Source organism: Chondromyces apiculatus DSM 436 (genome assembly GCF_000601485.1).
GTDB classification, from domain to species: Bacteria; Myxococcota_A; Polyangia; order Polyangiales; family Polyangiaceae; genus Chondromyces; species Chondromyces apiculatus.
In genome coordinates this window covers 56,755-108,605 of sequence record NZ_ASRX01000045.1, presented here as the reverse complement: position 1 = coordinate 108,605, position 51,851 = coordinate 56,755, and the positions used below count along the sequence as shown (strand labels likewise).

40 protein-coding genes and 1 pseudogene (1 of these 41 running past the window's edge) are annotated in these 51,851 nt (G+C 68.9%); 10 read left to right on the top strand and 31 right to left on the bottom strand.

Annotation, left to right across the window (positions count from 1 at the left end):
- The 7 genes and pseudogenes from CAP_RS54030 to rpmH all read right to left on the bottom strand — a co-directional run.
- Positions 1 to 237, bottom strand: a pseudogene (locus CAP_RS54030) (FHA domain-containing protein); the annotation flags it as partial.
- A gap of 248 nt (positions 238 to 485) precedes the next feature.
- Positions 486 to 842 carry a 50S ribosomal protein L19 gene (gene rplS, locus CAP_RS26445; protein ID WP_044245953.1) on the bottom strand — a complete coding sequence of 119 codons (357 nt, stop codon included), beginning with the start codon at positions 840 to 842 and terminating at the stop codon, positions 486 to 488.
- A 120-nt stretch (positions 843 to 962) separates the two neighbouring features.
- The gene (locus tag CAP_RS26440; RefSeq protein ID WP_231511712.1) at positions 963 to 1,547 is read right to left on the bottom strand and encodes a Jag family protein; all 585 of its coding nucleotides are present in this window, start codon (positions 1,545 to 1,547) and stop codon (positions 963 to 965) included.
- A complete protein-coding gene (gene yidC, locus CAP_RS26435) occupies positions 1,534 to 3,306 on the bottom strand; it encodes a membrane protein insertase YidC (RefSeq protein WP_044245952.1) in 1,773 nt (590 codons plus the stop codon). The genes CAP_RS26440 and yidC overlap by 14 nt, the downstream gene beginning before the upstream one ends.
- Before the next feature lie 138 nt (positions 3,307 to 3,444).
- Positions 3,445 to 3,810, bottom strand: a complete 366-nt coding sequence (gene yidD / locus CAP_RS55575) for a membrane protein insertion efficiency factor YidD (protein ID WP_081865274.1) — start codon at positions 3,808 to 3,810, stop codon at positions 3,445 to 3,447.
- Between the two features lie 34 nt (positions 3,811 to 3,844).
- Positions 3,845 to 4,276, bottom strand: a complete 432-nt coding sequence (gene rnpA / locus CAP_RS48680; protein WP_081865273.1) for a ribonuclease P protein component — start codon at positions 4,274 to 4,276, stop codon at positions 3,845 to 3,847.
- A gap of 9 nt (positions 4,277 to 4,285) precedes the next feature.
- Positions 4,286 to 4,435 carry a 50S ribosomal protein L34 gene (gene rpmH / locus CAP_RS26425; RefSeq protein ID WP_044245950.1) on the bottom strand — a complete coding sequence of 50 codons (150 nt, stop codon included), beginning with the start codon at positions 4,433 to 4,435 and terminating at the stop codon, positions 4,286 to 4,288.
- 334 nt (positions 4,436 to 4,769) lie between these two features.
- Between rpmH and CAP_RS26420 the strand changes: the two genes are divergently transcribed.
- A complete protein-coding gene (locus CAP_RS26420) occupies positions 4,770 to 6,527 on the top strand; it encodes an OmpA family protein (protein WP_231511711.1) in 1,758 nt (585 codons plus the stop codon).
- Between the two features lie 357 nt (positions 6,528 to 6,884).
- Here CAP_RS26420 and CAP_RS26415 read toward each other — a convergent pair whose 3' ends face one another.
- The 10 genes from CAP_RS26415 to CAP_RS26370 all read right to left on the bottom strand — a co-directional run bounded on the left by CAP_RS26415 (position 6,885) and on the right by CAP_RS26370 (position 20,424).
- On the bottom strand, positions 6,885 to 8,174 hold the full coding sequence (locus CAP_RS26415) for a beta-ketoacyl-[acyl-carrier-protein] synthase family protein (protein ID WP_044245946.1): 1,290 nt from the start codon (positions 8,172 to 8,174) through the stop codon (positions 6,885 to 6,887).
- A gap of 38 nt (positions 8,175 to 8,212) precedes the next feature.
- A complete protein-coding gene (locus CAP_RS26410) occupies positions 8,213 to 8,464 on the bottom strand; it encodes an acyl carrier protein (RefSeq protein ID WP_044245944.1) in 252 nt (83 codons plus the stop codon).
- A 28-nt stretch (positions 8,465 to 8,492) separates the two neighbouring features.
- The gene (locus CAP_RS26405; RefSeq protein ID WP_044245942.1) at positions 8,493 to 9,380 is read right to left on the bottom strand and encodes a class I SAM-dependent methyltransferase; all 888 of its coding nucleotides are present in this window, start codon (positions 9,378 to 9,380) and stop codon (positions 8,493 to 8,495) included.
- Between the two features lie 10 nt (positions 9,381 to 9,390).
- On the bottom strand, positions 9,391 to 11,142 hold the full coding sequence (locus CAP_RS26400; RefSeq protein ID WP_081865272.1) for a fatty acyl-AMP ligase: 1,752 nt from the start codon (positions 11,140 to 11,142) through the stop codon (positions 9,391 to 9,393).
- A 290-nt stretch (positions 11,143 to 11,432) separates the two neighbouring features.
- Complete coding sequence (gene pheT / locus CAP_RS26395) at positions 11,433 to 13,940, bottom strand: phenylalanine--tRNA ligase subunit beta (protein WP_044245941.1); 2,508 nt, start codon at positions 13,938 to 13,940, stop codon at positions 11,433 to 11,435.
- A 167-nt stretch (positions 13,941 to 14,107) separates the two neighbouring features.
- Complete coding sequence (locus tag CAP_RS26390) at positions 14,108 to 15,184, bottom strand: DUF4340 domain-containing protein (protein WP_044245939.1); 1,077 nt, start codon at positions 15,182 to 15,184, stop codon at positions 14,108 to 14,110.
- Between the two features lie 62 nt (positions 15,185 to 15,246).
- Positions 15,247 to 17,088 (bottom strand): GldG family protein, encoded by a 1,842-nt coding sequence (locus tag CAP_RS26385; RefSeq protein ID WP_044245936.1) that lies wholly within the window; start codon positions 17,086 to 17,088, stop codon positions 15,247 to 15,249.
- A gap of 9 nt (positions 17,089 to 17,097) precedes the next feature.
- On the bottom strand, positions 17,098 to 17,856 hold the full coding sequence (locus tag CAP_RS26380) for an ABC transporter permease (protein WP_044245934.1): 759 nt from the start codon (positions 17,854 to 17,856) through the stop codon (positions 17,098 to 17,100).
- A 3-nt stretch (positions 17,857 to 17,859) separates the two neighbouring features.
- Entirely contained in the window at positions 17,860 to 19,029 is a 1,170-nt protein-coding gene (locus CAP_RS26375) for an ATP-binding cassette domain-containing protein (RefSeq protein ID WP_231511710.1), read from the bottom strand.
- Between the two features lie 381 nt (positions 19,030 to 19,410).
- Entirely contained in the window at positions 19,411 to 20,424 is a 1,014-nt protein-coding gene (locus tag CAP_RS26370) for an alpha/beta fold hydrolase (protein WP_044245929.1), read from the bottom strand.
- Positions 20,425 to 20,559: 135 nt separating this feature from the next.
- Here CAP_RS26370 and CAP_RS26365 point away from each other — a divergent pair, with 135 nt between their 5' ends.
- Together CAP_RS26365 and CAP_RS45570 are read left to right on the top strand one after the other, a co-directional pair.
- Positions 20,560 to 21,810, top strand: coding sequence for an aspartate kinase (locus CAP_RS26365; protein ID WP_044245926.1), 1,251 nt, complete (start codon positions 20,560 to 20,562; stop codon positions 21,808 to 21,810).
- Between the two features lie 366 nt (positions 21,811 to 22,176).
- Positions 22,177 to 23,256, top strand: coding sequence for a hypothetical protein (locus CAP_RS45570; RefSeq protein ID WP_156041159.1), 1,080 nt, complete (start codon positions 22,177 to 22,179; stop codon positions 23,254 to 23,256).
- Positions 23,257 to 23,395: 139 nt separating this feature from the next.
- On the opposite strand, the gene CAP_RS26355 is transcribed toward CAP_RS45570, so the two are convergent.
- From CAP_RS26355 to CAP_RS26345, 3 genes are all read right to left on the bottom strand, one after another.
- Entirely contained in the window at positions 23,396 to 24,748 is a 1,353-nt protein-coding gene (locus tag CAP_RS26355; protein ID WP_156041158.1) for a hypothetical protein, read from the bottom strand.
- A gap of 484 nt (positions 24,749 to 25,232) precedes the next feature.
- Positions 25,233 to 27,731: a serine/threonine-protein kinase gene (locus tag CAP_RS45565; RefSeq protein WP_052375963.1), complete on the bottom strand. Its 2,499-nt coding sequence runs from the start codon at positions 27,729 to 27,731 to the stop codon at positions 25,233 to 25,235.
- A gap of 220 nt (positions 27,732 to 27,951) precedes the next feature.
- Complete coding sequence (locus CAP_RS26345; RefSeq protein WP_231511709.1) at positions 27,952 to 30,051, bottom strand: S9 family peptidase; 2,100 nt, start codon at positions 30,049 to 30,051, stop codon at positions 27,952 to 27,954.
- Between the two features lie 127 nt (positions 30,052 to 30,178).
- Here CAP_RS26345 and CAP_RS26340 point away from each other — a divergent pair, with 127 nt between their 5' ends.
- The 3 genes from CAP_RS26340 (at position 30,179) to CAP_RS26330 (ending at position 33,382) form a co-directional block, all read left to right on the top strand.
- Positions 30,179 to 31,237: a hypothetical protein gene (locus CAP_RS26340; protein WP_044245921.1), complete on the top strand. Its 1,059-nt coding sequence runs from the start codon at positions 30,179 to 30,181 to the stop codon at positions 31,235 to 31,237.
- Between the two features lie 144 nt (positions 31,238 to 31,381).
- On the top strand, positions 31,382 to 32,872 hold the full coding sequence (locus CAP_RS26335; RefSeq protein ID WP_044245920.1) for a hypothetical protein: 1,491 nt from the start codon (positions 31,382 to 31,384) through the stop codon (positions 32,870 to 32,872).
- 27 nt (positions 32,873 to 32,899) lie between these two features.
- Positions 32,900 to 33,382, top strand: a complete 483-nt coding sequence (locus tag CAP_RS26330) for a peroxiredoxin (RefSeq protein WP_044245917.1) — start codon at positions 32,900 to 32,902, stop codon at positions 33,380 to 33,382.
- 59 nt (positions 33,383 to 33,441) lie between these two features.
- Here the strand turns inward: CAP_RS26330 and CAP_RS26325 are convergent, their stop codons facing one another.
- Positions 33,442 to 34,527 carry an aldo/keto reductase gene (locus tag CAP_RS26325; protein WP_044245914.1) on the bottom strand — a complete coding sequence of 362 codons (1,086 nt, stop codon included), beginning with the start codon at positions 34,525 to 34,527 and terminating at the stop codon, positions 33,442 to 33,444.
- Between the two features lie 173 nt (positions 34,528 to 34,700).
- Between CAP_RS26325 and CAP_RS26320 the strand changes: the two genes are divergently transcribed.
- Both CAP_RS26320 and CAP_RS26315 read left to right on the top strand, forming a co-directional pair.
- The gene (locus tag CAP_RS26320; protein ID WP_231511708.1) at positions 34,701 to 35,882 is read left to right on the top strand and encodes an ARPP-1 family domain-containing protein; all 1,182 of its coding nucleotides are present in this window, start codon (positions 34,701 to 34,703) and stop codon (positions 35,880 to 35,882) included.
- A 161-nt stretch (positions 35,883 to 36,043) separates the two neighbouring features.
- A complete protein-coding gene (locus tag CAP_RS26315) occupies positions 36,044 to 36,739 on the top strand; it encodes a class I SAM-dependent methyltransferase (protein WP_044245912.1) in 696 nt (231 codons plus the stop codon).
- On the opposite strand, the gene CAP_RS26310 is transcribed toward CAP_RS26315, so the two are convergent.
- The 5 genes from CAP_RS26310 to CAP_RS50915 all read right to left on the bottom strand — a co-directional run bounded on the left by CAP_RS26310 (position 36,736) and on the right by CAP_RS50915 (position 40,349).
- Positions 36,736 to 37,302, bottom strand: coding sequence for a hypothetical protein (locus tag CAP_RS26310; RefSeq protein ID WP_156041157.1), 567 nt, complete (start codon positions 37,300 to 37,302; stop codon positions 36,736 to 36,738). The two genes, CAP_RS26315 and CAP_RS26310, sit on opposite strands and share 4 nt — an antisense overlap.
- 20 nt (positions 37,303 to 37,322) lie before the next feature.
- The gene (locus tag CAP_RS26305) at positions 37,323 to 37,880 is read right to left on the bottom strand and encodes a hypothetical protein (protein ID WP_044245907.1); all 558 of its coding nucleotides are present in this window, start codon (positions 37,878 to 37,880) and stop codon (positions 37,323 to 37,325) included.
- 198 nt (positions 37,881 to 38,078) lie between these two features.
- Positions 38,079 to 38,636, bottom strand: coding sequence for a hypothetical protein (locus CAP_RS26300; protein WP_044245906.1), 558 nt, complete (start codon positions 38,634 to 38,636; stop codon positions 38,079 to 38,081).
- A gap of 79 nt (positions 38,637 to 38,715) precedes the next feature.
- On the bottom strand, positions 38,716 to 39,267 hold the full coding sequence (locus CAP_RS26295) for a hypothetical protein (protein WP_044245904.1): 552 nt from the start codon (positions 39,265 to 39,267) through the stop codon (positions 38,716 to 38,718).
- 41 nt (positions 39,268 to 39,308) lie between these two features.
- A complete protein-coding gene (locus CAP_RS50915; protein ID WP_044245902.1) occupies positions 39,309 to 40,349 on the bottom strand; it encodes a hypothetical protein in 1,041 nt (346 codons plus the stop codon).
- Positions 40,350 to 40,394: 45 nt separating this feature from the next.
- On the opposite strand from CAP_RS50915, the gene CAP_RS26285 reads away from it, so the two are divergent.
- Positions 40,395 to 41,000, top strand: coding sequence for a 3'-5' exonuclease (locus CAP_RS26285; protein WP_044245981.1), 606 nt, complete (start codon positions 40,395 to 40,397; stop codon positions 40,998 to 41,000).
- A 40-nt stretch (positions 41,001 to 41,040) separates the two neighbouring features.
- On the opposite strand, the gene CAP_RS26280 is transcribed toward CAP_RS26285, so the two are convergent.
- The 4 genes from CAP_RS26280 to CAP_RS26265 form a co-directional block, all read right to left on the bottom strand.
- On the bottom strand, positions 41,041 to 41,568 hold the full coding sequence (locus CAP_RS26280) for a hypothetical protein (protein ID WP_044245900.1): 528 nt from the start codon (positions 41,566 to 41,568) through the stop codon (positions 41,041 to 41,043).
- Positions 41,565 to 46,265: a DUF2339 domain-containing protein gene (locus CAP_RS26275; RefSeq protein ID WP_044245898.1), complete on the bottom strand. Its 4,701-nt coding sequence runs from the start codon at positions 46,263 to 46,265 to the stop codon at positions 41,565 to 41,567. Before CAP_RS26275 ends, CAP_RS26280 begins: the two co-directional genes overlap by 4 nt.
- A 72-nt stretch (positions 46,266 to 46,337) precedes the next feature.
- Positions 46,338 to 48,545, bottom strand: coding sequence for a metallophosphoesterase family protein (locus CAP_RS26270; protein ID WP_044245895.1), 2,208 nt, complete (start codon positions 48,543 to 48,545; stop codon positions 46,338 to 46,340).
- A complete protein-coding gene (locus tag CAP_RS26265; protein ID WP_044245893.1) occupies positions 48,545 to 49,810 on the bottom strand; it encodes a P-loop NTPase fold protein in 1,266 nt (421 codons plus the stop codon). Before CAP_RS26265 ends, CAP_RS26270 begins: the two co-directional genes overlap by 1 nt.
- 222 nt (positions 49,811 to 50,032) lie before the next feature.
- Here CAP_RS26265 and CAP_RS26260 point away from each other — a divergent pair, with 222 nt between their 5' ends.
- Positions 50,033 to 50,839: a Uma2 family endonuclease gene (locus CAP_RS26260; RefSeq protein WP_231511707.1), complete on the top strand. Its 807-nt coding sequence runs from the start codon at positions 50,033 to 50,035 to the stop codon at positions 50,837 to 50,839.
- Between the two features lie 702 nt (positions 50,840 to 51,541).
- Here the strand turns inward: CAP_RS26260 and CAP_RS26255 are convergent.
- Positions 51,542 to 51,851 carry the 3' portion of a nuclear transport factor 2 family protein gene (locus CAP_RS26255; RefSeq protein ID WP_044245890.1) on the bottom strand. Its footprint extends 113 nt past the window's final position, so 310 of the gene's 423 nt are visible here — the last part of the coding sequence; its start codon lies off the right edge, out of view — the gene reads right to left on this strand; its stop codon occupies positions 51,542 to 51,544.

Sequence of the window (51,851 nt, the reverse complement as noted above, 5' to 3'; positions counted from 1 at the left end):
TGCGGGAGGAGCGCCGAAGCCGGGCGGTGCGCCGAAGCCGGGCGGCGGCGGAGGGGGCGGGGGAGGTGCGAAACCGGGAGCCGGGGGGCCGAAGCCTCCGCCAGGAGGTCCGTACCCGGGATCCGCAGGAGGCGGGGCACCGTACCCTTGAGACGCGGCGGCGCCGAGGGGTGAAGCGCAGATGGCGCAGAACTTGTCGGCGGGGGTCGCGGGAGCGCCGCAACGCGGACAGAGCATGTAGATCCTTCTTGGGTTTGGCGACGCCCCGGCGCCGCCGGCGCGAGCATACCGTGGGCGCCACGACGCTGATCAAAAAGAAGTAGGCCCGACGACCCGTGCCGGGTTCATGATCCACGGCAGCAGGGCTTGCGGAATGTCAGCAGAGGGCTGGATGCGGGAGGGGCGATTCCGAGCCGCGCATCGCGGCGTGGTGCGCTGGTTCGGGAGAGCTGGGACCGAGGGGCCACGCGAGGGTGGCCCCTGGATCACTGCTCCTTGGCGTCGCGAACGCGGGCAGCCTTGCCGGAAAGCTTGCGGAGGTAGAAGAGCCGCGAGCGACGCACGAGGCCGCGCGAGACGATCTCGATCTTGTCGATGCGGGGGCTGTGGAGGAGGAAAATGCGCTCCACGCCGATGGAGAAGCTCACCTTGCGCACGGTGAAGGTGCTCCGCACGCCGGCGCGGTGCCGCTTTAGAACCACGCCCTGAAAGGCCTGGATGCGCTCCTTCTCGCCTTCGACGATGCGGTAGTGGACGCGGATGGTGTCACCGACGCGGAAATCGGGGACGGCGGCCCGGATCATCGGGGCTTCGAGCTTTGCGAGGACGTTCGAGGTCTGCATGGTCAACCTTCAACCAACCGGGGGAGGTAGTACGAGGACGTGGTACGCCACCCCATGGCGCCGTCCGAGGGGCCGGGATTATGCACAGCGGTCCGGGGGTGTCAACGCGGGCGATTGCATTCACCGCCTCACGGGGATGATCTGGACGCGGCGCGCATCTCCTTCGCCGTCGCTCTTCGTGACCACGCCCGGGAACTTGGCGAGCGCGAGGTGCACCACCCTTCGATCCTGCGGGCTCATCGGCTCGAAGGTGATGATCTTGCCCTCTTCCACGGCCTGCTTGCCGAGCCTGCGGGCCATGGTGGTGAGCGTGTCCTCACGACGCGCGCGGTAGCCCTCGGCGTCGATAATCACGTGCCGGCGCTTCGTGCCGGGTCGGTTGATGATTCGATTGGTGAGGAACTGGAGCGCCGCCAGGGTCTGGCCTTTCTTGCCAATCACTCTGCCGGCGTCCTTGCCCTCGATCTCGATGCGGATTTCCTCGGGCGGATCGGTCTCGTCGTTCTCGAGCAGATCGACCGTGCAATCCATCCCCATCGCGGCGAGCACGTCGATCACGAAGTCGAGCGCGATATCGGCGCGTCCATCTTCGACGAACGGCTCGTCGCCACCGGGGGTTTCGTTGAGATCATCGTCCGGCTCACCGAGCGGCGCACCCGCGACGGATCCGGCGTCTTTCTCCGCAGCACTGCTATCCACGGACACGTGCCTTTCCCTTTCCAAGAGCGGGCGTCGCCTTGTCGTCGTCGCCCGAAGACTTTTCTCTCACCTGGATGTCGCCACTGCCCTGCGCGTGATCGCGGGCCTTGAGGTAGCGTTCGACCAGGACCTGCTGGCTGATGCCGAGCCAGGTATTCGTGAGCATGTACACGCCAAGACCGGCCGGCAGGAAGAGCATCATCGCCGTGAAGATGGCCGGCATCATGTACAGCATCATCTTCTGCTGTGCCGGATCGCCCTGGGGCGGCATGATCTTCTGCTGGATGAAGCTCGACGCGCCGAGGATGACGGGGATGACGAAGTAGGGATCCCTCGACGCCAGGTCGCGGATGAAGGGCCCGAAGGGGGTGTGGTAGAGTTCAACGGCCGTCTGCAGCGCCGTGTAGAGGGCGAACCACACCGGCATCTGGACGAGCACGGGGAAGCAGCCCACGAGGGGGTTCGCGACCTTGTTCTTGCGCCAGAGTTCCTGGAGGGCGACGCCGCGCTGGGCCGGGTCGTCCTTGTACTTCTCGTTGAGCGCGTCCATCTCCGGCTTGAGCTTCCGCATCGCGGCGGCGCTCTTGATCTGCTGGAGGCTCAGCGGGAAGAGGAGGAGGCGGACGGTGATCGTCAAGAGGACGATGGCCCATCCCCAGCTCCCGACGGCGCGGTAGAGGACGTAGAGGTACGAGACGAGGATCTTGGCGATCGGGGAGAACCAGCCGAGGTTGATGACCTCGCTGACGCCGTGGCCCACGTTCCCGAGGAGCTCGCGATCCTTGGGGCCCACGTAGGAGAGGGCCTTGTAGGTCGTGGTCCCCTGGGGGGCCAGCTCGGCTTCGGGGTACGCGATGCGGGCGCGGTAGACGAACCCGTGATTGGGATCATCCGACTGCTTCTTGTGGCGGCGAGAGTCCCAGATCTCTTCGATCTGGGTCTCGGCGGCGGTGGGAGGACCTTCGAGAGGGATCGCGATCGCGCTGAAGTAGCTGCTCGATACGGCGCTGAAGCGGCCTTCTCCCGGGGTGCGGCGCCACTTCTCGGAGGTGAACTCCTTGTCCTCGAAGTCCTTGGGCTCGAAGTCGGTGGGGAGCTGGCGGTCGGTGCGCTCGTTCGTGGACGCCACGGTCTCCGTGGCCCACTCGGTCGTCGGCTGGAGGAAGCTGCCCGTGGTCTCGTGTTGGGCGTGGTAGGCGGTCTGCTCGATCGCCAGGCGGTGCTTGCGGGGCTCCGCGGCGAGGTTCTTCACGCTGACCGTGACGGCGAGCTCGTAAGGCTTGCCGGTGGCGGCGACGTCCTTGACCAGCTCGGAGGTGGCGTCGGTGTACGTGAACGTGCAGCGCTTGCCGTCCTGGGCCGTGAGCTTCCAGTCGAGATCGTTGTAGGGGACCTGGTGCGGCGCGTCTCCGATCTGGCGGAGATCGGTCCGGAGGGGCATGCGCGACTCGGCCGAGGTGCTCACCAGATCGATGGGGCGGGTGACCTCCTTGCCCCCCTCGTCCCTGGTGACCTGGTACTTCGGCAGGGTCAGCCAGAAGTGGCGGAGGGAACCTCCGCGGCTCGACAGCTCGGCCTTGAAGCGTTCGCCGTCGATGACGCAGACCTCTTCTGCGCCTCGCTGCGGCGGCTGGACGTCATCGCGGAGGGTGCCAAACGGCTGCCGCTCGACCTTGCTCTCTCCGAAGAGCTTCGGACCGAACTGGATGAAGAGCAGGGCGACGAGGCCGATGAACAGCCACTTCAACAGGTTGCTGCGTTCCATGAAATCCTTCGGATCGTCCCGTCATCCTGCGAGTCACCCAGGATGTGTCTCGGTGCTGCCCTGCATCCAGAGGTGAATCAGCCGCGCGCGCCGGAGCAGGACACGTCGAGAGAGGGCGGGGAGTTTCTGGGGGCCCATTTATGGGTTCGCCCTCTCGGCGGCAACGAAAGCAAGCGGTGCTCTGCAAGAGCACACGCTGGCGCGGTGGCTGGACGCGTCCTCGGCTCGTGAGCCCTCACCCGGTATCGACCGGACCGCCACACCACGGCGGGGAAGAGGGGGGGGTGGGGGGTCAAACCCACCGGGATGGAATGGGTGACACCTACACAGTCGCTTGAGCGAAAGCAAGCTTCCCCGCAGCGCTCCGTGGCCCACGATGCACGCCGCGGCATACCTGGAACAGGAAGGCTCGAAGCGGCAGATCGGGCCCAGGGTCGCCAGGATGAGCTTCGAGAGCGTCATCTGGTAGACGCGGATCAGCGCGAGGAGAAGCTTGGCGACCATGGCTCGAACACGCGGGTAGAGCTTGGGGCGCCCACTATCGGCGCGCAAGGTCCGAACGTGGCGCCCCCGGCGGTACTGCGGTCGCGGCGGCGCTGTGAGCCGCCCTGAGCGCATCTTCGCCGCGACGCCTGATGAGCGAAGCCATTGCCTGGAGCTCGGCCTGCGCTTGCTGGAAGGAGAGGAGGTGCGCTCCGGAGCGGATGATCACCACGACGTCGAGCCCGTTCGCGAAGAGCGACGTGTTGTGCCGGAACACCTCGCGGAGCACCCGCTTTGCGCGATTCCGTTCAATGGCACCGCCGACTTTACGCGACGCCACGACACCGAGCCGCGCCAGCCCCTGTGCATCCGTTCCAGCAGCGAGCAGCCAGAGGTAGTGTCGGGTCGAGACCCGAACTCCGCCGTCCTGAATACGGACGAAGTCGGGTCGCTTCCGGATGCGCTGCGCCCGCGTGAGGCGCCCCATCGGGGTCGGTTACTTCTGGTAGATCGACGGGACGAGGCGAGCCCGGCCCTTGCGGCGCCGGTTGTTGATGACCTTGCGGCCACCGGAGGTCGCCATGCGGGCACGGAAGCCGTGCGTGCGGGCGCGGCGAGTGTTGTGAGGCTGGTAGGTGCGCTTCATCGCAATAATTCCTCGGAAGTAGAACGCGTGGTGAGGCGTGAGCGCTCACGGAGCCGCGGGCCGCGCAAGTAAGCACAAGGGTTGAGGTGGGTCAACACTGGGTTCCATCGGTTCAGGGGTGGAACCAGGCCGGGAGGAGTCGAGAGGGGAGGGAAGCCATGTTCTTTCGCCCCTCACGGAGTGGCTGGTGTAGCCTCCGGCTGCGCGTATGACCCACTGTCTGCGCGAGAAAACTGCCTGACGGCGCATGCGGGCGGCCCCCTCGGAGCACTGTGCGCGGGTGCGCTGGTGCGCTGGTCAGAAAAGGGAAAGCGTCTTGGAGGATCCGGGCAAGATGGGTCGACAGGTGAAGGCGGAGGAGACTCCGGCCAGCGGTGCACGAGGACGTCGGTCCGCGTCGCGCTGGATGCTCGCTGCGCTCGGCGTCGTGGCGGGCGGGGCGGTCGCACTGCACTCCTCGGAGGCGAGCGCCCAGCAGGCGACGTTCTATCTGGATCGCCTCTACATGGCCGGCTCGCCGGACGATGGCATCGCGCTCTGGCGTCCGCAGATGTCGCCCGAGACGCGGTTCTATGGACAGCTCGGTGTCGGCTTCGGCTTGAACCCCCTGCGCAACGAGAACGTCTTCGACGAGGACCCTCCGGCCGGGAGCACGCCCGTCTCCACGCAGCTCATCACGTACCTGAACGCAGGCGTCGAGCTGTTCGACCGCTTCGGCTTCCAGGTGGCGCTCCCGTTCGTCGCGGTGCAGACGGCGGACCAGGCCTCGCCGAGCACGGCGGCGCTCATGGATCTGCGGTTCGATGCGCGGTTCATCGTCTTCCGCACGAACGACAGGTTCTTCAAGCTCGGGCTGAACGGTAGTGTCTGGGCGCCGACGGGTGACAGGTACTCGTTCAGCAGCGACACGCAGACGACCGTGGGGTTCATGGTGTCCGGCGAGCTGGATTTCAAGAAGCTCTTCGTGGTGCTGAACACCGGTCCGCACTTCCGGAAGTCGCAGGAGCTGATCGACTTCACCACCTCGTCGGAGTGGCGGTTCGCTGTGGGTGCCTACGTGCCCTTGCGTGATGGTCAGGTCCGCCTGGGGGCGCAGATCTTCGGGTCGACCGGGATCGAGGAGGGCACGTTCTTCTCGGGAGCCAACACGCCCATCGAGTGGATGCTCGACGGACGCCTCTACTTCGGCGCGAAGAAGCAAGGCTGGGCGGGGCTCGGTGGCGGGACGCGGATCACCGCGGGATACGCGCCAGACTTCCGCGGGGTGCTCCTCGCCGGGTACTCGTTCGGGATCCGCGACACGGATCCGCCGTCTCCGGGCAAGCGCTGGAAGAGCCAGAAGTTCTCCGATCACGGCGCGGATACGGACAAGGACGGCTTGCCCGACGACGTCGACCTGTGCCCGACGGAGCCCGAAGACGGGAAGCCGCCGAACACGGACGACGGCTGCCCGTCGCTGCCCGATCGCGACGGGGACGGCATCCCGGACAACGTGGACAAGTGCCCGGATCAGCCGGAAGACTTCGACAAGATCGACGACACGGACGGCTGCCCGGAGGACGACGCCGACGAGGACAAGATCCCGGATGCCCAGGATGCCTGCCCGAAGGAGCCCGGAGAGCCGAGCCCGGAGCCGGCGAAGAACGGGTGCCCGCAGTTCATCCGCCGGATCTCGGGCTCCAGCGAGATCCAGATCCTGAAGCAGGTGCAGTTCGCGACGGGAAGCGCGGTGATCCTGCCCGGCAGCTATCCCATCCTCGACGAGGTGGTGCGGCTTCTCAAGGTGAACCCCGAGATCCTCCACCTGGCCATCGAGGGACACACCGACAACCGGGGCTCCGATCAGCTCAACGAGAAGCTCTCGGCCGACCGTGCGAACTCCGTGCTCAAGTACCTGAACGAGCGCGGCGGCATCGAGGCGGGCAGGCTCTCGTCGCAAGGCTTCGGCCCGAAGCGACCCATCGCCGACAACAACACGGCGAACGGGCGGCAGACGAACCGGCGCGTGGAGTTCCACATCCGCAACCGCGCCGGGGACGCGGCTCCCACGGACGGTCAGGGTGACCAGTCCGGAGGAAGCGCTGCGCCGTAAGCGCCCGCCGCCCTCGCCTCTCCTCACCGCAAGCCTCCTGGCTGGCGCCCTCCTGGTCACGGGAGCGTGCCGGCCAGACCGAGGGACTCCCTTCCGGTGTACGTGCACGTTCACCACGGACTTCGATGATGATGTCCGGCGGAGCGTGGAGGTGTGCGCCGAGGACCGGGAGCGCTCCGGAGAGGTGGCCAGGGGCTGCGCGCAGTCGGGGGCGCCAGGGCCGGTTCAGGCGTGTACCTGCTCCGGGGCAGGCGCCGAGGGGAGCTGCGAAGTGGGGCGATGCGAGATGACCGAGGAGTGAGGCGCTTCTCTGGTCCCAGCTCGGGGTGACCCGAGGGCCGGGAGGGCGCCGCCGAGTCAGGCGCGTTCGAGGACGAGCGCGCAGTTGTGGCCGCCGAAGCCTGCCGACAGCTTCACGGCGTAGCGCAGGTCCACGGGGCGTCGGGTGCGGACCACCTCGAGGGAGAAGGCGGGATCCAGCTCGTCGAGGTTGATGGACGGATGCAGCTCCTGGTCGCGCAGGGAGCACACGACGGCGATCGTCTCCACGGCACCAGCGCCGCCGAGCATGTGTCCGAGCATCGACTTGGTCGCGGAGATGGGGATCTGCGAGAGCCGCTCTCCGAAGACCTGGCGCAGTGCCAGCACCTCGGCAGCGTCACCCTGGGGCGTCGAGGTGGCGTGGGGGTTGATGTAGCCGACGAGCGCCGGCTGGAGTTCGGCGCGCTCCAGGGCTCTCGTCAGGGCCATCGCCAGTCCGGCGCCGTTGGTCTCGGGTCGGGTGAGGTGCGTCGCGTCCGTGGTCATCCCGAACCCTGTCACGTAGGCGAGGGGCCGCGCGCCGCGTCGCAGGGCGTGCTGCTCTTCTTCGAGGACCAGCGCGCCCGCGCCTTCGCTCATCACAAAGCCGTGGCGGGTGCGATCGAAGGGCCGGCTGGCCCGGGTCGGGTCGCCGTCCACGGCGCGCGCCAGCGCCCGGGCATTGCCGAAGCCGGCTACGGTGTTGAGTCGGGTGGCTGCCTCTGCGCCCCCTGCCACCATGATGTCGGCGTCGCCCGATTCGATCATCAGGGCCGACGTCGCGATGGAATGCGTGCCCGTGGTGCAGGCGCTCGCCAGGCTGTAGGAGGGACCCATCAGGCCGTAGCGGATGGAGATCACGGCCGTCGCGCTGTTGGGCATGACGCCGGGGATGAAGAACGGGGAGACGGCGCGGGGGCCGCGCGCGGCGCTGCGGGCGATCTGCTCCTCGAAGATGTCGACGGAGCCCATGCCCGTGGACATCAGGCATCCGTAACGGAACCGCGCACGATCGGTGGTGGGGACGCCCTCCGAGGCCGCCTCGTCGTCGCTCGCGGCCGGGTCGTGGACGGGGGCGAGGCCTGCCTGGGCGAGCGCTTCGGCGGCGGCGGCGACGCTGAAGTGCGTGACCCGGCCGTAGATCTCGACCTCCTTGGGAGAGAGGAAGCGCTCGGCGTCGAAATCTCGCACGCTCGCCGCGATGTCGCTGCGGAGCTTGTCCGTGGGGAAATCACGGATCTTGTCGACGCCCGAGCGTCCATTCAGCAGGTTCTGCCAGGTGGTCGCCACGTCGTTGCCCAGGGGACTGACGACGCCGACGCCGGTTATCGCAACGCGCCTTCGCATGGGCTCACTCTGGCGACCTTGCGCGCCGTGGGGCTGGATCAGGCGACAGACTCGAGGCGCTCGCCGACCTTCCGGCAGAGATCGCCCACGGTCGAGAGCTCGACGAGATCCTCGTCGGGGATCATGATCTTCAGCGAGGTCTCCATCTGACCGATGATCTCCATCATCGTGAGCGAATCGATGCCCAGGTCGGTGATGACGGAGTCCATCGTCACGTTCGGAAAATCTCGCTTGTCCACGCGGGCAGCGACGGTCTTGAACATATCCAGGAGAGCAGCTTCATCCTTCATGGCGTCGCCTCTGGGGTCGAGAGCCCCGTTATCCATCGATCCTGCGGAGTTCGTACTGAGCGAGAGAGCTGTAATGCTTGTCGAAGGCATTGACGCACGTCGAGAGGTATCTGTCGTAGTCGTCGAATACCTTGTCGCCCCACTTGGAGCGAATGAGCGTTTCATTGAGCCGCATGCGCCGCAGCCACTCCCCGGTGGTGCGCTGGTAGTCCTGGCGGCGGGTCTTCACCGTCACCACCTCCCACCACGGATTCACGGCCTGGATGATCTCCTCCATGCGCGGGTTCAGGCCGCCCGGGAAGATCGTGTGGGTGCAGAAGTAGATGTCCTCAAGTTCCTTCTTCGTGCCCGCTTCCATGCCGCCCCAGGGGGTCATGCGCGGCGTGCGGTTGCGCAGGATGGTCTGGAGACCGAACCATGCTCCAGGGTTGGTCATGTCCCAGCAGCGCTTGAAGAAGGCGCGGTAGATGTCCACCGCCTTGCCCTGGCGCGCCTCCGCGGGCGAGCAGAGGTGGTCCATCATGCAGATGCTGATCAGGCTGTCGAACCGCTCGTCGGTCTCCCACTTCCTGAAGTCGGTGCAGACCACCTCGGCGCCGGGGATCTTCCGGGCGTTCACTTCCTGGGACTGAGCGGTGGAGAGGGTGATGCCCACGGCCCGCTTGGCGCCCCGCGAGGTCGTCACGTACTCGAGCGCCGCGCCCCAGCCGCAGCCGATGTCGAGGACCTTCTTCTCGGGGCCGACCTTCGCGAAGTCGGAGAGGATGCCGAGCTTGTTGAGTTGCGCGGCCTCCAGCGACTGGTCCGGCGACTCGTAGACGGCGCTCGTGTAGTTCATGCGTTCATCCAGCCAGAGCCGGAAGAACTCGTTGGAGACGTCGTAACTGACCTCGACCTCGGTCTTCGTTGAACCCATCCCTGCCTCCTCAGCCGGCTCCGTCAAGGAGAGGGGCAGTCGCCCCGCTCCGCGGCCCCACGTGCGGCGGCATCGCGCCACCGCTGTCCTCGGCGACGGCGAGCTCCAGCTCACCCGCCTCCAACCTCTGCTTCATCTCGCGGCGTCGCACCTTGCCGCTCGACGTCTTGGCGAGCGTCCCGCGCTTGATCAGCACCACCTCGGAGAGCTGCACGCCGACCTCCGCGCGCACCGCGCGCATCACTGCCTGCACCAGCTCTGGCGTCCTCTTGCGGCACTCGGCGACCACGACTGCCTGCTCGCCGCCGAGCGCGTCGAGGCGAGAGAATGCCACGCACTGGCCGTCGCGGATCCCGTCGACCCGGGAGACGACCCGCTCCAGGTCCTGCGGGTAGTAGTTCTTGCCGCTGAGGATGATCAAGTCCTTGGCGCGACCACAGATGTAGAGCTGGCCCTCCGCGAAGTAGCCGAGATCCCCTGTCTTCAGCCAGCCCGTGCCGAAGGCGTCCTGGGTGGAGGAGGCGTCGTTGAAGTAGCCGAGCGTGACGCTCGGTCCACGCAAGCACACCTCGCCGACCTGGCGCTCGCCCAGCGTCTTTCCAGCAGGCGAGAGGATGGCCACCTCGTGCCCGGGGAAGGGACGGCCGCAGGAGACGAGTTCCAGGGCCGTGCCTTCCGCTGCCGGCTTGGCGGTCCCGGCACGCATCGAGAGGACGTCGACGCGGTCCGTGGTGAGTGTGGAGTCTACGTCGCTGAACGTGATCGCCAGGGTCGCTTCGGCCATGCCGTACGAGGGCAGGATGCTCTCGGGGCGCAGACCGTTCTTCGCGAACCGGGTCAGGAACGTACGGAGCACGTCCGCCTGGATGGGCTCAGCCCCGCAGCCGAGGGCGCGCATGCAGGACAGATCCCAGCCGGCGGCTTGCGTCTCCGTGACGGCCCGCGCTGCGAGCGCGTAGGCGAAGTTCGGAGCGAAGGTGATGGTCCCGCGGAAGCGGTGGATCGCGTCGAGCCAGATCGAGGGGCGTCGGATGAACGCCGTCGTCGGCAGGAACATCACCTGCACCAGCGCGTACAGCGGGGCGATGACGAAGCCGATGAGCCCCATGTCGTGGTAGAGCGGCAGCCAGCTCACCCCACGATCCTCGGGGGTCGAGCGCAGCCCGTCGAACATGATCGCGTGGCTGTTCACGGCCAGGTTGCGGAACGTCACCATCACCCCCTTGGGGCGAGAGGTGCTGCCGGACGTGAACTGCAGGAAAGCGATGTCGTCGAGTTCCACCGACCACGGGGCATCGGCATCGAAGCCCGTCACGTCGTGCAGCGAGCGCTCCAGGACGATCTGGGTCGACGCCTCGGCGGCCCGGTCACTGCTCCCGATGAGGTGCTCCTCCAGCATCCCGCGGAGCGTGTCGGTCGTGACCAGCGCGCGGGCGCCGGAGGCGGCGAGGACGTGCCGCACCGTGTCGCCGTAGGTCTCCAGCTTCGCCAGCGTCTGGGGCGGGTACATCGGGACGGCCACGATCCCCGCCGTGAGCGCGCCCAGGAACGTGAGTACGAACTCGTCCGGGTCAGGGAGGATCAGCGCGACCCGATCGCCGCGACCGAGCCCTAGCTGCCTCAGCGCATGGGCGCGCTTCCGCGCCGCGAGCCAGAGGTCAGGGTAGCTGACCGAGTGCTCGTCCCCGCTGGAACGGAGGAACGTTACGGAGCGGTCCGCGTGCACCGCGTTGTCGCGAAGAACGTCGATGAGCGTGCGCATGGAGAGGGCCCGGAGCGGCCAGATCGGGCGTGACGGATGTCGTCGCGCCCCTGCGGTACAGAAAATCCTGACCACCGGCCGCTTGCGAGCGCAGCCATAAGCGAAAGCCGGGCCAGATCAAACAAAAAGTCGCAACTGGCGGGATTCAAAGGGTTTGAGCGATGTGTGCAAGGGAGACGGAGGGCGACGTTTCGGACGCTGCGTCGGAAATTCGTCGTTTTGTCGGGCAGGGGTGTGTAGAGACGTTCGCGCTTTTCGACGCTGCGCAGCGTTCCGTCATGTAGGGAGTGTCACCCTCGCAGCACGGCGCCGAAGCGGTCATTCACGACCTTGACCACGTCTCGGTGGCGCGCATCGACCTCCTCGTCGGTGAGGGTGCGTGCTCTGTCAGGATCGGTCGTCGCCAGGGGATCCCGGTAGACCACGTGGAACGCGAGGGAGCGGTGGTTGGCAGGGATGTTCTCGCCTCGGTAGAGATCGAAGATGGTCACCGACTCACAGAGGTCACCCGCTGCCTCGTGGATCGCCTTGCTCACCACGCCGGAGCCGAACTCGTCGGGTACGACCAAGGCGATGTCGCGCGTGGCGGCCGGCAGCATGGGGATGCCTCGGTAGCGGGGGGTGCGGATCCCGATGCCTTCGAGGACCCGCAGGTCGACCTCCACCACGAACGCCGGACCGCCCAGATCCAGCGCCTCGATCACATCCGGATGGAGCAATCCGAACGCGCCCACGATCTTGCCGTCGATGGAGAGCTGTCCCGCTCCGCGCGGGTGCAGGTAGGGGGAGCGCTCCTCTGCAGCCTGGTGCGCGACCTCCGCGTTCCGCCGGGTCACCCGCTCCAGGAGCTCCACCGCCACGCCCTTGGCGTCGTAGATGTCGAGCGGGACGGGAGGCGCCAGGGGAGGGCGCCTGAAGCCCGCGAGGACTGCGGCGAAGGACGGGATCTCATCGGGCAAACCGGACCCTCCAGAGGCCTTCGGGGCGGGGATGATCCGGGAGGCCGCGGTGAACATCCGCACGTCCGGCACGCCACGCCTCCGCGAGCGCCGGAGCACCTCCAGCAGTCCGGGGAGCAGCGTCGTGCGCATCATGCTGCGCTCTTCGCTGAGCGGGTTGAGGAGGCGCAGACCATCGGCAGGTAGCCCGAGTGCTTCGATGTCTCTGGGCGCGACGAATCCGTACGTGATGGCCTCGCTCAGCCCGAGTTCCGCGGCGACATGACGGACGCGGGTCTCCAGGTGACCCGTCGTCCGGGGGAGCTGCGGCCGCATCACCGGGAGCGTGCTCGGCAAGGTGTCGAGCCCGCGGACCCGGATCACCTCCTCGATGAGATCCGCTTCGAGGCTGAGATCGGGCCGGTGAGGAGGCGCGAGCACCTCGGCATAGGGGGAGCGGGGCGCGGCGGCGCTGTGCAGCGTGGGTTCTTGAAGGTGAGGTGTGCAGCCGAGCCGAGTCAGGATCTGCAGTGCCTCGTTGAAGGGGACCCTGGTCCCGAGCAACTGGTTCATCCTCTCGGAGCGGAGACGGATGGAGCGACGTGGGCCGGGGCCAGGACCTTCCAGCAGGACGCCGGGAACGGCGGCGCCTCCGCCGAGGCGCGTGAGAAGCTCGACGCCCCGCGCGAGCACGTGGGGCGTGTCCTCGATGTTCACGCCCCGCTCGAACCGGTGACTGGCCTCGGTGTGGAGGCCGTGGCGGCGGGAAGCACGGCGGACACCGCGGGGCGCAAAGTAGGCGCACTCAAGGAGCACACGGCGCGTGGCGTCGTGAATCTCGCTCTCTCCACCACCCATGACACCGGCGAGGGCGACAGCCGCTTCCCCGTCGGCGATCACGAGATCGTCCGCATCCAGCTTGCGGGATATCCCGTCCAGCGTCTGGAGCGTCTCACCGGCGCGCGCGCGTCGGACGACGATCCGGCTCCCGCGCACCCGGTCCAGATCGAAGGCATGCGTGGGGTGGCCGAACTCGAGGAGCAGCAGGTTGGTGATGTCGACGACGTTGGAGATGGACCGGATCCCGAGGCTCTCCAGGCGGTAGCGGACCCAGCTCGGCGAAGGCCCGATGGTGACCTCGGCGACCATGGCCGCGCCGTACCAGGGGCAGCGCTCCGGATCCTGGACAGCGACGCTGACGTGCCGGGTGATGGCTTCTCCGTCGAGGATGCGGGCCGGAGGCCCTGGCCGTGGCACCTCGAAGGGAACCCCGAAGAGCGCAGCCGCTTCACGGGCCAGGCCGATGTGCCCCAGGCCATCGGGCCGGTTGGGCGTCAGGCCGATCTCGAAGATGACGTCATGACAACCGGTGAGCGCGGTTCGCAGGGGCGTTCCCGGTGCGCTGGTTCCGGGCGGGAGCACGAGGATGCCTGGGTCGGCCTGGCCTTCCTTCTTCTTTGCGCTCCCGGTGAGCCCGAGCTCCATCTCGGAGCAGAGCATCCCTTCACTGCGCACGCCGCCGATCTCGCGCGCGGTGAGCGCTCCACCGAGCGCTGGCACCTTCGCACCGAGAGGCGCGAGCGCGACCAGGCCTCCCGGGTCGGGGACGTTGGGGGCTCCGCAGACGAGGCGCTGCTCGACACCGTGTCCGCGATCCACGGTGACCAGCCGGAGCTTGGGGCGGGACGGGTGGGGTTCCACCTTGCGGACCTGCGCGACGACGACATCCGCAGTCCCGGCGCCGAACTCAGCGAGCGCTTCCACCTCCAGCCCCGCCTGGGTGAACCGCTCGGCGAGCTCCTGGGGCTCCACGTCGAGGCCGGGGACCAGGGATGAGATCCAAGCGTACGAAGCTTTCATGACGTCGCCCGATTAGCACGATTTCAAGGCCGGCACGACGAAGCACAAAAGGCCAGAGGCGCCGCCCCGGCGTGCACGAGTCCTCCCGCGAGCTTCCGCGAGGAGACCAGTCACCCGAGGCGGCGCCTCTTCGGAGCTAGAAGCTCCTGAGGCTCCGCGAGGAGCGCTCACTCTCCCATCATCATTTCCTCGGGATGGATGTCGCCGTGGCCCTCCTCGGGGGGAGGCGGCTCACCCTTCTTCTCGTCGGACTTCTCGAACTTCTTGGGTTCGGCCACTGCCCAGTCGGCCGACCACGAGGAGAGCACGTAGGTGGTCCCATCTCCGCCTTCCTTCACGGCAAAGCGGCTCGACCCCTTCGAGGTCTTCCCCACCTTGATCGTGTAGTCGCCCGCGTTGTCCTTCAGGACCACCCGCACCACGCCGCCGTTCTCCACCGGGTTGTCGAGGCCGGTCTCGGACTTCTCGTCGCCGAAGTCCTCGGCGTTCAGGTTCTTGTAGGCGCGGAGCAGATCCTTGACCTTGCTCTCTTCGAACTTCTCCCACTTCTTGCCAGCGGCCTCCAGCTTCCCCTTCTTGTCACGCGGGGCGAAGGTGCCGGACCACTTTTCCTCGTTCTTCGAGAAGCTGAACTTGCCGTTCTTGTTCTCGATCTCGACCTGGATCGCGTTCGCGTCCTCGAACTTCAGGATCGAGGTCTCGCGCCAGTTCTTGGCTTCTCGCGTGTAGAGGTAGCTCGAGTAGCCGCCCGCGATCCACACGCCGTCCTGGCCGCCGAGGCGCACCATCTGGCCGCGCGAGCCGCTCTTCCCGAAGTACAGGTCCGCGGCCTTCTCGGCGCCCTTGTAGGCGACGACGTGGACCGCTTTCGCATCCGTGAGCTCGTACTGCTCGTAGGTGGCCCCGGTGCGGTCGATCGGCTCCTTGGTCTTCAGCTCCTTGAGGTTGTCGAGGAGGCTGCGGATGTTGGTGGCGTTCGCCTTGGCAGCCACCGGCTTGACCACCTCCCAGGTGTCGCCCTTCTTCTCGAGGGTGACATCGCTCTTGTCGGCGTTCTTGATCTCGAGCTTCGTGATCTTCTCGATGTCGTCCTTGGGGACGCCGATCTTGGGTAGATCGGCGGTCGCCGCGGATACCGAGTGCTGGGCCGACTCCTCCTTCTGGTTTTTCTGGGAGAAGAACAGCCCGACGCCGAGAAGGGCGAGGAGCGCGAGGGCGATATAAATTCGATGCTCGGTCTTCATGGCTCTACCGGGTGAGGCTCAGGGCCGCCGCGGAGCCGCGGCTGCCCCGAGCGCACGAAGGCTCAGTCAAGAGAGATGCGGTCGCGCGCGCTCTCGCGGCGCCGCCAGCGGAAGACTCCGAACGCCGCGAACAGCACGGCTGGCAGGAGGGTCAGGCTCGCGGAGATGCTCTTCTGCACCTTGCTGCGCTCCTTCTGGTACTCCTCCTCCTTCTTCAGGCGGACCTCCTCGTTGTCCGTCGGCTCCTCCTTGGGCCGCTGGACGTCGGAGTAGGTGAGATTGGGCTCGCCGGACAGCTTCGCCGTGGCAGCGAGCAGCGTGCTGTCGCCGCTCATCCAGTCGAGGATGTTCTTGAACGCCAGCACCGTGTTCATCAGGTAGCGGCGCGCGTAAGGATCGGCGATCGTCTGCAGGTTTTCGTCGCCGCCGACGCCGCCCATCATCGCCATCTGCGGCGGCATGGGGGGCGGGTTGCCTGCCCGCGCGAAGGGGTTCGCGAAGAACTGCGCGGCGCCGATCACCAGCACCCGGCTGGGCTCCGCGGACTGGGCGGGCGCGGACACGCCTTCGCCCTCTTGACCGCCGTAGGCGCTCTTCAGCTTGCCCTCGACCGAGATGGCGATGGCGCGCTGCGCGTACTCACCCTTGGGACGCCACTCCGGGCTGATCTTCATCTCCAGGGTCTCGTCCGTGGAGACCGTGGTGTTGGGCGACGTCCGCGCGAGCACCTTGACCTGAGCTTCAGGCTGCTTCTCCGGGTGCGGGACGAGCGGCGAGGGGAAGGGGAACGCCAGCTCCGGGATGCGGAAGAAGCCGGCGAACGAGGTGTCGAGGAGCTGCTCGTTCGGCTCGAAGCGAGTGTCCTCCTGGAGCTGCAGGATGCCGGGCGCGCGGAAGTAGAGGACCTGCCCGGTCTGGGTCGGGACCGGGAAGGCGATGGAGCGGCCCCAGTCGAGGATCGCTTCCTTCTTCATCTCCACGCCGTAGCCATCGAGCAGCTTCTCGAGACCCCAGGTGTTGAGCGTCGCCTTCATCGACGGATCGGACGCCTTGAGGTTCACCGCGCCCGCAGCCACCACCAGGGACTTGTTGCCGAGCATCAGAAACTGGTCGATCCGGCGCAGCTCCTTGTCGGTGAACTCCTTGGCTGGCTGGGTGATGATGATCCCCGCGAGCTCCTTGTTGATCTCGGATTCACCGCCTTGCAGGTCGACGTCCTCGAACTTGTAGAACGGGAAGTTCTGCTCGATGATCGGCCGGAGCGAGGCGCCGCCGGCGCCCGGACGGGTGGGGACCAGGTTCTGGTCCGTCAGCTTGATCTCGTCCTTGCCGGTGACCACGCCGAACTTCTGGTCGATGTTGTCGGCGCGGTCGCGGATCTCGCGGATCTTGTTGGTGATCCAGAACTCGAGGCCTTGCGCGTAGTCGGGGTGCAGCGTCTCTATCGCGTCCTTCTCGCTGCCATACTTGAACGCGATCCCCATGTACCCACGGGAGATGTTCATCTGGTCCTGGCCCGTCTCGCTGCCCTCGCCGACGGTCATCTCCCGCAGGCCTGCCTCCTTGGCGGCGTTGCGCTGCTCGTCGGTCTTGGCCTCGATGATCGTGTACCGGACCTTGCCGTTGCCCGCCCGCTCGTACTCGCGGAGCATGTCCTGGAGGTCGCGGATGAACGCCTCGAACTTCGGCAGCCCCCGGATGACGTAGACATCCATGTGGAGCTCCTGCTTGAGCCCCTCGGCCACGAGCCGCGCTGAACCCTTCGAGAGGGTGAAGCGCTCGTTGTTCGTCATGTCGAAGCGCTTGGAGACGCTGAAGGACAGGACGTTTGCCGCCGCCAGGATGAGGGCCACGAGGAGCAGGTAGATGCCGGTCTGTGTCGCGGCTCTGGTCTTTCGTTCCATGGCGGTTGCCTACGCCCACTTCCGGCGCTCGAGCGCCCTGAAGGCTGCCATCAGGCAGCCGATGGTGATCGACACGAAATAAACGACGTCCTGGATCGCGATCTTGCCGCGAGCGAACGGCTCGAGGCGCTTCCCGAAGCTGAGAAGGTAGAGGCCGTTGCGCACGGTCGTGCCAAACCATTCACTGGCCAGATCAGCGAGGCCGCCGATGAACTGCAGGAAGAACAGGACGAACCAGGTCATCAGGAGAGCGAGGAACTGGCTCTCGGTCAGCGCGGAGAGCAGGAGCCCGATCGCGGTCACCGCAGCGGCGTAGAGCGCGAGCCCGATGTATCCGGAGATCACCGGGCCGCTGTCGAGCGCGCCGAGGTGCCACGGCTTGAAGAACATCAGGACCGGGTAGAGCGCCGTCGCCGCGAGGAGCACCAGCATGAGGCTGTAGGCCCCGATGAACTTGCCGAGGATCACCTCGTGGTCCTTCACGGGCAGGGTGATCAGCATCTCCAGCGTCCCGCTGCGCTTCTCCTCGGCGAGGAGGCGCATCGTCACCACGGGAACGATGAATGCCAGGAGGATCGGCACGATCTCGAACATCCTCGTGAGCGAGGCGCGTCCGACGTCCCAGAAGGTGCCCCCCAGGAAGGTGCCCCCCACCAGGAAGAAGAAGACGCCCAGCACGACGAGGCACAGGCACACGACCACGTAGGCCAGAGGTGAATCGAAGTAGGAGCGGAACTCCCGCTTCGCGATTGTCAGGGTGGTGCTCACGGTTCAGCCCTTCTTGTCGTTCTTCGCTCGGGGGCCTTCCTCGGCCTCCTCGTCCGCGCCGTCGTCTTCGTCGGCGCCGTCCTCGCTACCGTCCTCATCGGTCTCCTCATCGTCGGCCGCGTCGTCGTCTCCCTCTTCGTCTTCATCGACGAGCGGGCGCCCGCGGTCACGACGCTCGTCACCCTTGGTGAGCGCCTTGAACACGTCCTCGAGGCTCTGCGAGTCACGCCGCATCTCCAGGAGGAGCCAGCCCTTCTGCACGATGAGCGCGAAGAGCTCGGGCCGGATGTCCTGTCCCAGCGCTCCGAGGAGCTGGAAGCTATGCGCCCGGTCGTCGGTGGGCAGCTCCGAGACGCTCGTCACGCCCGGGAGCTTCCGGAGCGCCTCCTGCACCTCCTCGGCCGACGGCGGCTTGCGCGACCCCGCCCGGTTTCCCTCACCGCCCTCGAAGAGCTTCTGCTCGTGGACGGTGATCACGTAGCGGACCTTCCCGCTCCTCGCGCGGACGTCGTCGAGGTTGCCGTCGGCCACGACCCGCCCCTTCGACACGATGATCGCCCGGGCGCACGCGGTCTCGACCTCGCTGAGGTTGTGCGTCGACAGCAGGATCGTGCGCTCCTTGCCGATCTCCTTGATGTAGCGGATGACCTCCGCCTTCTCGTTGGGATCGAGATCGCTCGTCGGTTCGTCGAGGATGAGGATCGGCGGATCGTGGACGAGCGCCTGCGCCAGCCCCACCCGTTGCCGGTAGCCGTGCGAGAGGGTGCGGATGTCGCGACCCAGCGATTGCGCCAGGCCACACACCTCGACGACCCCCTTCATCCGCTTGCGGAACACCGAGCGATCCAGGTTGCGCATGTCGGCCACGAACGAGAGGTATTCCCACACGCTCATCTCACCGTAGAGCGGCGCACGCTGCGGCAGATAGCCGAGCTTGCGCCGCACCTCGAGCGGCTCATCGAACACGTCGTACCCGTGCACCCGCGCGGCGCCGGAGGACGCGGAGATGAAGCAGGTGAGGATGCGCATGGTCGTCGACTTCCCCGCCCCGTTGGGGCCGAGGAACCCGACGACCTCGCCGCGATGGACCTCGAAGCTCACCTTGTCGAGCGCGCGGACTGCCCCGTATCGTTTGGTCAGCGCGCTTGCCTCGATCATCACATCGCCCGTCAAGATCGACCTCCTTTGAGTTCCGGAAGAGCGATTGCTCCTCCGAAGAACGTTGCGTCTGCCCCCAGCAGTGGCCCGGTATACCCGGGCATGCACCGTGTCCGCGACCCGTCTCCACCGTGTCCGGCAGCGTCGCGCACATCCCTTTCGGGCTCGCTTGATACCACCGGAGAGCGAGGCAGGGACTCCTGCTTCACCCTGTCACGGCACCCATTTCACTGGATCTTCCATTATCCAGGTCATGGGCCGCGCCATCCTAGCGGTGGACGGATCTCTGTCAACATGCGGCGCCGGCATGAAGGCACGGCCGAAGGCGTTTATTCCGCGTCTGTCACCGGCGGAGAGCCATCGAGCCGGCGGGGGAAGCTCCTCCTCTTCCCCGTCCTATCCACCGGGAATCGTGACACTTCCCTCTGTCCCCTCGGCGCCATCGCCATCCAGGATCGCCTGGGCGACCGCCTCGGGCCGCTCCTCGGGTACCCAGTGGCTCACGCCCGGCAGCCTGCGCACCTCGAGCCGCTCGACGAAGCGCCCTGCCGCGTCGGCGAGTGCCGGGCGCAGGACATGGTCCGCCTCGCCCCAGATCAGGGTCGTGGGCACGACGAGCCGTTCCATCATCGCTGCAAACTCCGGCCGTCGCCCCCAGAGGAGCTGGCGGTATCCCTCGACTACCGCGCTGGCTCTGCCTGGACGCGCGAAGGCACCCCGATAGAACGCGAGGTCTGCCGGGTCGAAGGTTCCTGGCGGCGCGGACGAGGACATCATCCACAGAAAGAGCGAGGCGTGGGTCCGCTCGATGAGCTTGTCGACGAAGGGGACCTGGAAGAGGGCGACGTGCCACGCACGAACGAGCTGCGAGGGGTGGAGATACTCCTTGATCGCGCCCGGGTGCGGCGCGTTGATCACCACGAGGTGCCGCAGATCTTGGGGCCGACGTGCGGCCAGGATCCAGGCGAGCGTACCTCCCCAGTCGTGGCCGGCGAGCAGCACCCGGGTGTCTCCGTCCGGCGAGACACCTGGCGGGATAGAGCGGCTCACGCGCGGCCCACCAGCCCTGCCGGCGAGCGCCTCGGTGTACCGGCTCCGCGCCCAGTCGACGGTGACCTGGAGGTCTCCTGCCAGCGTCGCGACGTCGTAGCGTCTGCTCAGGGAAAGAGCGCTCGCGCCGTATCCGCGCAGGTCCGGCGCGATCACCCGGTAGCGCTCCTTGAGCAGCGCCATCACCCGCCGCCAGGCATACGAGAGCTGCGGCGCGCCATGAAGCAGCACCACCGGCCGCCCAGCGCGCGGTCCCCCCACGACCAGCCGCAGCCGCGTGCCGTCCACCCCCCCGATCTCCACGTTCTCGAAGCCGTAGGGACGCGGCCAGTCGCGCACCAGATCGTCGGGAGAACTCATGATGGCGACCTAGGTAGCTGGAAAGTCCCGAGCTTACCAGGTGCTGAAGGCAGGTCCACGCACGCTTCGTTCCGCCCCCTTCACTTTGCGGCGTCTCTTGACCGGGCTCGCGGCTGAGGCTAGTCGAGGCGCCTCGTGCCCCTCATCGTTCAGAAGTTCGGCGGGACTTCGGTCGGCTCCATCGACCGGATCCGCAGCGCGGCAGCCCGGGCCCTCGCGACCCAGCGCGCCGGCAACGACGTGGTGGTGATCGTCAGCGCCATGGCCGGGGAGACGAACCGCCTCCTCGCGCTCGCTGGAGAGATCTCGCCTCTCCCCGACGCCCGCGAGGTCGACTCCCTCGCCTCCACGGGCGAGCAGGTCTCCGCCGCGCTGATGGCGCTCGCGATCCAGGCCCAGGGGGGCAAGGCCCGCAGCCTGCTGGGCCATCAGCTCAAGATCCTCACCGACAGTGCCTTCTCCAAGGCCCGGATCAAGGCCATCGACGCCCAGCGGCTCCACGACACGCTCGGCCAGGGGACGATCGCCGTCGTCGCCGGTTTCCAGGGCGTCGACGACGCCGGCAACATCACCACCCTGGGTCGCGGGGGCAGTGACACCAGCGCCGTCGCCGTCGCGGCAGCGGTCGGCGCCGCGTGCGAGATCTACACCGACGTGGATGGTGTCTACACCACGGACCCGAACATCTGCCCGACGGCGAAGAAGATCGAGCGCATCAGCTACGAAGAGATGCTCGAGCTCGCGTCCCTGGGCGCGAAGGTCCTGCAGATCAGGAGCGTGGAGGTTGCGATGAAATACGGGGTTCCAGTGCACGTGCGCTCATCATTCTCGGATGCACCCGGGACCTGGGTGATCGGCGAGGAACAGTCGCTGGAGAAGGTGACCGTGACGGGCGTCGCGCTCGATCGCAACGAGGCGAGGGTGATGCTCGTCGGCGTCGCCGATCGCCCTGGCATCGTCGCGCAGACCTTCGGCGCGCTGGCCCGGGAGAACATCAGCGTCGACATGATCATCCAGAGCCCGTCGGTGCACGCCATCCAGCCCGGGAGCGACGAGGGCTCGATCCGTACGACGGACGTGACCTTCACCGTCACCAAGGCCGACCTCCCCCGCGCCCAGCACATCATGGAGAGCCTCACGGCCGCAGTGGGTGCCCGCGAAGTGCGCTACGACGAGGACATCGTCAAGGTCTCCATCGTGGGCCTCGGCATGCGCTCCCACGCCGGCGTCGCGGCCCGGATGTTCGAGCTGCTCGCCGCGGAGAGGATCAACATCGAGGCCATCTCCACGAGTGAGATCAAGATCTCCTGCCTCCTCGCCACGAAGTACGCCGAGCTTGCCGTGCGCGCGCTCCACGACGGCTTCGGCCTGGGCGCGAACACCTGACCGCGCACCGTTTCCAGCTTCGGCCCTGAGGCGAGGCGCAACCACCCGCCCTCGACCGGGCGCGACAGCAACACCTGCTGCCCGAGGCGCTGCGTGAGCCCGCCCTCGGTTCGTCCGCATACGGCGCTCAGAGAGCGGCGAGCTCCGCGAATGCAGGAGGTGCAACGATTTCTACGCGGCCGCACGCTGACACGTGCACGTCACCCGATAGACGCCTCTAAACGAAGGTCGATCACGGTGAGCTGTGGTAGGGTGGTGTCGCCATCCGCGAGGCGCTCTTCACGTGATCGTCCGACGGTTCTGGCTTCATTCCTTGAAGCGCGCGGCCCGGCTTGTTCGGCTCTGCACGCTGATCCGGAGGTTCCCATGCAGCATCGTCAGTTCGGGCTCCTTGGTATGGGCGTGCTCTTCTCCTCGGCGATCCTCGCCTCGGTCATGGCCGGATGTCAGGCCGAGAGCAGCAGCAGCGGTCCTGGCGGCCCTGGTGGAACCGGCGGGAGCGGTGCAGGAACCACCTCCACGTCGACGAGCGACGGAGGCGGCACGCCCGGAACCGGCGGGACGGGGAACGTGGGCGGCGGCAACGAGGGTGGCGGCGGCGGCACTACCCAGCCCGACCCGCCCGATGCAACGATCCAGGACATCGCGAGCGGCGTGATCCCGGCAGGCGTCGACGTCACCGTGCGTGGCGCGGTCGCGATGAGCTGGAAGTTCCTTGTGTCGAAGGGCAGCTCCGGTTCTTGCCTGTGGGGCATCTTCCTCTCGGCACCGGGCCTCACGGAGACCGCGGCTTACTCCGGCATTCTCGCGCTCTCCTACGGAACCAATGCCGTCACCAACGAACAGGGCCAGGACTATTGTCCAATCCTCGGGCAGGCGCCTGCCGGGGACGCTTTCCCCGATGACGTAGCACCCGGCGACGTGCTCGATGTGGTCGGAGAGAGCGACTCGTTCCTGCTGACTACCTGCGCTACTCAGCCGCCCGGAAACAACCCCAGTCAGATTCCGCAGCGCCAGCTGGCGAAGGTCAGCAAAGTCACGGTCGTCGGGACTGCGACCGTGCCCGAGCCGCACCTGCTGTCGGCAGAGGACCAGGCCAAGTTGTCGTCGCCGACCGACGCGGCATTCCACAACATGTGGGCTGGCGTCAAAGTCCAGATCCAGGACGTGACGCGCGTTCCCGCTCCCTCGGGAGGCACCTACCTCTACGTCGGCTTGGGGGCTGGTATTCCTAGCCTCGAAGTGACGAGGAAGGCGTGGTACCGACCGCTCACGACCGACGTATGTCACAAGGATGCGATGTTCTCCGAGACCCAGGCCTTCGATTCCATCGAGGGGTTCAGCGCCATCGACTTCTGCTCGTGGAAGCTCTTCCCCGCTGACAAGTGCGCTGATTTCGTCCCGCCGAGCACCGACTGCGGCACCACGACGACCTGCAATCCTTGACCGACGGGTAGCGACATGAGGTGGCCAGCAGATCTCGATGCTGGCCGCCTGCGTTGGACCCGTCCTCTCACATCGCGCGCCACGCGCTGTACGGCTTGGACCTCAAGGTGCACGCTGTGTGGGAGGATGCTCTTGGTTTTTACTGGCCAATTCGCATCACGAAGATGTCGCTGCCACCCACGGCATGACCGCTGTAGCCACCCAAGCTGAACCCGCCAGCCATCTCGGCGGCGATGACGGTCTCTCCGCCAGCAACAGAGGCAACCGCTCGCACCTTCTGATCTGCGGAATCACCGACGGCCTTGCTCCATACGTGGGATCCGTCTGGTGCGAGCTTCACGAAGGCGAGATCTGTCCCACCAGAGCCGCCGATGGGGCCAGCACCGAAATTCACTGGCTCCGAGATCTGCACAGCAAACACGATGCTGCCATAGGTACCTACGCTCAGCAGGGCTGAGGTCTCTGCCGCGGAGCTTCCGTAGGACTTGCGCCAGATGACGTGACCTTCTGGCGTCAATTTGACGATGAAAATGTCGGTCAATCCGGCGCTCGTGGAAGGCTGACCGTTGAAAAACACGACACCTGCATTCTCGCCAGCGATGATGATGTTGCGTTCATCATCCACGACGAGATCCGTGCCCCGCTGATCGCCATCACCGGCAAACTGCCCCTGCCGTACGAATTCTCCCTGATCGGAGAATTTGACGACGAACGCGTCTGAGTCGCCGCTGGTCACCATGTCGCTGCCGCCGAAGTTGATCGATGGATCGCCGTAGCTGCCTCCGAAAGCCCCAGTGATGATGACCTGGTTCTCGCCATCGATGACAACTCGGCCTGCATACCGCTCTCGTATGGACTCGGAGTAGGGGAAGTTCTTGGACCACGTGACGGCCCCACCGGCGTCGTACTTGCGAAGCCACAGTCGCTCGGCAGGGAGCCCGCAGAGATCCTCGCAACTGCCCTCGCCGAATACGTACACCTCATCCTGCTCACCAATGGCTGGCCTCGTGATCCGGGTGTCTTGCTCGCCATTCTCGTAGGCGACACTCCAGTGAACATCGCCGTCGGGGCTGAGTTTGGTGATAAAAGCGGCAGAATAGGCTGACTCACTGGTAGTCAGGGTCTGCTCGTCGAAGGAGATGGCTTGCGAGAAGGCACCTGTCATGACGACGTTGCCCATAGAGTCGATGGACAGGCCACTGACCGTTACGAAAGGAGCCCCGAATCGCTTGCTCCATACCGGGATTCCACGAGCATCGAGCTTCGCGAGGTAGATGTTGCGAAAGTCCTCTTCCAGAAGTGGATTATTCGAGCCGAACGTGAGCGTTCCACGGAAGCTCCCCGCGACATAGGTATTGCCGCTCTGGTCGACAGCGACGTCGCTCACTCCTTGCTCGGTGACATCTCCGAAGGTGTGCGCCCAGAGCAGGCAATCTTTCCCGTCACAGTTCTCATCGCCAGGATCCGCGCAAGTCTCCAGCGCGGGTATCACCTGTCCCTCGCACGCCCCGTAGATCCCATCAATGTCGCACGTCGTCGTTCCTGGCCGACAGATTCCGAGCTCCTCGGTCCCCGGAGGGCCTTCGTAGCAAGTCGCTTCCACACCGGGTGAGCATGTACCCCCTCCGGCACTCCCTCCCTCTCCTCCATGTGCAGGAGGAGTATCTTCGAACTCGTCCAATTCCAGCAGCCATCCGCAAGAGGGAACTGCCAAAGCTGTGCAGACCAGACCCCCGAAGCTCCCCCTTCTCCACAGCGATCTCCGACTCACAGCTATCTCCCGGCAGTGCCCGCGCTGCTCTCAAGGAGCGAGCGTGCCGACTTCCCGGCGAAGCTGCAAGTCAGGAGCGGACCTCCGCCGCGCGTCCCTCCCTTCGCGAATTGCAAAGCGAAATGCAGGACTGCCGAAGGAAGAGGGAGCCAGCGGCTCCACCTGCGCGTGCGACGCCCGCCTCTTGGGCTCGTGAAGCCTTCGCTCAGCGGCCGCGGCGCTTCACGTCTGGAAGGGCATCCGGCGTCAGCGCTCGCCCTGCGCGTCCCGAGGACGTGTTCTTCCTGGTTGCGCCAGGAACGGCGTCCGGCAGCCCTTCCGGTGTCAGCACAGGGGTCGGTGCGGTCGGAGCGGCAGCGACGCCCCCTTGCGGAACCAAGGCGCCCTGCTTTCCTGCGGCAGCCGCGCCGTTGCGCACTGCCCCTGCTTGGCCTTGCTCGACGCGAGCGGCGGACTTCGCTGCCACAGGCGCTCCCGCCGACGCAGGCCGTCCAGCCGCAGCGGGGGCGCCTGCCCCTGGTTGCTGCACGCCCTGCTCCGTCATCCCGCCCCGTCCCCCTGCGAGCTGTGCCGCCCACCCGGGGAGCGCGCGCAGATCCAGCGGTCCGTGCAGCGCAGCCATGGCCAGACCCGCACCCACCACCATGGTGACGCTCGCAGCGATGATCGCGCCCGCGCCACGGCGCGCTGCGCGAGGTCGAGCCGGAGGCACCGTGGGAGGTACCCAGGGGGAGAGCGGGTCCGACGATGACGTCGCCCATGGACTCTGCTGCACCGCGGTGGCCTTCAGATCGTCCTCGTCCATGTCCTCGGCGAGATCTTCTTCCACCTCGATGCTGGCCCAGGCGTCCACGTCCTGGGGTGGGCTTGCCTGACGGAGAGGTCGACGAAGCAGCGATCCGCTCACCACGGCGGGCGGCGCATGCTGCCTGGAGCGATGGCCGGCCGGGAAGAGCGGCACCTCGTGCCGTGGCGGCGGTGCTGGTGGGAGCGGTGCGGCCAGGACCGGCACCTGCATCGCGGGCAGAGGCGTGGTGTTCATGGTGCTCTCCTCGTCGTCGAGCTCGGCCACGACAGGGATGGCGCCCAGCAGATCGTCAGGCAGTGCTGGAGCCCGCGGGATCGCCGAGAGCACGGACATCGACAGCGGAGATGTCGCCAGCTCGCGCCTCGGCTTGATGGTGCCCGCGGGGGAGGGAGGCGCCCAGCTCGGCAACGTGGATAGCGGGGGCGCGGTGCGCCAGGGCGCCTGAGGCATGTCTGGAGCTGGCGGAGGCGTGGTGTGCGGGAGCGGCCCCAGAGAGGGCGGAGGCGTGGTGCGCGGCAACGACCCGAGGGCGGGCGGAGGGGTGGTGCGCGGCAGCGGTCCGCGCGCCGGGGGAGGGGTGGTGCGCGGCAGATGCCCGAAGGCCGGCGCAGAAGGAGGCGTGATGCCCGAGGAGGGCGGCTGCACCTCCGCGACGTGCGATGCAGCGGCGCGCGCGAACACCGGCGGCGGTGTGGGGCGTGGCGGGATGGCGGGCGCCTCCCCCGAGGACCGCAGGGGACACGGCAAGGCGTGGAAGTCCTGGGTGGTCATCAGCTCCTCGCCGTCCACGGGCTGGAAAGGCCGGATCAAGGCCCGGCGCCGCCGCAGGGACTCGCCGACCACCGACTCCACGTAAGCCGACACCTCCGAGTTCGTCGCGATCAGGTGTCGCTCCGCGCCCAGCGCCTCCAGCTCCTGCACGAAAGCCCGCACCGTGGCGTGGCGCTGCGCGGCTTCCTTGTCGAGTGCGCGCGCCATGATCCGGTCGATGCGCGTGTCCAGCCCGGGGACGATCGCCGACAGCGGCGGCGGCTGCACGAGGCCCACCTTGCGCACCGTGTCGGCCCACGTGTCGCCCTGGAAGAGCCGACGCCGCGCCATCGATTCCCACACCACCACGGCCATTGCGAAGAGATCGCTCTGCACGCTGAACGTCGCGCGATCGATGATCTCGGGGGCGAGGTAGGCGAGCTTCCCCTGGAGCATGCCCGACGCCTTGCTGGCGTCGTTGCAGATGTGCTTGGCCAGGCCGAAGTCCGTGATGCGGGTGGTCCCATCGAGCCCGACCAGGATGTTCTGCGGTGACACGTCGCGATGGAGGAATCCGATGGGCATGCCGTCGCGCCCTTCGATCTCGTGGACCGCGGCGAGGCCGGTGCAGGCGTCGATCGCGATGCGCATCGCCACGCGCGCCGGCAGCGGCTTGTCGGCATGCGTGCCAGCGGACAGGAGCTCCGAGAGCGACGCGCCCTCCACGTAGTCGAGGATGAGGAGCAGCTCGGAGCCGACGCGCTCCACATCCTGCACGGCGACGACGTTGGCGTGGTTCAAGCCCGAGGCCAGGCGCGCCTCGGTCCCCATCATCTTGCGCACGGCCGGATCGTGCGACAGGTGGGGGTGCGCCCGCTTGACCGCGACGAGCCGCGAGAAGCCCGCGGAGCCGGTGACTCTTCCGACGTACACCGAAGCGCTCCCGCCGGAGGCGAGCTTGAGGAGCAGCTCGTAGCGCGAGGAACCCTTGAACTCGCCGGCGCCGACCGGACGCGGAGCCTGCCCCGAGAGCCTCAGAGACGGCGCAGACGCCTCCGGGCGGCTCCCCTGACGCCAGCCGCGAGCCTGCCGATCCCCCGCGAGAGGCGGTGCGTTCCGGCGTGAGGAGGGCACGATCGGGGTCATGATCGACCCTCAGGGGATCAAGAAGGGTGCCATGCCCTGCGAAGAGGGCTTCCCAGCGATCTCGCGAACTTGCGGGAGGGGCGGGACGAGGAGGGCGGAAGGGATGGACCGGGGATGATCCAAGCCTGGGACAGGCAGTGACCAGGTCCCCGAAGTGTTCTGTCGCTTCGGGCCTGATACCTGTCGCCTCGGGAGGCGGACGAGGGCCCGGCTGGTTGTATCAGTCGACGCGCTCGCCGCGGAGGTGCTCCCGGAAGAAGCGCACCACGTGACCGTACTGGAGCACCTGGTTGTCGCGCTTCTGGGCGCCGTGACCCTCGTCAGCGAAGATGATCAGCTCCGAGGGGATCTTCTTCGCCTCGAGCGCCTCGTGCATCTGGATCGATTCGCCCGCGGGGACGCGCGGGTCCGTGGCGCCCTGGATGATGAGCAGCGGCGCCTTCACCCGATCGAGGTACGTGATCGGCGACAGCTTGAGCAGCGCCTCACGGTCCTTCTCCGGATCGCCATACTCGGAGATGCGCAGCACCCGCCGGTAGGGCGCGGTGTTCTGCAGGAAGGTGAGCAGGTTGCTGATGCCGACCACTGAGACCCCGGCGTCGTAGGCGCCGGCGAACATGGTCATCCCGACGAGCGTCGAGTAGCCGCCGTAGCTGCCGCCGAAGATCCCGACCTTCGGGGCGCGCCCACCGCTCCCCCAGTTGGCCCGGATGTACTTCGACGCGTCCTCGATGTCGGTGAGGACGTTCATGCGCTTCGGCCCATCGTCGGCGTGGATCCAGGTGCGTCCGTAGCCATCGCTGCCGCGCACGTTGGGCTCTGCCACCACGAAGCCCGCATCCACCAGGATCTGCACGCGCGGGCTGAAGCCAGGGCGTGCCTGCCCCTCCGGTCCGCCGTGAAAGAGCACGATGACCGGACAGGGATTGCCCCCGCTCGCCGAGGTGCCGGCTCCAGCGGCCGCGCCGCCCTTCGCGCAGGCAGGGGGCCGGTGCACGAACATGGGGATCTTCGTCCCGTCCCGCGCCGGGTACGACTCCAGCGTCCCCACGGCGAACGTGCTGGTGTCGATCTCCGGGGTGCTCGGCGCGTGCCACTGCGTCAGCTTCTTCGTCTGCCAGTCGAGCACGTAGCTCACGGGGGGGGCGCGGCCGGTGTCTACCGAGATGGTCGCGAACTTGCCGTTCGGCGTGGCCGAGACCACGCGCACGTGATCGGCAGCGGGCAACGTCGGGAGCGCGATCTCCTTCTGGGTGCGCGCGTCGAGGACCTTGAGGCGCGTGTAGCCATCCTCGTTGACGTGGTAGTAGATGCGCGTCTTCGCCTGGTCGATCTTGAAGTCCTCCACGTCGTGCTTCAGCTCGGGGGTGATGGGCTCGAGCTTTCCGCCCTTCCACCGGTACAGCCGGCGGTACTCCCCGAGCTTGGGCGTGAGCACCAGGATCTCCCCGGCGGCCCCGTACATGGCCTCGTGCTCCTCGCGCTCGCCTTGCCCGAGCACCGGGGTCAGCTTCTTCGTCGCCGGCTCGTACTCGAACACCTCGGTCATGTTCGCGCCCACGTCGCGGCCGAGGAGGAGGCGTCCGTCCTTGCCGATGTCGGTGAGCCGCCAGATACCCTCCTGGTCGAAGACCACCTCGCGCTTCTTCGCTGCGACGTCGTAGCGGTAGATGGCATACGAGGTCGGCTTCACGTCGTTGGCGCGGTAGTACACGTAGCGACCGTCCTCCGAGACCAGCTCGAAGATGGTCTGCACCCGCGGCTTGTGCTGGATCTCCACGAGCGCTCCGCCCTTCACGTCCTGCAGGTACAGGCCGGGGTACTCCTCGCCCTTGCGGTCGCGCATCAGGACCAGGGTGCGGCCGTCGGGCATGACGTCGGCGATGACCGTCGCGTCCTCGCCGCCGGAGAGCTGGATCGGGAAGCGCATCGCTCCGTCGAGGCGGAACACTTGCCGGGTGCCGGTGATCGTCCAGGTGAAGTAGAACGCCTTCCCGTCTGGAGACACCTCACCGGCGCCGGGCGCCCGCACGTCGAAGAGCGCCTCGATGCGGCGCGAGAGCGCCTGGGGCAGCGGACGCGCCGCATACTTGGCGAGCACCTCGGGCTTGATGCTCTCGGCGCCGTGCCCTGCGTAGGCCGGTGCCGCAGGCGTTGCTGCGGCGGGAGCAGGAGTGGCGGCGGACGGCGTGGGCTGTGGCGCCGCGGACGGGCTCGGCGCAGGCGTGGCAGGTGTCGCGGGAGGTCCGGGAGGAGCGCACCCGGCGAGGGCGGCAAGAGCAACAAACGTGATGGCGCGGTGGCGGAGCATGTGCGCCATATCGCCGATCCCGGCTGCCAGCCGCAAGCGAAAGACTCGTCTCCTTTCATGGCGAGCGCGCTGCCCTCTTGCCGCCACCGACGATTTCACTAGGGTGCGCCGAGCGCGAAGGACGGTGATGCGTTCCATGAGCCACCTGGATTCTGCGGACTGGCAAGGACGTCTTCTTTCGGCGGGCAGCGGGTACCTCTCGGTGCTCGGCCCCTCCCTCGATGCCGCGGATCCCGAGGGCCGCGTCACGCCGAGGAGCAGGCTGCACGGCGCGGCGCTCGGGCAGCTCGCGGTGCTGACCTACGAGGCCCTCGGCGGCCGCAAGCACGCGGAGCAGGTGGGCGCCTGCGCCGCTGCGCTCTCGCTGCTCGCCAAGATCGACGACGAGATCATCGATCGCCGCGACTTCCATGGCGGCATGCGTGAGCGCCGCCGCGCGGTCCGCGCCCGCACCGAGGCGTTCCTCGCGCCGAGCCTCGCCTCGCTGGGCTCTGGCCTCGCCGCCACCGCCGAGCCTCGCTGCGCGTATGCCGCGTCGGTCGGCAGGCGCCTCGCCCAGATTGCCGAGAGCCGCGTGCGTCTCCACCACGTCCTCTCGGTCATCGCCGAGGGGTGGCGCACGCAGATCGATGCCGTCGTCACCCTGAGCAGCCATCCGGGTGAGGTGAGCCTCGCCGAGGTCGCTGGCGTGACCCGGCGCATTAGCGGCGCCTGGTTCTTGATGGTCGCCCTCATCGGCGCGCTTCCCGACGACGTCTCGCGCCCCCTCACCGAGGACGAAGAGGAAGCCATCCAGGACTGGGGTTTCCACATCCAGCGCGCCGACGCGCTCGCCGACCTGCAGAAGGACGTCGACGACGGCCTCATCTCCACTTTCGCCGGCCGCATCCTCTGGGAGCGCGAGCCCTCGCGCTACCTCCCCGCCTGCCGCGCGCGCGACGCCGCGGCGCTCTACCAGATGACCGCGCAGCACCGCGTCGACGAGGCGTGCCTGCGCGGCGGCGAGCCCATCGCCTCGCTCGGAGCGCGCCTGCGCGGCCTCGGCCAGGTCCACGCCATGCTCACCTGGGTTCACGGCTACCACCTCGGCCGCTACCTCGATCATCCCCTCTGCCGCCGTCGCGGCGACGATCCTGCGTTCCGCGCCGTGCGTAACCCGGAGCACGACCTCACGCGCTCCCCCGCGACGCCCTGATCGCGCTCCTCGCCGACCCTCCGTCGCGGGGGCCGTGGTACGCTGCCCTGCCGCCTGTGGGACTCGGGGTGATTTCCGAAAATCAGCCTATGAAGCTGCGATCTAGCTGATCACTCCACCACTCCTCGGGCGGCTCTCTTCTGCATGACCACCCTGCCCGCCGCGCAGCGCCGCCTGCGCTTCGACACGGAGCGTGTCGAGCGCGAGGACCTGGTCATGTTCATCAATGCCTGCTTCGTCTGCACCGGCCAGGCGGAGTTTTACGGCACCGCGGGCGGCCAGGCCGTCTCCATCGAGTTCCTCCACGAGTACATCCTCGGCAATTACCGCCGCCTCTACGCGCGCACGCTCGCCGCGGGCATCAACCACTTCAACCAGGGCCTGATCCTGGTGAACCTCCTCCAGCAGGGGGCTCATGGCCGCGGCCCCGCCGGGCGCGCCGAGGAGGGGCGCCTCATCGCCGCCGCCCTCCGCGAGCTACCCCCGCAGCGCGCCCTCAAGATCCTGCGCCACCTGCGCGACCGCCGCGTCAACAACCGCCGCGCGCGCGCCGTCGTTCGCGACTACCTCGCCGCCCGCCCCGATCCCACCTTCGATGCCGTGAAGTACCGCGACCACGTCCGCGTCCTCGCGGCGCACGCGCACCTCCGCCTCCCTGGCGAGATGGGGGCCTTCCTGTTCACGCCGCGACGGCGCGGCGCCTACGTCACCCCGCTCTTCGAGCGATGGAGGCAGGCCCGCTACGCGCAGGGCGCCATCTTCGACCTTCCCTTCACCGTGGCCGAGGGCATCGCCGCCGCGCGGGGCCTCTCCCGCGAGGAAACCCTCCGCCGCGCGGCTCCCCAGATGACGGCCGGCGAGCAGCTCCGGCTCCAGCGCACCGCTGCGCGCGAGGGGGTCACGCTCGCCTTCGACATCGGCCGCGCCCCGCTCACCCGCCTCGCCGTGTACCTCCTCTCGCTCTCCCAGGAGGAGCGCCGCGCCCGCCGCGAGGAGCTGGACGCTGCCCTCACCCGCGCTGCCACCCGCGCCCTGCGCCGCGCCCCGGCGCCCCTCGGCCGTGTCGCCGCGGTGCTCGATCGCAGCCACTCCTCCTCGGGCTCCACCGACAAGCGCCGTCGCCCCCTCGCCGTCGCCCTCGGCGTCAGCGCCCTGCTCCGCGTCGCCGCGCGCGAGTACCGCGCCTTCTGGACCGTGCCCACGCCCGACGAGGTGCTCGTCACCCCGCGCGGACAGACGGACCTCGCAGGTCCCCTGCTCGATGCCCTCGCCTGGGGGGCCGAGGTGATCGTCATCGTCTCCGACGGCTTCGAGAACGACCCTCCGGGCACCGCCGGCGACCTGGCCCATGCCTTCCGTGCCCGCCTCGACCCCGCGCGGCGCACCTCCATCGTCCACCTCAACCCGGTGTTCGACAGCGAGCGCTACGCCCCGCGGGGCCTCGGCCCTGCCGTTCCCACCGTGGGCCTGCGCGACGCCGAGGATCTCCCGACCGTGCTCGGCTTCGCGCGCTTCGCCGAGGGCACCGCCCCGCTCTCCGAGCTGGAGCACTACCTCGAAGGCCGCGTCGCCGACATGCTCGGCCGCGGGCGTCAGGTGCACGACCCCGGACGCACGCCGGGGACGGGGTGCTAGCATCCACCGTCTCTCATCGGAGCCACCATGTTCGGAAAGTCATCTCTCGCCGTTGGCGATCGCGCCCCCGAGTTCAGCCTTCAGTCGCAGAAGCAGGAGACCGTGAAGCTCTCCGATTTCCTCGGCAAGAAGACCCTCGTGGTCTTCTTCTACCCGAAGGACGACACCCCCGGCTGCACCGCCGAGTCGTGCTCGTTCCGCGACAGCCACGACGACTTCACCGAGGCCGGCGCCGAGGTGATCGGCATCAGCGGCGACTCGGCCGAGTCCCACGGCCAGTTCGCCAAGAAGTACGGCCTGCCCATGACCTTGCTCAGCGATCCCGGGGGCCAGACGGCGAAGAGCTACGGCGTCAAGTCGACGCTCGGCATCCTGCCAGGGCGGGTCACCTTCGTGATCGACAAGGAAGGGATCGTGCGGCACGTCTTCTCGTCGCAGCTCCAGGCGACGAAGCACGTGAGCGAGGCGCTCGCCATCGTGAAGCAGCTCGAGGGCGCCTCGAAGAACTGAAGAAGCGAGGCCCTGGCCGCGCTCGGCGCGAGGGCCAGGGCGTCCGTTCGCCTCCCCGTTCAGTACCGGTCGCTGTCGTCCTTGGGTGCGAACGGCCAGGGGTGCGCCGAGATCCCGTTCACCGTCGTCCCGCCCTGCGAGAACATCGTCGCGTTGTTCATGAACTCGGCGGGGAAGTTGAGCTTCGGCTTCGACACCGCCGCGAGCGCCGTGAAGTCCTCCGGGCGCAGCTTCACGTCGAGCGCTGCCAGGTTGTCGTCGAGCTGCTGCAGCGTCCGCGCCCCGATGATGGTGGAGGCGACGGCGGGCTGGGCTTGCACCCACGCGATGGCGACCCGCGCTGGCGTGGTGTCCAGCTCCTTCGCGGTCTTCAGCAGGACGTCGACCACCTTGTACGTCTCCTCGGTCAGGGACGACTCCACCCACGCCCCGCGGTCCGCCTTCTGCTTCCCTGCGTTCTCGCGCGTGTACTTCCCGCTGAGGGCACCGCTCTTCAGCGGCGACCAGGGCGTCACGCCCATCCCGAGCTCGAGCGCTGCCGGGATGAGCTCTCCCTCCACCGTGCGCTGCAGGAGCGAGTACTCGATCTGCAGCGCCACGATGGGCGTGAGCCCGCGGAGGAGCGCGATGGTCTGCGCCTGCGCGAGCTTCCATGCGGGCGTGTCCGAGAAGCCGATGTAGCGGACCTTGCCGTCCTTCACGAGCGTGTCGAGCGCCGCGAGCGTCTCCTCGATGGGCGTGTGCGTGTCCCAGCAGTGCAGCCAGTAGAGGTCGATGTAGTCGGTCTGTAGCCGGCGCAGCGACTGCTCGCACTGCGCCACGATTGCCTTGCGCCCTGCGCCGCCGCCATTGGGATCCCCCGGGTACAGGTTCCCGAAGAACTTGGTCGCGATCACCGCCCGGTCCCGGCGCGCTCGGTCCTTGCCCAGGTAGTCGCCGATGATCTTCTCCGAGTGCCCCTTGGTGTAGGCGTTGGCGGTGTCGATGAAGTTGCCACCCCGCTCCATGAAGCGGGCCAGGATGGCTTCCGAGTCCTTGACCGATGAGCCCCAGCCCAGATCTTCACCGAAGGTCATGGCGCCCAGGCACAGGGGGCTCACCCTGAGTCCGGAACGACCGAGCGTGACGTAGTGATTGAGAGGCATGCCTGGCTCCTTGCGCGACGTCCGCGCCACGTGCGCGCACGACAGCGGCGCGCGGCGCGCATGCTTGCGCTCTTCAGCGGCGAAGACAACGCCCTGGGCGCGGGGACGCCGCGCCTCGAACCTCGCAGCGCGCCCACGTCCACCTTCACCTCCCGACGCCGACCCGGGGTACGTTGATCTCCATCCGCGTGAAAGCCAGGCCGCCTCCACCTCCAGCGCTCTCCCTCCGAGGGCTCCGCGCGGCGCCCTCGCAGGTCTTCGGCAACGTCCGCCTCACCCCGCTCCTGCGCGACGAGGTGCGCGACGATCTCCGCCTCGCCAGCCGCACGTACGAGGACCCCTTCACCATCGTTGACCTCGGCGAACGTCGCGCCTACCTCACCACCTACGCGCCTCACGCCCTCGTGGTCGGCTGGACCGACGACGGCTCACCGGTCGGCAGCTTTGGCACCACCCTCGCCGGCGGCGCCGACGGCAAGCGCCTCACGGGCCAGATCCCCGGGGTGAAGCTGCTCGACCGCATGGCCAAGCGCGAGGAGGGGAACCGCCTGCGCCTCTTGCCCCAGCACCTCGCCTTCGAGGGCTTCCTCTCGCTCCACTTCAAGGCCCCCGAGATCGCCTGGACCGAGTACTCGCGGGAGGCCATCTCCCACGGGCTCAGCCCCCGCAGTGAGATCACCGTCGGGGGCCGCGGCGTCCCTGCGCTGGAAGATGCGCTGCGCGTCTTCGAGATCCACGAGGGGCAGTGCGGCGTCCTGCTCTTCATCGGCGACGCGCTCGCCTCGGCCTTCATCGTCTCCCACCCGGACGACTACCGCGACCTCCACCGCACCTTGCTGGAGGACAGCTTCGCCATCGACCTGATCCAGGCCGCTCAGTGGAGCGGACCGAGCCCCGTGCTCACCACCCCCATCGACCCGGCGCGCGTCGCCTCGCTCGACGACCTGCGCCAGCAGCTCGCGCGCGTCAGGAGGGACCTCGCCACCTTCCACGCCGACCACGCCGGGACCCTCATCGGCCGCCCCGTCTCCACGGATGTCGTCTACAAGGCCGGCCCGTTCCAGCTCCAGCGCTTCCTCACCGAGCTGGATCCGGCGCAGGAGAACCACATTGGCGAGCTGATCCTGAGCCGTGATCAGACCGTCCAGTACGCGCGCACCTACCGGCTCTCCGGCGCCCAGACCCGGCGCGCTTACCTGCTCAAGCAGCTCGCGGCCCATGGCTGGAACCTGGAATCCACCGCCGCCTCCCTGCGCACCACGCGCGACGAGCTGATCGTGCGCCTGCATCGCGCCGGGTTCGGCTACCTCCTTGCCGAGCACGTGCTCAAAGCTGCCCAGAAGCGAACCCGCTGAAGCCTGCGCGCCGAAGCCTGCACGCTGAAACCCGCGGCGTGGCGCGGGCGCGCTCGCGGAGGCGGACCGAAAACCTCTCCCCTCCGGGCGAAAACCCTGCCCTCCACAGGCGCCCGGGTCGTTGCTACGACTGCCGGTGAAGACCTCACCCTGGAGTGCCGATGACGAAGCCTTTCGAGTTCAACAGCCGCGAGACGGCCGCCCGTTACGAGGACGAGGGACCGCGTCGCTTCGTCCCTGGCTACGATGTGAGCCACGCCATGGCGGCCACCCTCTTGCGCGACCGCCTCCGCGACAGCGGGCGGATCCTGGTGCTGGGCGCGGGGGGGGGTGTCGAGCTGTCGGTCTTCGCGAAGGCTTCCCCCGGCTGGACGTTCGTCGGCGTCGACCCCTCCGAGCAGATGCTCGCCCAGGCCGCCGACAAGCTGCGCGCTGCGCACCTCGACGACCGCGTGCAGCTCGTGAAGGGCTACGTCCCCGACGCGCCCGAGGACCCCTTCGACGCCGCCACCTGCTTCCTCACCTTCGGCTTCATCGCCGACGACGGTACCCGCCTCGACGTGCTCAGGCACATTCGCCGCAGGCTCACCGCGGGGGCATCGTTCCTGCTCATCGACTTCTGCGCCGACAAGAACTCCCCTGCCTTCGAGGCGCAGCTCCGCCTCTACGGCGCCTTCGCCCGGATGAACGGTGCCCCTGCCGATCTCGTCGCGCAGGCAGCCCGCGGCATGCGTGACGTCATGCACATCGTCACCCCCGCCCGCGAGGAGGCGCTCCTGCAGGAAGCGGGCTTCGACGACGTGACGCTCTTCTACCGGGCCTTCCAGGTCCACGGCTGGATCGCGCGGGCTTCCTAAAATCGTCCGCCGAGCTGGAAGACAGGGGTGATCTGGGCCTGGTCGAAGGTGAGTGCGCCCGCCGCGGCACCTGAACGAACCTCTGTCTCCTCGTACGCCAGCGCTGCTGCGTCGACCACGTGCGCGGCCAGCGCCCCCGCGATCCCGCCCCCCAGCGCGCCCACGGCCGCCCCGAGCTCTGCGAACCACCCGGTGCAGTTGTTCGTTGCGCACATGACGCCCATCCCGAGGAGGCCTCCGCCGAGTGGCAGGCCCAGGTTGAGCCCCAGGCTTGCCCCGGCGGCTGGCAGGTTCTCGTGGGCCAGGTGAATCGCGGGTCCGCTCAGCACGAGCACTCCGGCGCCCGTGGCCACGAGCGCGACGTCCAGCTCGTTGTCCAGCGCCTCACCCAGGGCCAGCGTCCCGTAGCCCACGCCGAGCCCGATCAAGTTCTGCCAGCCGTACCACTGCTGCTCTCGCTCGGTGCGGGGGACCATGCCCAGAGACTGTGCGGATGCTCTGCAAGGTGCGAGCAGCGCCATGACGAGCGCGGTGGCGGTGAGCAGCTTACGGACGGGCGTCACGCATCCAGGCTACACCGACCCTAGAACCGGCCGCCGTACTGGAAGATCGGCACGTACTGCGCCGGGCCTACGCCGAGACTCCTCTTTGCAGATCCCGCGGAGACCTCGACCTCCTCGAACGACAGCACCGCCACGTCGATCACGTTCGCCGCCACCATGCCTGCCGTCCCGAACACGATGCCTGCCACCACGGCTGCCAGGCCCCGATAGCTCCCGTTACAGTCGTCGATCAGGCAGTAGATCCCGGCACCGAGAAATCCTGCGCTGAGCGGCACGCCGAGGTTGAGGCCGAGGCTCCCAGCCGCGGCGCCTCCGCGCCCGTGGGCGAGATGCACGATTGGCCCGGTGAGCGCGTAGATCCCGAAGGCGGGGCCCACGAACCACCCCCTGTAGTCTTCGAACGCGTCGACGAACAGCCCGACACCCGCGAGGCTGTAGGCTGTGCCGAGTCCGATCGTGGTCTGCCAGCCGTACCACTGCTCCTCGGTGCGCACCTCCGCCTGGGCGTGTGCGGCGTCGGTGAAGGTCAGCGCAGCCAGCGCCGCGGCGGCGACGAACGAGCGCTCCACGATCTTCATCGACCTGCACGCTATCGCAGCGGACCTCGCGCTGCGACGTCACCGCATCGACATGGCGCGGCAGGGCACGCAGCCCTGGCCAGTGCTCTGTTTCCCGAGTGCGTCCCGGGTCCTCGGCTCGGCGTTCGAGGGAAGCAACGGGGGTAGGGACCATCGGGAGCGTAGGGACCCTGGGTCCCTGCTCTGGGGTACGCAGTACTAGAACCGTCCGCCGTACTGGAAGATGGGCACGTACTGCGCCGGGCCTGCGCCGAGACCGCTCTTTGCAGCTCCCGGGGAGACCTTGACCTCCTCGAACGACAGCACCGCCACGTCGATCACGTTCGCTGCCACCATGCCTGCCACCCCGCTCACGAGGCCTACCACCATGGCTCCCAGACCCTCGAAGGTGCCGCTGCACCCGTCGAACGCGCAGTAGAGCCCGGCGGCGAGGAGGCCCGCACCGAGCGGCGCGCCGACGTTGAGGCCAATGCTTCCCGCCGCGGCGTCTCCGCGCCCGTGGGCGAGATGCACGGCCGGACCGGTGAGCGCGTAGATCCCGAAGGCAGTGCCCAGGGGCCACACCTTGTTGTCATCGAACGCGTCGGTGAACAGCCAGACACCCGCGAGGCTGTAGGCCGTACCGAGTCCGATCGTGGTCTGCCAGCCGTACCACTGCTCCTCGGTGCGCACCTCCGCCTGGGCGTGTGTGGCGTCGGTGAAGGTCAGCGCAGCCAGCGCCGCCGCGGCGATGAACGAGCGCTCCACGAGCTTCATCGCCCTGAATGCTATCTCAGCAGACCTCGCGCTGCGATGTCACCGCATCGACACGGCGGGGCAGGGCACGCAGTCGTGGCTAGAAGCGCCCGCTGTACTGGAAGACGGGCCGGTACTGCGCTGGAGCTGCGCCGAGAGCGCCCTGGGCGACCCCCGTGGTGACCGGGACCTCCTCGAACGAGAGCACTGCCACGTCGATCACGTTCGCGGTCAGCATGCCGACTGCCCCGAGGATGATGGCGGTCTCGGCGGCCTTGAGGGGGCCTCTCAAGCCCCTGCAGGTCCCCACGCCGCAGGCGATCCCCACGCCGAGCAGGGCCCCGCCGAGCGGCAGGCCGACGTTGAGACCCAGGCTCATGCCGCCCTCGGTGGGCCTCTGGTGCGCGAGGTGGATGATCGGCCCGCTCAGCGCGTAGACGCCGAGCCCGACAGCCGCGATCCACTCCGTGTCCTCGTCGAGGGCGAGGCCGACACCGACGAGGCTGTAGGCTGCGCCGAGCCCGATCAGGTTCTGCCAGCCGTACCACTGCTCCTCGGTGGGGACTTCCGCCTGCGCCTGCGCCTGCGCGGCTCCGGAGGAGAGCAGACCTGCCAGCAGCACCGCGGTGAAGGAGGTCCAGGGACGCTTCATCTCGACCTTCCACCCTATCCTGGGCCGCGCCCGGCCGCGACTCAGGAGCTGACCTGAGAAGCAGAGGCGCGTCCTGTGATCCTGCCGAGCAGCTCCTCGTCTTCCAGCCGCTGTGCCATCGAGAGCGCCCGCGCCCGCGCCGAGGCCCCGTCCACCTCGCCCAGGATGCGCGCGAGCAGGTGCAGCCCCATCACCCGCAACCTCAGGAAACCTCCGTCTCCTGCGTGCCGGCACGCCGACTCCGCCAGGCGGATCGCCTCACCGCGATCTCCGAGCCGCCAACGTGCGTAGGCCTTCCCCGCGTCCCGCCGGTAGCTCACGAACGGGTCCACCTCCTCGTCCGCGATGCCCTCGTACAGCCGCAGTGCCCCTTCGTGGTCGGGCGCTTCACCCTCTCGTGGATGATTGAACCAGTACGCCTGCTGATCGACCCACCGTGCTTGCAGGCAAGCCCGCTCCGTTCCCGCGAGGCCAGTGGGGCCCTCCTCGCCAAGCACGCGGCCCACCTCCGCGAGCGCCGCCTCTGCCCGAGCCCTCTCTCCTTGCTTGCTCGCGAGGAACGCCTCGCACAGGCACGCTTCGACCCGCGCCGCAGGACTCGCGCCGGGCACCGCGCGGGCTCTCCGCAGGTGCACCCCTGCCGTGGCCATGTCGCGCCCGCGTAGCGCCACGCTGGAGAGCCCCAGCTCCACCCACACCCGCGCCCGCGCTCCGCTCACCGGCGGCCGGTCCCAGAGCCGGAGCTGATCCAGGCACAGGGAGCGCGGCAGATCGGTGAACCGGCTGTGGTACACGCCCATCCACTTCAGCCGCGCCTCCACCGCAACCGGCAGCCCGAACGCCCGCACGAGCCGCCGCCCGTGCAGACCCCCGTCGAGGTGCCCGCGCCGCCGCAGCCGCCGGAGCGCGCGCTCGATCGAGCCCGGATCCTCGGGGGTGCTCGCGAGCGACGACAGCCGGAGCGCCACCGCCGCGAGCGACCCCTGCGCCTCCACGAGGTGCTCCAGGTAGTCCGCCCAGGTGTAGCCGGGCGGCGCGGCTACACCCTCGTGTCCGGGTTCATGTCCGGGCGCGCGCCTCATGAACGGCGCATCCTCCGCGCACACTCCTTCAACGAGGCAACCGACATGACTTCACCTGACTTCACCCATTACCTGGTCATCGATCTCGAGGCCACCTGCTGCGACATGCACAGCTTCCCCCGCGACGAGATGGAGATCATCGAGATCGGCGCGGTGCTCGTCGACGCCGTGACCCTCGCGCCAGCGCGCGAGTTCCAGACCTTCGTCCGCCCCGTCCTTCACCCTCGGCTCACCGAGTTCTGCACGGGGCTGACCAGCATCACCCAGGCCGACGTGGACGCGGCTCCCCGCTTTCCTTCGGCCGTCGCCAGGCTCAAGGAGTTCGTGCGCGGCACCAACGCCCGCTTCTGCTCCTGGGGCCGCTACGACAAGAACCAGCTCGAGCGCGATGCCCACCGTCACCACGCCCAGCTCCCGCTCAGCAGCACCCACCTGAACCTCAAGGAGCGCTTCTCCCAGCAGCTCGGCGAGGCGCGCGCGTACGGCGTGGGCCAGGCCCTGCGCCGGGTGGGCATCCGGTTCGAGGGCACCCAGCACCGCGCCATCGACGACGCGCGCAACATCGCCCGCCTGCTCCCCTACGCGCTCGGCCGGGCCTCGCCTCGCCAGCAGGCAGCCCCGCTTCCGCCGCGGCCGGGGCCGGCGCGCTGATCGGAGAGGCCCTGGCGCGACCAGCGGCACGCCGTGAACCTCAGAACCGACCGCCGACATGAAAGAGTGGCGTGTAGCGCTCCGGCTGCATCTCGGACCCTGGCGCCGCCACGCCGACGGAAGTGCGCTCTTCCTCGTGGGAGAGCACGGCCACATCCATCACGGTCGCGAACAGCATGCCGGCCACCAGCCCGGCGCGCATGAAATCCGGCGTGTCATGGGACCAGTCGTCGCAGCCGAGAAGGCAGATGCCCCCTCCGGCGAGCGTCGTCAGGGTAGGCACGAGGACGTTGAGCGCCAGCGCCCCGCCTGCGGCGACGGGCCTTCCGTGCGCGAGGTGGATGATCGGCCCGCTCACCGCAAAGGCCCCGAGCCCCACGAACGTCACCGCGTCGGTCTTCGTCGTGGTGCCGGTCACTATCACGCCGCCCGACACGCCCGCTCCGATCAGGTTCTGCCAGCCGTACCACCGCTCCACCGTCTGCACCTGCTGAGCCCTTGCGCTGTCCACCGACAGCAGGACGGCACCGAGCGTCAACGCTGCGAGAAAGGCCCGGGGGCTCGTCACGACGCCGAGCCTCCTCCGCCCTCCGCGTCCTCCGGTGGCTTGCGCAGGAGCACCACGGCCCACAGCGACAGCGCCCCGAGCACGATCACCAGCAGGACACCGATGACGCCCCGGTAGCGCTCCGTCACCGGCAAGGACGGCGCCACTTCTCCCTGCCCGAAGCGCGGGTTCACCGCGACAGGTCCCATCGTCGCCTCCTTCGGTGCCTCGGACCGCTCCGCGCGCGCCAGGATGTCCTCCAGGTCGTACTGCGGCCTCTCCGCCACCTTGTCTCCCACGTACAGCCGGTGCTCTCCGGCCAGGGCGGCGCGGAACACGATCTCCCGCGACCTCACCTCGCCCTGCACTCCCCGCAGATCGAGCGGCGCCGAGTCGCCGTCGTGGATGGTCAGCCGGAACCAGCGCTTGCGCGTCACCTGCGTCGGCAGCCGCAGCGACTCCAGCGTCACCCCTGCGCGCGGCGCGATCCGGTACACCATCCCCCCGCCCACCGCGGGCCACACCTCCCGGTAGCTCGTCGCCGTCACCTCCACCCGCCGGCTCAGCTCCGACGTCCCCACGTCGAGCCGCAGCGCCTCGATGGGCACCCCCTCGCGCCCCTCTTCGCTCCCGGCGTCCAGCGTCACCACCGTGGTCTTCGTCAGCTCGTCGCGCGCCATCCCCTCGATCGCGAGCGGCACCAGATCCACCGGCGTCTCCGTCGCCGTCGTCGTCGTCCCCGGGCACGAGAACCATCCCCCCTCGATCCGGAGCCGGGCCGCGTTCTCGGCCCGATCGGGCAGCAGGGTCACCCGCACCAGCGGCGCCTCCGAGCGCGGGTAGGGGATATCGAGCATCTCCACGGAGCCCCCCGGCTGATCGACCCGGTACACGTACGGCCCTTCCGCCGCCGTCCCCAGCGCCTCGCGCCTGTCGCCCGTCTCCACCCGTGCCTGCCGCAGGAAGGAGCCGTAGCTCACCCGGAGCTTCACCCGGCAGTGCACCGATCCCGCTGGCAGCCTGAACGTCGCCTGCGAGGCCCCCTGCGCGTCCACGGTCGGATCCGACAGCTCCCCCGGGATGAGCGACTCCGCCCGCGGCGCCGCCACCGGGCGCACCACGTACGGCACCTCCCTCCCGTCCGGACCCGCGAGCCTCACATCGCTGAGCAACCCCTCCGACAGGCTCGCGCGGTAGAGCGGCGCGTCCACCGAGAGCCGGTGATCTCCCGCCGCCTCCACGCCTCCGACCGCCCTCACCGAGGCGAGCTTCGACACCCCGAGCGCTGTCACCGGCTGTGCCTCGGCGCGCCCCGCGAGCGCCCCGAGAGAAAGGAAGATCAAGCCTCCCACCGCGGCCCCGGGGGGACGCGGCGCCCCGGGCCCTCCCGCGCTCGTTCTCGCGTTCGTCCTCGCGCTCGCCCTCGCCTTCGCCGGGGGCGCCACTTCCCCCGTCTTCATCAGCGCCACGAGCCTCTGCCCGAAGCGCGCGTAGAGGAACCCGCCGGCCACGAGCAGCGCGCCGACGCCCGTCAGCAGCAGGATCTGGTAGCCCCGCTCCACGCTCCACACATCCCAGAGCGCGAGCTTCAGGACCGTCGCCAGGAACAGCGAGAGGCCCAGGTAGCGGTGCAGCGCGCTCCGCGCCGCGAAACCTCCAGCGAGGAGCGCCGTCGCCGCCGCCCCGAGCACCAGCGTCGTCGTCATCGAGAGCCTCCCGGCCTGGTCCACGATCGCCTTGTCCACATGGCTCCGGAACACTTCCCACTCTGCCCCGTCGAGGGGCACCGCGGGAGGCGCGGGCAGCGTCCGCACCGCCGAGCGCGCCTCCAGGATCGCCAGCGTGATCCACAGCGCGTGTCCACCGAGCACCGCCATCACGCAGGCTACCCGCCACCGCTCGTCCGCGTCTTTCTCCCGCGCCGCCCCCGCGAGCTGCCACGCCGAGACCAGCATCGCCGCCGACGTCCCCGCGAGCGCCACCGCGCGGGCATTGAACAGCACCGGGAGCGCCATCATCCCTTCGCGTCCCTGCGTCGCGAAGTACAGGTTCACCACCCGCCTCGCCTCCTCCACGTCGACCCCGAGCAGCCGGATCAGCGCCGCGATGAAGAGCATGCCTGCGAACGGCAGCCACATCACCTCGCGCGAGCGCGCCCCCACCGTCGCCGCCACGCACGCGAGCGCCGCCCAGAGCACGGTCACCGTCGCCCCGCTCAAACCGAACGCGATCGCCGCCGCGAACATGCCGAGCGCCTGCCCGAAGAGGAGCGATACCCGCGCGTGCGCCTCGACCCCCGTCTGGGGCCACGCCTCGGGAGCCGCCTCGGGAGCCGCCTCGGAAGCCGCCCCGGAAGCCACCTCGGGAGCCGCCTCGGGTGCCGCCTCGGGTGCCGCCTTGCGCGCCTCCCTGCGTGCCCTCTGCGCCCAGGCTTCCTGCTTCGCGCGCAGGAGCAAGACACCCACCGCCAGATCGGTGCTGCCAGCCGCCGCGGTGAGCAGCGCCCGCAGCGTGGGCATGTCGCTTCCGGTGGTCGTCAGCGCCGCCATCAGGAAGCCGAGGGGGCCGAGGGAGGCGGTGATCATCATCTCCCAGGTGACCTCCTTCCCGCGACGCACCACGTCGTCCACCACGGCGACGAGGTGCACGAGCGCCCACACCGCCACCGCGGCGAGGAACACCGCGTCCACCTGCCCGGAGCCCGCCGCGTTGCGCCGCGTGAACCCCGAGGCGATCGCCACCGCCACCACCGTGAACATCACCGCGGCGAGCTGCAGCCACCGCTTCCCCGCGCTCGCCGCGATCAGCGCCACGAGCGCTGCCGAGAGCGCCACCAGAAATACGAACAGCGTCGGCCGCGCCGCGACGAGCTGCACCCCGGCCAGGATCACGAACAGCCCTGCGCCGACCGTGCTCGCGATGGCGCCCGCTGGCGTCACCATCGCCTCCCGCCCGGGACCCAGCAAGAAGCCGCCCACGTACACCGCGGTCCACCCGCCGAGCAGCGCCACGAGGAGCACCCGCTCGTCCACCGGCACCCCGTGGCTCACCGACAGGAAGGCCATGAACGCTGCCGCCATCGGCACTGCCAGGAACTGCGTCGCCTTCACCGCGCGCAGGAGCGCGATCGCCCCGATCCCGAGCCCGATCGCCGCCACCGCGACCACCCGCGGGTGATCGAACAGGAGGAGCGCCGCCCCCGCATGGGTCAGCACCAGCGCGGCCAGCGCGAAGTTGCGCGCCGCGCTGGCCGCGCTGGTATCGCCCGCCTCGCCCCGCTCCCGGAGCTTCAGCGCGAGCGCCGACCACTGCGCGCCGAACAGCAGCACCGCCGCGATCGGCACGACCCGCGCTGACAGCGCGTGGTACGCCCCCCCGACATTCCCTCCCGGCAGATCGAAGCCGAACGCGTCCGGGGGGTGCACGTCGAAGAACCGCTCGTACCAGCCGAGGAAGAGCACCACCACGCCCGCGACCGAGAGCACCGGCACCACCTTGAACCGGGCCTTGAACGACACCCCGAGGGTGATCGACGTGAGCAGGAAGAGGTACGCGAACAGCGCGAGCGGCCGGTCTTCCCCCGTCGACAGCACCACCGGGTTCAGGAGCCCCGCGAGCAGCACCAGCACCAGGATCGGCTCGGCCCGGTGCCGCAGCGAGAGCGCCGCGCCGAGCACCAGCACCAGGCTCGCTGCCGCGAACGCCGCCCCCTGCGGCACGAGGTGGTAGAGCGCCACGCTCGACCACACCGACGCGACCAGCACCGAGATGCCGATCCCGGTCAGGATGTGGACGAACGCGGGCCGCGTCTTCGGCCGCAGCACCTCCGACGCGACGAGGAGCCCGACCCCCGCCGCGACGCCCACGGCGACCCTCCCTGCGGGCCCGATCCACTGGTTGTCGACCGCGTACTTGAAGAAGAAGAGCGCCCCGAGCAGGAACACCGCCGCGCCCACCCGCGTGAGCCAGGTGAGCCCGAGCTGCTCCTCCAGCGAGGGCCCCGCGGCCGTCGCCGCTGCCATGTCGACCTCGTCGAGAGGGTCCCCCTGCGGAAGCGGACCCTCGACGCCAGAGGGCAGGGGAGCCCCGGGAGGCAGCGCTCCTCCCGGGAGCTGGGTGCCATCCGGGAGCTGCGCGTCCGCGGGGAGCTGGGTGCCATCCGGAAGCTGCGCGCCAGCAGGTCCTGCGGCGCCGTCGGGGAGCGCTCCGTGCGCGGGCGGTGCCGCGCCTTCCGGAGACACAGCTCCCTCGGGAAGCTGCGCCCCTCCGGGTGGCTGGGCGCCTTCGAGCACACCGCCGGTGCCAGGAAGCTGCGCCGTCCCTGCCGGTTGCTGCGCCGTCCCGGGGGCTCCTGGAGCTGCCGCGCCGGGCATCGCGGCGAGGGGCGCCCAGGGGACTGGCCCTCCTGGCGGCGCTTCTGGCGGCGCTTCTGGCGGCGCTTCTGGTGGTGCTCCCGATGGGACCACGCCTGGGGCAGGCAAGGCGGTGCCCGCGGGGTCCATCATGGCGTCGGCGATCTGGGTCACCCGCCGCAGCGCGACGTCAGACCTCCAGGCGTAGTCCCGAAGCTGCTGGAGGTCCGCCTCCAGCGAGAGCACCCGGCGCTCCAGTCCCTCGGCGCGCGCCTTCGCGCCCGACGCCATCGCCAGGGCGATGAAGGGCGAGAGCAGGAAGACCCCCGTCAGACCGATCCCGAGCAGGATCGCGATCACTTCCATGGAGCACGCCTATCACGGAGCACCTCTCAGGCGGACCACCGCGCAGAGGAATCCCGCGCGCATCGCGCCGCGTCACATCCGCAAGAGCAGGACCTCGTGCCCATCTGGGGTCGTCACCCGCTCCACGCTGGCGGCGGATGCCTCCGCCAGGGAGACCTCCGACATCACCAGCGCGGCATGCACGCCGGGGAACGCCGTGAGCTGGGCGTCGAGCTGCGCGAGCGCCGCGCGCATCACGTCGCCGCGCACCTCCAGCCGGAGCTCGATCACCGCGCGTCGCTCCGGCGCCTCGCTGTCGCTCCCGATCAGCACGTCGGGGCCCTCGCTCTGGGAGAGCGACAGGACCTGCACCGGCCCCTCCAGCACCGCCTCCAGCGCCGAGCAGAACATGTGCTCCAGCGTGTGGCTCGTCACGCTGTTCAGCAGCCCGCTCGCGGCCGCCGAGACGCGCGCCCAGCGCGCCGCCTGCAGGAGGGACTTCTCCAGAAACTGGGGATCGGACCTGGGGATCTGCACGATCTCGCCGCTGGCGCCGCCCTGCTGGCCCTTGAGGAGCGCCTGCACCGTCGCCGCGCGCAGCGTCTCGTACACCTCCTTGGTGACCCGCTCCGTCGTGTCCCCGGCCGCTCTCCCCGGGGGCGAGAGCATGTCGAGCTGCGCCTCCAGCTCCTTGCGCGCTGCCGGGGGCGCCGCGAGCACGGTCGCCACCGCGGCCTTGCGCAGGCTCTCGCCCACCGTGCTCCGCAGCCGCTTCTTCTCGGGGACCTGGAAGGTGTGGCAGTAGCCCTCGTCGGCGCTGTCCGGGAACACCTTGGGGTCGAGCACCCAGGGATCGGCGCCCGAGGCGTAGGTGTAGGGCCGGAGCCTGACGCTCCTCTCGCGCGGCCGGATCTCGCCGAGGAAGCAGCCGTTCCCCCACTGGCTCCCCTGGTAGGCCGCGGGCGCGGCGACCTCCACGAACCCCCCGCGCTGCGAGGCGATCGCGCGGGTGCGCTCCTGGTGCAGGTGCCCGCGCAGCAGCAGATCGAAGACCCGCTCGCTCCGGCGCTCCACCATCCACCGCTCGCTCTCGTGCAGCTCGTCGAAGGGGTGGTGCATCAGCGCGATCGCGAAGCTCGCCCCCTCGTCCGCGATCCGCCCCTCTGCCCCGTCGATGCTCGGCTCGCCGAGCCAGAGCCGCCCCTGATCGTCGTCGGCCTGCGCGAACCACGCGGTGTTGAACGAGGCCACCGCGATCCGCGCCCCCCGGAGCTGCACGACCTCCACCGCCTCGGCCCCCACCCCGAGCCCCATGGGCCGGTCCGCGCCGAGCAGCGCCTGCATGCTCTTCCGGTAGGCGTCGAGCTTCTGCGCGTGGAACCGCCGGCTCTCCTCCTCCATGAAGAACCGCACGGCCTCCTCGTCGCTGGAGAGCGTGCGGAGCAGCCAGCGCCCCACGTCGCGATCCACGTCGTGGTTTCCGGGCACCACGAACACCCGCGCTGGCGCGACGCCGGTGACGTCGATGAGTTCGCGCAGGAACTCGCCCGCGAGCGCGTACTCGTCGGCCTTCCCTCCGTGCGCCAGATCCCCGGTCAGGAACACGAGATCGAGCGGGAACCGCGCCCGGTCCGCCTCGAGGAACTGCAAGAGCCCCCGCAGCACCCGGTCCTGATCGTAGCGCTTCAACCGCTGCGGCCGCAGGTGCAGGTCCGACAGGTGCAGGAACCGGATCGGCTCCTCCGGCGGCGGCCGCGGGGGGATCTTGCTTGTGCCCCCGGTGTTCCCCGTGTCTTGCCCGGCGTCCTGCGGGTCCCCCGCGCGCCGGGTGCGGCTCGCGAGCTTGCGGGACATGGCCGACAGCTCCTCCGCCCGCGGCAGCTCCACCACCTGCGAGGCCCAGGTGAGGAAGTCCGGCGCCCGCTGCCGCAGCACCTGCTCCGTCGTGCGCGAGATCAGCAGGAGGAGCGGCCCTGACAGCCGCCGGAGCAGCTCCCGCTCCGCGTTCACGAGCCCCGCGAACGCCGCCACCCCGAACGGGGCGGGAGGTGCTGCCGCGAGCAGGTGCACCTCCGCCGCGAGCCCCTGCGACAGCTCCGCCCACCGCCCTGGCCCCGCGTTCGGCGCGCACTCCCCGAGATCGCCCACCTTGATCGGCACCGCCGACAGGAGGGCCACGAGCGCGCTCCGCGCCCCCTCCAGCACCGCCTCGCTCTCGGCCACGACCACCAGGAGGCTCGCCGACCCCTGGGCGAGGTCGAGCCGCGCCGCGAGCTCCTCGAACCAGCGCTCGGAAGCCATCAGCGCGCCCGCTCCAGTTGTTGCAGGAGCTGCTCCACCGGGTCCGGCAAGCTGTACCAGGCGATCCCGTTCCGGTACTCGATCACCCAGAGCCCGTAGAGGAGCTGCTTCGTCACCTCGCCTTGCCCTTCCAGCCGGTACTCCCGCCGCACCTTCTCCAGCACCGGCAAGAACCGCGGATCGTACGCCCGCCGGAACGACTCCCGCTGATCCGCGATGGCCGCCTCCACGTCCTGCGGCTCGATGAAGCTCCCCTTCCGCACGTGCGCCTTCACCACGCTGGATTGCATCAGCCTGGCCAGCTCCCGGATGTTCCCCCCCGAGCCCGCGATGGCCCGGTCCACCGCGCCTGGCAGCACGATGCGCGGATCGATGGGATCCACCCGCGCCTCCACGATGCGCCGCAGGATCCCGACGCCCGCCTCGGAGCGCTGCCGCTCCCGCCGCCCTCCGTCGAAGTCCCAGAGCCGCACCGCCGGCAGGACCGCGCTGTCCGCGTTGTTGTACCGCTCGCTGAGCACGTTGAACGTCGGCTCGTACACGAGCGAGAGCGGGATGGTCAGGATCGCGACGCCCGGCGCCTCCGCCATGGGCTTGCGCTTGTCGTTGAGGAACGTGTCGTGCGCCTGCTGCGGGGGCAGCTTGTCGAGCCCGTCGAGGATCACCACCGGCCGCTGCAGCCGCAGCGCTTCGAGCAGCCTGCTCAGCACCTCCAGGGGATCGTTCGCCCCGTGCTGCGCCCGCGTCCGCAGCTCCGCGCGCTGGAGCGGGTTCTCCCGCGCCGCCGAGAGGAACCGCCGCAGCGTGTCCGCGAGCCCCTGCGCATCGCCGTCGACCCCGCCGTCCCCTTGCAGCCTCTCCAGCCAGCTCTTGCACATCGCGAGCGCCCCCGCGGGCAGCGGCGCCGCCGACTTCTTCGCCTCCGAGAGCAGCTCCGCCATGGCCGCCAGGTACATCTCGACCGAGCCGAGATCCTGCACGGCCGTCTGCGCTTCCAGGTCCACGAACGCGACGATGCGCCCCTCCTGCCGCAGGGCCTGCGTCACGTTGAGCAGCATCGTCGTCTTCCCGCACCCCGGCTGCCCCGCCACGAGCAGCTTGGCGTCGTCGTTCAGATCCAGCGACGCTTCGAGCTGCCCCCGGTACCGCTCGTGCGCCTCCGGCACGTACGACGACCCCGGCCCCCGCTCGGCCTCCTGCGAGGGCTTGTAGATGGGATCGAAGACCCGCGTCAGCTCCCTGAACTTGGCCCGCGCATCCTGCATGGTGGCGCTCCCATCGGACGAAGCTACCCGCCGCCGATCGGGGGGGCAAGTGAGGCGCCACGATTGCCGCATGGACCAGCCAATGCGCGCGTAATGCATTCACGTCGTGCACTGCGTGTCGCTCTGGAAGCGCGAATGTCGCGTCCGCATGGCGCTTCCTCGTCGCTTTCGCAAATCGACAAGCGGGTCAGTCCGGAATAAATCAGTATGAGGAACGACAAGATGACTGCCCCGCCCCGTCACCCCGTGACCGCTGATCAGATCCGGTCCGGAGACCCTTACGAGATCTCCGGAGGTCGTCTCATCGAGGTCCTCCCCACGGGCCGGCGCGGCAGCCGCGGCAACCTGATGGGCGGCACGGTGCTCGACAGCGATCCCGCCGTGGAGTCCGCCGGGGTGGACACCGGCTTCTCCCCGCGCCCCGACCTGCTCCGCGCTCCCGACGTGTCGATCGGCAACGTCTCCAGCGACCCCGGCTGGGCCACCGAGGCACCGTCCCTCGCCGTGGAGTACGCCGACCGCGGGCAGGACGAGGCCGACCTCCAGCAGAAGATCCTGGAGCTGCTCGACGCCGGTACCCGCTGGGTCTGGGTGGTCCGCCTTCATGGCAAGCGGCGTGTCGAGGTGTACGAGCCCGCCGCGTCGGAGCCCTCCGGTGCCCGGCGCATCGTGCGGCCCGCGCGCGTGCTCCACCCCGGCGAGCAGCTCGTGGCGCCCGGCGTGCTCCGGAACCCGGTGCCCGTGGAGGCGCTCTACGACCGGGAAGCCGCGCACGAGATCACCCTGCGCAACCTGCTCCAGCGCCGGGGCTACGAGAGCCTGGAAGCGGTGCAGGCCCAGGCGATGGCCAAGGGCCTTGAGCAGGGCCGCGCCGAGAGCCTGCGCGCTGCGCTGGTGGACCTCTACGAAGCCTACGGCCTCGTGCTCTCCGCCGAGCAGGAAGCCGCCGTGCAGGCCATGGACATCGGTGAGCTGGAAGCCCTGCGCGCTGCACTGAAGCGCGAGCGCCGGTGGCCCGGGCCGCGCTGAGCCGTTCTGGCGGGCCGAAACGAGAGGCCCAGGAGCCTCCAGCAGGAGGCAGGGAGGGCTCCTGAAGGAGGCCGGGGGACCTCCGGCAGGAGACAACGGGGCGTCGTCGAGGAGGGGCCGGAGCCTCCAGCGAGAGTGATGGAGGGCTCCTGGAGGAGGCCCGGGAGCCTCCAGCCGAGCGAGGGCAGTGTCCTGGCGGAGACCGGGAAACCTCTCGCAGGAGATCGACCCCTCTCCTGCAGGAAAGCCGAGAACCTCCAACCGGAGGCCCGGGAGCCTCGTGCCGGAGACACCCGAGTGACTCGTCGAGGAGGTCTACCCCTCTCTCCGAGAGGCTCCGAGGCTTCCTGCTGGAGACCCGAGGGTGTCGCGATGGAGACCGTGGAGGCTCCTGGAGGAAACTCCGGACCCACCACGAGGAACCAGGGAACTCACTCGGAGAGACCCGAGACCCTCCAGCGAGAGGCGGAGCACCCTCCAGCAGGAGCCTCCAGCGCTTCCTATTGGACGTGACGAGGGCTCCTTGCAGAGGCGCTGGTTCCTCCTACGAGACAGGCTGAAAGGGGGCGCTGAGGAGGCCTTCGAGTCTCCTGCAGGAAGCCGGCGAGGCTCGAACGAGGAGACCTCCTTCAGGGAAGCCCTCCGTCGCCGCAAGGCGTGGAGCTGCGGGTCAGCGCCCCGAGGGCACCCCGACAGCGTCCGTCACACCCATCCGCCAAACGCCTTCAGCGCCGGGGTAGGGTTCCAGTACTCCCGGTAGTGCACGATCTTTCCTGCGCGCGTCCGCAGCACCATCACGTAGTCCTGCTCGTAAGGGCGCCCCGTGGCGATGAGCCGCGCCGATCCGTGCACCTCGGCCACGACCGTGTCGGGGTCCTGCAGCAGGTGGCGCGTGACCTGGGACAGGGTGAGGCCGTCGAAGTTCTTCAGGGCCTCGACGAAGTAGCTCCGGATGGCGGCCTTGCCCACCATCCGGCCGGTCACGCCGAGAGCGGGGGCATAGGGGAACTCG

Coding starts and splice junctions, on each gene's coding strand:
- rplS (WP_044245953.1), bottom strand. CDS start 842: ATGCAGACCTCGAACGTCCTCGCAAAGCTCGAAGCCCCGATGATCCGG.
- yidC (WP_044245952.1), bottom strand. CDS start 3,306: ATGGAACGCAGCAACCTGTTGAAGTGGCTGTTCATCGGCCTCGTCGCC.
- yidD (WP_081865274.1), bottom strand. CDS start 3,810: ATGGTCGCCAAGCTTCTCCTCGCGCTGATCCGCGTCTACCAGATGACG.
- rnpA (WP_081865273.1), bottom strand. CDS start 4,276: ATGGGGCGCCTCACGCGGGCGCAGCGCATCCGGAAGCGACCCGACTTC.
- rpmH (WP_044245950.1), bottom strand. CDS start 4,435: ATGAAGCGCACCTACCAGCCTCACAACACTCGCCGCGCCCGCACGCAC.
- CAP_RS26420 (WP_231511711.1), top strand. CDS start 4,770: ATGGGTCGACAGGTGAAGGCGGAGGAGACTCCGGCCAGCGGTGCACGA.
- CAP_RS26415 (WP_044245946.1), bottom strand. CDS start 8,174: ATGCGAAGGCGCGTTGCGATAACCGGCGTCGGCGTCGTCAGTCCCCTG.
- CAP_RS26410 (WP_044245944.1), bottom strand. CDS start 8,464: ATGAAGGATGAAGCTGCTCTCCTGGATATGTTCAAGACCGTCGCTGCC.
- CAP_RS26405 (WP_044245942.1), bottom strand. CDS start 9,380: ATGGGTTCAACGAAGACCGAGGTCGAGGTCAGTTACGACGTCTCCAAC.
- CAP_RS26400 (WP_081865272.1), bottom strand. CDS start 11,142: ATGCGCACGCTCATCGACGTTCTTCGCGACAACGCGGTGCACGCGGAC.
- pheT (WP_044245941.1), bottom strand. CDS start 13,940: ATGAAAGCTTCGTACGCTTGGATCTCATCCCTGGTCCCCGGCCTCGAC.
- CAP_RS26390 (WP_044245939.1), bottom strand. CDS start 15,184: ATGAAGACCGAGCATCGAATTTATATCGCCCTCGCGCTCCTCGCCCTT.
- CAP_RS26385 (WP_044245936.1), bottom strand. CDS start 17,088: ATGGAACGAAAGACCAGAGCCGCGACACAGACCGGCATCTACCTGCTC.
- CAP_RS26370 (WP_044245929.1), bottom strand. CDS start 20,424: ATGAGTTCTCCCGACGATCTGGTGCGCGACTGGCCGCGTCCCTACGGC.
- CAP_RS45570 (WP_156041159.1), top strand. CDS start 22,177: ATGCAGCATCGTCAGTTCGGGCTCCTTGGTATGGGCGTGCTCTTCTCC.
- CAP_RS45565 (WP_052375963.1), bottom strand. CDS start 27,731: ATGACCCCGATCGTGCCCTCCTCACGCCGGAACGCACCGCCTCTCGCG.
- CAP_RS26345 (WP_231511709.1), bottom strand. CDS start 30,051: ATGGCGCACATGCTCCGCCACCGCGCCATCACGTTTGTTGCTCTTGCC.
- CAP_RS26340 (WP_044245921.1), top strand. CDS start 30,179: ATGAGCCACCTGGATTCTGCGGACTGGCAAGGACGTCTTCTTTCGGCG.
- CAP_RS26335 (WP_044245920.1), top strand. CDS start 31,382: ATGACCACCCTGCCCGCCGCGCAGCGCCGCCTGCGCTTCGACACGGAG.
- CAP_RS26330 (WP_044245917.1), top strand. CDS start 32,900: ATGTTCGGAAAGTCATCTCTCGCCGTTGGCGATCGCGCCCCCGAGTTC.
- CAP_RS26325 (WP_044245914.1), bottom strand. CDS start 34,527: ATGCCTCTCAATCACTACGTCACGCTCGGTCGTTCCGGACTCAGGGTG.
- CAP_RS26315 (WP_044245912.1), top strand. CDS start 36,044: ATGACGAAGCCTTTCGAGTTCAACAGCCGCGAGACGGCCGCCCGTTAC.
- CAP_RS26305 (WP_044245907.1), bottom strand. CDS start 37,880: ATGAAGATCGTGGAGCGCTCGTTCGTCGCCGCCGCGGCGCTGGCTGCG.
- CAP_RS26300 (WP_044245906.1), bottom strand. CDS start 38,636: ATGAAGCTCGTGGAGCGCTCGTTCATCGCCGCGGCGGCGCTGGCTGCG.
- CAP_RS26295 (WP_044245904.1), bottom strand. CDS start 39,267: ATGAAGCGTCCCTGGACCTCCTTCACCGCGGTGCTGCTGGCAGGTCTG.
- CAP_RS50915 (WP_044245902.1), bottom strand. CDS start 40,349: ATGAGGCGCGCGCCCGGACATGAACCCGGACACGAGGGTGTAGCCGCG.
- CAP_RS26285 (WP_044245981.1), top strand. CDS start 40,395: ATGACTTCACCTGACTTCACCCATTACCTGGTCATCGATCTCGAGGCC.
- CAP_RS26275 (WP_044245898.1), bottom strand. CDS start 46,265: ATGGAAGTGATCGCGATCCTGCTCGGGATCGGTCTGACGGGGGTCTTC.
- CAP_RS26270 (WP_044245895.1), bottom strand. CDS start 48,545: ATGGCTTCCGAGCGCTGGTTCGAGGAGCTCGCGGCGCGGCTCGACCTC.
- CAP_RS26265 (WP_044245893.1), bottom strand. CDS start 49,810: ATGCAGGATGCGCGGGCCAAGTTCAGGGAGCTGACGCGGGTCTTCGAT.
- CAP_RS26260 (WP_231511707.1), top strand. CDS start 50,033: ATGACTGCCCCGCCCCGTCACCCCGTGACCGCTGATCAGATCCGGTCC.